The organism is Janthinobacterium violaceinigrum (genome assembly GCF_009208555.1).
GTDB lineage: Bacteria > Pseudomonadota > Gammaproteobacteria > Burkholderiales > Burkholderiaceae_D > Janthinobacterium > Janthinobacterium violaceinigrum.
In genome coordinates, this window is the sequence record NZ_WFLI01000005.1 from 108,971 (window position 1) to 163,958 (window position 54,988).

56 protein-coding genes (2 of these 56 cut by a window edge) are annotated in these 54,988 nt (G+C 63.8%); 28 read left to right on the plus strand and 28 right to left on the minus strand.

The window, feature by feature from the left end:
• Positions 1-76: the final stretch of a hypothetical protein gene (locus tag GCN75_RS06020; RefSeq protein ID WP_100429292.1), read on the plus strand. The gene continues 263 nt to the left of window position 1, outside the view; only the last 76 of its 339 coding nucleotides appear in the window; its start codon lies off the left edge, out of view; its stop codon occupies positions 74-76.
• Between the two features lie 130 nt (positions 77-206).
• Positions 207-1,361 carry a patatin-like phospholipase family protein gene (locus GCN75_RS06025; RefSeq protein ID WP_152281917.1) on the plus strand — a complete coding sequence of 385 codons (1,155 nt, stop codon included), beginning with the start codon at positions 207-209 and terminating at the stop codon, positions 1,359-1,361.
• 159 nt (positions 1,362-1,520) lie between these two features.
• Here GCN75_RS06025 and GCN75_RS06030 read toward each other — a convergent pair whose 3' ends face one another.
• From GCN75_RS06030 to GCN75_RS06040, 3 genes are read right to left on the minus strand one after another with little or no spacing between them, the layout of a single operon-like run.
• Positions 1,521-1,823, minus strand: coding sequence for a hypothetical protein (locus GCN75_RS06030; RefSeq protein ID WP_152281805.1), 303 nt, complete (start codon positions 1,821-1,823; stop codon positions 1,521-1,523).
• Between the two features lie 44 nt (positions 1,824-1,867).
• Positions 1,868-2,020 carry a DUF3309 family protein gene (locus tag GCN75_RS06035; protein ID WP_010396415.1) on the minus strand — a complete coding sequence of 51 codons (153 nt, stop codon included), beginning with the start codon at positions 2,018-2,020 and terminating at the stop codon, positions 1,868-1,870.
• 59 nt (positions 2,021-2,079) lie between these two features.
• Positions 2,080-2,532: an outer membrane lipoprotein gene (locus GCN75_RS06040; protein WP_152256299.1), complete on the minus strand. Its 453-nt coding sequence runs from the start codon at positions 2,530-2,532 to the stop codon at positions 2,080-2,082.
• A 265-nt stretch (positions 2,533-2,797) separates the two neighbouring features.
• Here GCN75_RS06040 and GCN75_RS06045 point away from each other — a divergent pair, with 265 nt between their 5' ends.
• From GCN75_RS06045 to GCN75_RS06055, 3 genes are all read left to right on the plus strand, one after another.
• The gene (locus GCN75_RS06045; protein WP_152281806.1) at positions 2,798-3,352 is read left to right on the plus strand and encodes a hypothetical protein; all 555 of its coding nucleotides are present in this window, start codon (positions 2,798-2,800) and stop codon (positions 3,350-3,352) included.
• Positions 3,353-3,434: 82 nt separating this feature from the next.
• Positions 3,435-3,746, plus strand: a complete 312-nt coding sequence (locus tag GCN75_RS06050; RefSeq protein WP_046682432.1) for a BON domain-containing protein — start codon at positions 3,435-3,437, stop codon at positions 3,744-3,746.
• Positions 3,747-3,818: 72 nt separating this feature from the next.
• Positions 3,819-5,015 (plus strand): AI-2E family transporter, encoded by a 1,197-nt coding sequence (locus GCN75_RS06055; RefSeq protein WP_405002787.1) that lies wholly within the window; start codon positions 3,819-3,821, stop codon positions 5,013-5,015.
• A gap of 60 nt (positions 5,016-5,075) precedes the next feature.
• Here the strand turns inward: GCN75_RS06055 and GCN75_RS06060 are convergent, their stop codons facing one another.
• Positions 5,076-6,023, minus strand: coding sequence for a YihY/virulence factor BrkB family protein (locus tag GCN75_RS06060; protein WP_152281807.1), 948 nt, complete (start codon positions 6,021-6,023; stop codon positions 5,076-5,078).
• A gap of 69 nt (positions 6,024-6,092) precedes the next feature.
• Positions 6,093-7,118 (minus strand): OmpA family protein, encoded by a 1,026-nt coding sequence (locus GCN75_RS06065; RefSeq protein ID WP_152281808.1) that lies wholly within the window; start codon positions 7,116-7,118, stop codon positions 6,093-6,095.
• 472 nt (positions 7,119-7,590) lie between these two features.
• Between GCN75_RS06065 and GCN75_RS06070 the strand changes: the two genes are divergently transcribed.
• Both GCN75_RS06070 and pbpC read left to right on the plus strand, forming a co-directional pair.
• Positions 7,591-13,341 (plus strand): alpha-2-macroglobulin family protein, encoded by a 5,751-nt coding sequence (locus GCN75_RS06070; protein WP_226941147.1) that lies wholly within the window; start codon positions 7,591-7,593, stop codon positions 13,339-13,341.
• 17 nt (positions 13,342-13,358) lie between these two features.
• A complete protein-coding gene (gene pbpC / locus GCN75_RS06075; RefSeq protein ID WP_152281918.1) occupies positions 13,359-15,443 on the plus strand; it encodes a penicillin-binding protein 1C in 2,085 nt (694 codons plus the stop codon).
• Between the two features lie 52 nt (positions 15,444-15,495).
• Here pbpC and GCN75_RS06080 read toward each other — a convergent pair whose 3' ends face one another.
• The 8 genes from GCN75_RS06080 to GCN75_RS06115 form a co-directional block, all read right to left on the minus strand.
• Positions 15,496-16,176, minus strand: a complete 681-nt coding sequence (locus GCN75_RS06080; protein ID WP_152281809.1) for a hypothetical protein — start codon at positions 16,174-16,176, stop codon at positions 15,496-15,498.
• Positions 16,177-16,250: 74 nt separating this feature from the next.
• The gene (locus tag GCN75_RS06085; RefSeq protein WP_152281810.1) at positions 16,251-16,559 is read right to left on the minus strand and encodes a hypothetical protein; all 309 of its coding nucleotides are present in this window, start codon (positions 16,557-16,559) and stop codon (positions 16,251-16,253) included.
• A gap of 104 nt (positions 16,560-16,663) precedes the next feature.
• A complete protein-coding gene (locus tag GCN75_RS06090) occupies positions 16,664-18,010 on the minus strand; it encodes a sigma-54-dependent transcriptional regulator (RefSeq protein WP_152281811.1) in 1,347 nt (448 codons plus the stop codon).
• Complete coding sequence (locus GCN75_RS06095) at positions 18,010-19,905, minus strand: sensor histidine kinase (protein ID WP_152281812.1); 1,896 nt, start codon at positions 19,903-19,905, stop codon at positions 18,010-18,012. The genes GCN75_RS06090 and GCN75_RS06095 overlap by 1 nt, the downstream gene beginning before the upstream one ends.
• A 60-nt stretch (positions 19,906-19,965) precedes the next feature.
• Positions 19,966-20,757 (minus strand): ABC transporter ATP-binding protein, encoded by a 792-nt coding sequence (locus GCN75_RS06100; protein WP_077401587.1) that lies wholly within the window; start codon positions 20,755-20,757, stop codon positions 19,966-19,968.
• Between the two features lie 11 nt (positions 20,758-20,768).
• The gene (locus GCN75_RS06105) at positions 20,769-21,578 is read right to left on the minus strand and encodes an ABC transporter permease (protein ID WP_405002788.1); all 810 of its coding nucleotides are present in this window, start codon (positions 21,576-21,578) and stop codon (positions 20,769-20,771) included.
• Positions 21,579-21,605: 27 nt separating this feature from the next.
• Positions 21,606-22,607: an ABC transporter substrate-binding protein gene (locus GCN75_RS06110; protein WP_152281813.1), complete on the minus strand. Its 1,002-nt coding sequence runs from the start codon at positions 22,605-22,607 to the stop codon at positions 21,606-21,608.
• A 416-nt stretch (positions 22,608-23,023) separates the two neighbouring features.
• A complete protein-coding gene (locus GCN75_RS06115; protein WP_152281814.1) occupies positions 23,024-23,260 on the minus strand; it encodes a hypothetical protein in 237 nt (78 codons plus the stop codon).
• 482 nt (positions 23,261-23,742) lie between these two features.
• Between GCN75_RS06115 and GCN75_RS06120 the strand changes: the two genes are divergently transcribed.
• Together GCN75_RS06120 and GCN75_RS06125 are read left to right on the plus strand one after the other, a co-directional pair.
• Entirely contained in the window at positions 23,743-24,243 is a 501-nt protein-coding gene (locus GCN75_RS06120; RefSeq protein ID WP_010396453.1) for a winged helix-turn-helix domain-containing protein, read from the plus strand.
• Between the two features lie 284 nt (positions 24,244-24,527).
• Complete coding sequence (locus GCN75_RS06125; protein ID WP_152281815.1) at positions 24,528-25,400, plus strand: M90 family metallopeptidase; 873 nt, start codon at positions 24,528-24,530, stop codon at positions 25,398-25,400.
• An 8-nt stretch (positions 25,401-25,408) separates the two neighbouring features.
• Here the strand turns inward: GCN75_RS06125 and GCN75_RS06130 are convergent, their stop codons facing one another.
• The gene (locus GCN75_RS06130) at positions 25,409-26,110 is read right to left on the minus strand and encodes a LytR/AlgR family response regulator transcription factor (RefSeq protein ID WP_152281816.1); all 702 of its coding nucleotides are present in this window, start codon (positions 26,108-26,110) and stop codon (positions 25,409-25,411) included.
• Entirely contained in the window at positions 26,107-27,759 is a 1,653-nt protein-coding gene (locus GCN75_RS06135; protein WP_193317396.1) for a histidine kinase, read from the minus strand. Before GCN75_RS06135 ends, GCN75_RS06130 begins: the two co-directional genes overlap by 4 nt.
• Positions 27,760-27,932: 173 nt before the next feature.
• On the opposite strand from GCN75_RS06135, the gene GCN75_RS06140 reads away from it, so the two are divergent.
• The 7 genes from GCN75_RS06140 (at position 27,933) to GCN75_RS06170 (ending at position 34,364) form a co-directional block, all read left to right on the plus strand.
• Positions 27,933-30,047: a serine hydrolase domain-containing protein gene (locus GCN75_RS06140; protein ID WP_193317397.1), complete on the plus strand. Its 2,115-nt coding sequence runs from the start codon at positions 27,933-27,935 to the stop codon at positions 30,045-30,047.
• Positions 30,048-30,166: 119 nt separating this feature from the next.
• Positions 30,167-30,997 carry a transporter substrate-binding domain-containing protein gene (locus tag GCN75_RS06145; RefSeq protein WP_152281819.1) on the plus strand — a complete coding sequence of 277 codons (831 nt, stop codon included), beginning with the start codon at positions 30,167-30,169 and terminating at the stop codon, positions 30,995-30,997.
• Positions 30,998-31,017: 20 nt separating this feature from the next.
• Entirely contained in the window at positions 31,018-31,695 is a 678-nt protein-coding gene (locus GCN75_RS06150; RefSeq protein WP_152281820.1) for an amino acid ABC transporter permease, read from the plus strand.
• Positions 31,695-32,387 (plus strand): amino acid ABC transporter permease, encoded by a 693-nt coding sequence (locus GCN75_RS06155; protein WP_152281821.1) that lies wholly within the window; start codon positions 31,695-31,697, stop codon positions 32,385-32,387. Before GCN75_RS06150 ends, GCN75_RS06155 begins: the two co-directional genes overlap by 1 nt.
• Positions 32,384-33,127, plus strand: a complete 744-nt coding sequence (locus GCN75_RS06160) for an amino acid ABC transporter ATP-binding protein (RefSeq protein ID WP_152281822.1) — start codon at positions 32,384-32,386, stop codon at positions 33,125-33,127. The genes GCN75_RS06155 and GCN75_RS06160 overlap by 4 nt, the downstream gene beginning before the upstream one ends.
• Before the next feature lie 126 nt (positions 33,128-33,253).
• Positions 33,254-33,808, plus strand: coding sequence for a glycine zipper domain-containing protein (locus GCN75_RS06165; RefSeq protein WP_152281823.1), 555 nt, complete (start codon positions 33,254-33,256; stop codon positions 33,806-33,808).
• Positions 33,809-34,004: 196 nt separating this feature from the next.
• Entirely contained in the window at positions 34,005-34,364 is a 360-nt protein-coding gene (locus GCN75_RS06170) for a hypothetical protein (protein WP_152281824.1), read from the plus strand.
• 20 nt (positions 34,365-34,384) lie between these two features.
• Here the strand turns inward: GCN75_RS06170 and GCN75_RS06175 are convergent, their stop codons facing one another.
• Positions 34,385-35,251: a universal stress protein gene (locus GCN75_RS06175; RefSeq protein ID WP_152281825.1), complete on the minus strand. Its 867-nt coding sequence runs from the start codon at positions 35,249-35,251 to the stop codon at positions 34,385-34,387.
• A gap of 87 nt (positions 35,252-35,338) precedes the next feature.
• The gene (locus GCN75_RS06180) at positions 35,339-35,659 is read right to left on the minus strand and encodes a hypothetical protein (RefSeq protein WP_152281826.1); all 321 of its coding nucleotides are present in this window, start codon (positions 35,657-35,659) and stop codon (positions 35,339-35,341) included.
• 232 nt (positions 35,660-35,891) lie between these two features.
• Here GCN75_RS06180 and phbB point away from each other — a divergent pair, with 232 nt between their 5' ends.
• Complete coding sequence (gene phbB, locus GCN75_RS06185; RefSeq protein ID WP_152281827.1) at positions 35,892-36,638, plus strand: acetoacetyl-CoA reductase; 747 nt, start codon at positions 35,892-35,894, stop codon at positions 36,636-36,638.
• Between the two features lie 207 nt (positions 36,639-36,845).
• Here phbB and GCN75_RS06190 read toward each other — a convergent pair whose 3' ends face one another.
• From GCN75_RS06190 to GCN75_RS06220, 7 genes are all read right to left on the minus strand, one after another.
• Positions 36,846-37,217: a TraR/DksA family transcriptional regulator gene (locus GCN75_RS06190; RefSeq protein ID WP_152281828.1), complete on the minus strand. Its 372-nt coding sequence runs from the start codon at positions 37,215-37,217 to the stop codon at positions 36,846-36,848.
• Positions 37,218-37,327: 110 nt separating this feature from the next.
• Positions 37,328-37,747 (minus strand): VOC family protein, encoded by a 420-nt coding sequence (locus tag GCN75_RS06195; protein WP_152281829.1) that lies wholly within the window; start codon positions 37,745-37,747, stop codon positions 37,328-37,330.
• An 80-nt stretch (positions 37,748-37,827) separates the two neighbouring features.
• The gene (locus GCN75_RS06200) at positions 37,828-38,289 is read right to left on the minus strand and encodes a hypothetical protein (protein WP_152281830.1); all 462 of its coding nucleotides are present in this window, start codon (positions 38,287-38,289) and stop codon (positions 37,828-37,830) included.
• On the minus strand, positions 38,274-39,092 hold the full coding sequence (locus GCN75_RS06205; RefSeq protein WP_152281831.1) for a hypothetical protein: 819 nt from the start codon (positions 39,090-39,092) through the stop codon (positions 38,274-38,276). Before GCN75_RS06205 ends, GCN75_RS06200 begins: the two co-directional genes overlap by 16 nt.
• An 88-nt stretch (positions 39,093-39,180) precedes the next feature.
• Positions 39,181-39,972, minus strand: a complete 792-nt coding sequence (gene otnI / locus GCN75_RS06210) for a 2-oxo-tetronate isomerase (protein ID WP_152281832.1) — start codon at positions 39,970-39,972, stop codon at positions 39,181-39,183.
• A gap of 244 nt (positions 39,973-40,216) precedes the next feature.
• Positions 40,217-41,587 (minus strand): DEAD/DEAH box helicase, encoded by a 1,371-nt coding sequence (locus GCN75_RS06215; protein WP_128139990.1) that lies wholly within the window; start codon positions 41,585-41,587, stop codon positions 40,217-40,219.
• A gap of 224 nt (positions 41,588-41,811) precedes the next feature.
• On the minus strand, positions 41,812-42,054 hold the full coding sequence (locus tag GCN75_RS06220; RefSeq protein ID WP_152281833.1) for a hypothetical protein: 243 nt from the start codon (positions 42,052-42,054) through the stop codon (positions 41,812-41,814).
• A 215-nt stretch (positions 42,055-42,269) separates the two neighbouring features.
• Here GCN75_RS06220 and GCN75_RS06225 point away from each other — a divergent pair, with 215 nt between their 5' ends.
• The 4 genes from GCN75_RS06225 (at position 42,270) to GCN75_RS06240 (ending at position 45,207) form a co-directional block, all read left to right on the plus strand.
• On the plus strand, positions 42,270-42,923 hold the full coding sequence (locus tag GCN75_RS06225) for a hydrolase (protein WP_152281834.1): 654 nt from the start codon (positions 42,270-42,272) through the stop codon (positions 42,921-42,923).
• Positions 42,924-42,991: 68 nt separating this feature from the next.
• The gene (locus GCN75_RS06230) at positions 42,992-44,842 is read left to right on the plus strand and encodes an amidohydrolase (protein ID WP_152281835.1); all 1,851 of its coding nucleotides are present in this window, start codon (positions 42,992-42,994) and stop codon (positions 44,840-44,842) included.
• Positions 44,843-44,860: 18 nt separating this feature from the next.
• A complete protein-coding gene (locus tag GCN75_RS06235; RefSeq protein WP_152281836.1) occupies positions 44,861-45,052 on the plus strand; it encodes a DUF1427 family protein in 192 nt (63 codons plus the stop codon).
• Positions 45,049-45,207: a XapX domain-containing protein gene (locus GCN75_RS06240; RefSeq protein WP_077401676.1), complete on the plus strand. Its 159-nt coding sequence runs from the start codon at positions 45,049-45,051 to the stop codon at positions 45,205-45,207. Before GCN75_RS06235 ends, GCN75_RS06240 begins: the two co-directional genes overlap by 4 nt.
• 4 nt (positions 45,208-45,211) lie before the next feature.
• Here GCN75_RS06240 and GCN75_RS06245 read toward each other — a convergent pair whose 3' ends face one another.
• From GCN75_RS06245 to GCN75_RS06255, 3 genes are read right to left on the minus strand one after another with little or no spacing between them, the layout of a single operon-like run.
• Positions 45,212-46,570, minus strand: coding sequence for a vWA domain-containing protein (locus GCN75_RS06245; RefSeq protein WP_152281837.1), 1,359 nt, complete (start codon positions 46,568-46,570; stop codon positions 45,212-45,214).
• Entirely contained in the window at positions 46,570-47,184 is a 615-nt protein-coding gene (locus tag GCN75_RS06250) for a TadE/TadG family type IV pilus assembly protein (protein WP_152281838.1), read from the minus strand. The genes GCN75_RS06245 and GCN75_RS06250 overlap by 1 nt, the downstream gene beginning before the upstream one ends.
• Positions 47,181-47,678, minus strand: a complete 498-nt coding sequence (locus tag GCN75_RS06255; protein ID WP_152281839.1) for a TadE family protein — start codon at positions 47,676-47,678, stop codon at positions 47,181-47,183. The genes GCN75_RS06250 and GCN75_RS06255 overlap by 4 nt, the downstream gene beginning before the upstream one ends.
• Before the next feature lie 275 nt (positions 47,679-47,953).
• On the opposite strand from GCN75_RS06255, the gene GCN75_RS06260 reads away from it, so the two are divergent.
• The 6 genes from GCN75_RS06260 to cpaB all read left to right on the plus strand — a co-directional run bounded on the left by GCN75_RS06260 (position 47,954) and on the right by cpaB (position 53,846).
• Positions 47,954-49,651 (plus strand): sensor histidine kinase, encoded by a 1,698-nt coding sequence (locus tag GCN75_RS06260; protein WP_193317398.1) that lies wholly within the window; start codon positions 47,954-47,956, stop codon positions 49,649-49,651.
• 41 nt (positions 49,652-49,692) lie between these two features.
• Positions 49,693-50,382 (plus strand): response regulator transcription factor, encoded by a 690-nt coding sequence (locus GCN75_RS06265; protein ID WP_226941151.1) that lies wholly within the window; start codon positions 49,693-49,695, stop codon positions 50,380-50,382.
• Positions 50,383-50,772: 390 nt separating this feature from the next.
• Positions 50,773-50,943: a Flp family type IVb pilin gene (locus GCN75_RS06270; protein WP_152281841.1), complete on the plus strand. Its 171-nt coding sequence runs from the start codon at positions 50,773-50,775 to the stop codon at positions 50,941-50,943.
• Positions 50,944-51,070: 127 nt separating this feature from the next.
• Entirely contained in the window at positions 51,071-51,664 is a 594-nt protein-coding gene (locus GCN75_RS06275) for an A24 family peptidase (protein WP_226941153.1), read from the plus strand.
• Positions 51,665-51,691: 27 nt separating this feature from the next.
• A complete protein-coding gene (locus GCN75_RS06280) occupies positions 51,692-53,053 on the plus strand; it encodes an ATP-binding protein (RefSeq protein WP_226941155.1) in 1,362 nt (453 codons plus the stop codon).
• 16 nt (positions 53,054-53,069) lie between these two features.
• On the plus strand, positions 53,070-53,846 hold the full coding sequence (gene cpaB, locus GCN75_RS06285) for a Flp pilus assembly protein CpaB (RefSeq protein WP_152281842.1): 777 nt from the start codon (positions 53,070-53,072) through the stop codon (positions 53,844-53,846).
• A 223-nt stretch (positions 53,847-54,069) separates the two neighbouring features.
• Here the strand turns inward: cpaB and GCN75_RS06295 are convergent, their stop codons facing one another.
• Complete coding sequence (locus GCN75_RS06295) at positions 54,070-54,483, minus strand: CopG family transcriptional regulator (RefSeq protein WP_034752801.1); 414 nt, start codon at positions 54,481-54,483, stop codon at positions 54,070-54,072.
• 278 nt (positions 54,484-54,761) lie between these two features.
• Here GCN75_RS06295 and GCN75_RS06300 point away from each other — a divergent pair, with 278 nt between their 5' ends.
• Positions 54,762-54,988: the 5' portion of a DUF1289 domain-containing protein gene (locus GCN75_RS06300; RefSeq protein ID WP_319633285.1), read on the plus strand. 1 nt of this gene lie beyond the right edge of the window; 227 of the gene's 228 nt are visible here — the first part of the coding sequence; it begins with the start codon at positions 54,762-54,764; only part of the stop codon is in view: it crosses the right edge, with 2 bases visible at positions 54,987-54,988.

Below are 54,988 nucleotides of genomic sequence, written 5' to 3' on the forward strand. Positions count from 1 at the left end.
GAAGCTGGTCAAGCCGGCCCTGGTCCTCGTGGCCGTGGCCGCCGTTGCCGCCAGCTGGCTGCGCCGCAAGCGCTGATGCTGTAATCCCCGGAACGCCGTCACCGACGGCGTTTTTTTTGCCCGTCCCCAACGTCCGGCACGTGCGGGCGCAATCCCTTACAATGATTCACGCCGCATTCCGCGCGGTGGACAGAGGGGCCATCTTGATGACGAATTCGAAGACACCGATCAATCAGTTAAATCCCTCGCGCCTGCGCATCGTGCTGGTGCTGCAAGGGGGCGGTGCGCTGGGCGCCTATCAGGCCGGCGTCTACCACGCCTTGCACGAACATGGCCTGGCGCCCGACTGGGTGGTGGGCACCTCGATCGGCGCCATCAATGCCGCCATCTTGGCCGGCAACAAGCACGAGGACAGGCTCGTGCGCCTGAAGCAGTTCTGGCAGCGCGTGGCGCACCGCGACAGCATCGACATGAACCTCGTATCGGACCAGCAGCGCCGCTCGAACATCTGGCTGGCCACGCTCGATACGGTGCTGCGCGGCGTGCCCGGCTTCTTCAAGCCCCGTTCGTTCAGCCTGTTCCCGGCAGGAATCGCCGTCAAGCCGGAAGAAGCCAGCTTCTATGACACCAGCGAGCTGGCCGGCACACTCGAAGAACTGGTCGATTTCGATTACCTGAACCAGCCCGGCGGCATGCGCCTGACGGTCAATGCCCTGCGCGTCAAATGCGGCAGCCTGATCAGTTTTGACAGCCAGCAGCAGCCCCTGACGGTCGAGCACATCCGCGCCAGCGGCGCCTTGCCGCCCGGTTTTGCCGGCGTGCGCGTCGATGGCGACCTGTACTGGGATGGGGGCCTGTATTCGAATACGCCGCTGGAAACCGTGCTCGACGACACGCCCCACGTGGACACCCTCGTCTTCATGGTCGACCTGTGGAGCTCGGAAGGGCCGGAACCGACCACCCTGGATGAAGTGCAGACGCGGCAAAAGGACGTCACCTTTGCTTCGCGCTCGAAGCGGCATATCGAGGATTACGTCAATACGCATACCTTGCAGCACAAATTGCGCGAACTGTACGCCAAGCTGCCCGACAGCGCGCACAACCGCCAGCAGACGGAAGAGCTGGTAGCGCTGGGCTGCGACAGCACCATGCACATCGTGCGCCTGCCGTATGCGGGGCGCGACTGGCACATGGCGGCCAAGGACATCAATTTCTCCAAGGGTTCCATCGAATGGCGCTGGGAGCAGGGCTACCAGGACGCCTTGCGCGCGATCAAGGCGGCCGGCTGGCTGGCCTTCGTCACGGAAGACACGCCGCTGGTGGTGCACGAGTTGCCGCCCTACGAGCGCGACGCCGCCTAGGGACGCCTGTCAACACCTGCTGCGCGTCGGTCTAGGCGGCCCTGCGATGCGCACCGTACTAGATAGAGTACGGTTGCGCGTCTTAGCACCTCCCCCTTCCGCTCGCGACGGTTTTGCCAGGTGTTGCAATTTTATCCGGCGCCGCAACAGCACGGCACATCACTGCGGATGGGCTGATTCGCGCAGTTTTTCCGCATTCGCCATGTCTTGCCGGTAAGTGTCTTGCGCCTCCTTCAGACAGGTGGCGCGCGTGGCGGACGGCTCCAGGCGACAGGCTTTTTTGGCCTCGGCCAGGGCGGCGGCGATTTCCTTGCGCAAGGTGCGCAGCTGGGCTTGCGCCGTGCTGTCTTCCTGGTACCAGCGTTGCGGGTCGCCCGGCTGCGGCGTGGCTGTCTGGGCCAGTGCCAGCGGTGCCAGGCTGCAGGCCAACAGGGTGGCCAATAGGGTGTTGTGGATAGTCATGATATTTCCTCCTTGAAATAAAAAAGGCGCCGCAGCGCCTTTTTTTACAACCTGCCCGTCAGTAATAGCAGGATCAGTATCACTACGACGAGGCCGGCGATGCCGCTGGGGCCGTAACCCCAGTTGCGGCTATGCGGCCAGGTAGGCAGGACGCCGACCAGGGCCAGGATCAAGATGATCAGAATGATGGTGCCCATGGTATCTCCTTGTTGGTGCATGGTCCGGCGCAGGCTTGGGGGCAAGCCCGGCCAGCGGATTAATAGCGGTAGACGCGGCCGTCAACGATGCGTACGCGATTGCCTGGGCGCAAATCATTTGCGTTGTCCTGCACCACGGTGCGGTATTCGCCGTTATCGAGGCGCACGCTGATCTGATAGCCCTGCGCTTGCTGCCTGCGGCCTTCCACCTGGTTGCCCACGACGCCGCCGGCGACGGCGCCCGCCACGGTGGCCGCCGTGCGTCCGCCGCCCGAGCCGATGGTATTGCCCAGCAGGGCGCCCGCGATGCCGCCCACCACGGCGCCGGCGCCGCTGGTTTGCCCGCCGCCCTGCACGAGCTGGATGGAATCGACGGTGCCGTACATGGCGGACTCAGGCTGGTTGGCCGGATAGTATTGTTGTTGTGACTGGTAAGAAGGGCCGGTGGCGCAACCGCTCAGTACGGCGGTGGCGGCGAGCATCAGTGCAGCCAAGGTGGCATTGGTTTTCATTTTATTCTCCTGACGAGGTGAGGGTGTAGTGCCATCTTAGTCACGCCCCCGTCCCCGGTCTGTACGCTGCCGCACGCACTTATTTATTGTGCAAATTGCATTTTTGCCTGGCGCGATCAAGCAAAACGTTGTTATTTCTCCCTGTCTGGCTCCCGCTTTCAAAATAAATTACTTGTGTACGGCAGCGTACAGAAGAGCGGCGACTATCCACGTAAAACGGTAGTCATGCCAAGCAGACATGCTTGTCACCACCAGGGAGAAATACATGAACAAAAATAAGATCATCACCGCCATCGTCGTCAGCCTGGCGTGCGCCGCCTGGGGCGGCCAGGCAGTGGCCGCCACGCCGGAGGCGAAAGCCGCCTACAAGGCTGCCAATGAGCAGGCGGGCCTGAATTACAAGCTGGCCCATGCGGAATGCGAAAAAATCACGGGTAACCCGAAGGATGTCTGCATCGCCGAAGCAAAGGCCGTGCGTGCCTACGATGAAGCCGTGGCCCAGGCGCAATACACGAATACCTTGCGTGCCTATACCAAGGCGCGCATCAAGATTGCCGATGCCAACTACGACGTCGACCTGGCCCGCTGCAATGCGCTGACGGGCAACGACAAGGATGTCTGCGTCAAGCTGGCCAAGTCCACCAAGGTAGCGGCCCTGGCCGACGCCAAGGCCGACAAGAAAGTCATCGAAGCGCGCAGCGATGCGCGTGAAGCAAAAAGAAAAGCCGAGTACAAGGTCGCGACAGAAAAATGCGATGCATTAGCCGGCGCAGCCAAGGATGACTGTATCAAGGCTGCAAAAACCCAGTTTGGCTATTGAACGCCATCCGGCGCGCAGTCACCACACTGGTATAAGAAGCTCATTGTGAGCACATTGATTGACCACTCCTAAGGAAACCACCATGAAATTCACTAAATCGATCGCTACCGGCCTCTTCGTTGCTTCCCTGTTCGCCGTTGCAGGCTGCGCTTCCACGCCAACCAAAGAAGGCACGGGCGAATACATCGACGACGCGGCCATCACGACCAAGGTCAAAGCCAGCATCTTCAACGAGCCTACCCTGAAATCGACGGAAATCAACGTTGAAACCTTCAAGGGCGTGGTTCAGCTGAGCGGCTTCGTGGCCCAGCCATCGGATGCCGCCAAAGCGGGCGAAGTCGCGCGTGGCGTCAAAGGCGTGAAGTCGGTGAAAAACGACATCCGCGTCAAGTAATGGCATGACTTGCCGCAGCGGCCAGCCTGAAGGCTGGCGCTGTGGCCCTCCACCGACCGTCCCGGGAATCGCATGCATATCCAGCCTACAGATGCCCCGCCCGAGCCGGTGGCGGCTGCCTCCACCGAGCCTGCCGGGCCACCTCCCGGCGCGCCCGTGGAGCAGCCAGACGCATCCTTGCGCCTGCCGCTGCACGTCAATGCGCGTGGCATGGCTCTGGGCATCATCGCTACAGTCAGCTTCATCTATGCGCTGCAGTGGGCACAGAAATTCCTCATTCCCGTTCTCTTCGGCATTTTCATTGCCTACACCCTCAATCCTGTCGTCGCCTGGCTGGAAAAACTGCGCGTGCCGCGCGCCATCGGCACGACGGCCGTCACGGCCCTGATCCTGTTCGGCTCCATCGTCGTGGTCGAGAGGGTGCAGGGCGAATTCGAATCCATCGTTGAAGAGTTGCCGGCCGCCACACATAAACTGTCGCGGCTGATCGCCGCCAATACGGGCGGCAAGAACAGCACCTTCCAGAAGATGCAGGCCGTGGCCAATGAAATCGAGCAAGTGGCCGCCGGCGCCGAGGCACGCCGCAACAACCGCCGCGCCGCCGCTGCCGAGGCGCCCAATTTCAAGATCATGGACTGGGTGTGGGCCGGTTCGCTGGGCCTGGTGGGTTTCCTCAGCCAGGCCACCATGGTCATCTTCCTCGTGTTCTTCCTGCTGCTGTCGGGCGACACCTTCAAGCGCAAGCTCGTCAAGCTGACGGGACCGTCGCTGAGCCGCAAGAAGGTCACCGTGCACATCCTGGAAGACATCAATACCTCGATCCAGAACTATATGTTCATGCTGCTCGTCACCAACGGCTTGCTGGCGTTGCTGATGTGGATCGCCTTGCGCGTGATCGGCCTGGAAAACGCGGGCGCCTGGGCCATCGTGGCCGGCTTGCTGCACATCATGCCGTATTTCGGGCCTTTGCTCATCACCATCGCCACGGGGCTGGTCGCGTTTTTGCAGTTCGAATCGCTGGAAATGGTCTTGCTGGTGACGGGCACGTCGATGGCCATCGCTACCCTGGTGGGCACTTTCGTCACCACCTGGATGACGGGGCGCATCGCGCGCATGAATCCCACGGCCGTGTTCATCAGCCTGCTGTTCTGGGGCTGGCTGTGGGGCGTCTGGGGCTTGTTGCTGGGCGTGCCCATCATCGTCATCGTGAAAGTCGTCGCCGAGCGCGTGCAGGGCATGGAAGTGGTGGCCGAGCTGCTGGGCGAATAGCTTGCGGTAACTCAAGAAAAACGGCGCCCGCGGGCGCCGTTTTGCCATGCCGCAGCCGGCTCAGGATTGGTGGCGCTTCAATATCTTGACTTGCACGTCGCCATCGTCCGTCTTCGGCATATCCTTCATGCTGCCCAGCTGCAGGGCGAATTGCCGCGTGAATTCGGCGCCCAAGAAAAAGATCTGTGCCGAGTAATACACCCACAGCAGCAGGGCCACCAGCGAACCGGCCGCGCCATAGCTGCTGGCCACGCCGCTATTGCCGATATACACGCCAATCGCATATTTTCCCAATGAAAACATGAACGCCGTGCCCAGGGCGCCGATCAGCACGTCGCGCCAGGACAGGCGCACGCGCGGCAGCATTTTATAGATGACGGCAAACAGGCTGGCGATGACGGCAAAGCCGATCAAATTTGACAGGATGGTAAACAGTACGGCCGTATCTTTCCATACGCCTTCCCAGAAATTGGCGAGGATGGCCATGGCCGCGTTGACCACCAGCGACACCATCAGCAGGAAGGCCAGCACCAGCACCAGGCCAAAGGACAGCAGGCGCGTGCGCAGCATGTCCCAGGCGCCCGCTTCCTTCAAGGGCGGTACTTGCCAGATTTCATCGAGACTGGCTTTCAGTTCGGCAAACACGCTGGTGGCGCCAAACAGCAGCAGGGCGCTGGCGATGAGGGTGGCGATGCGCCCCTGTTCATGGTTCTTGGCGCCGGCCAGCACCAGCTGGATGGCTTCTGCGCCCTGCGTGCCCAGCAAACCCTGCAGTTGCCCCATCAGTTCGCCGCGCGCCGCGGCCGGGCCATAGAAAAAGCCCGCGATGGCGATCACGAGCACGAGGATGGGGGCGATGGAAAACAGTGTGTAATAGGCGAGGGCGGCGCCCTTGCTCGAGGCGCGGTGCTCCAGCCATTCGGTGACGGAACAGACGATGACACTGCGCATCTGCTTGCTGAACGGCGCCAGGCCGGCCAGCCTGGGATAGCGGGTAGAAAAATTCATGGTGGCTTTCAATGCAAAAAGGGGCGCGAGCCCCTTTTTTTATTCACAAGTGGCGTACCACTGTTGAGCTTACTGCACGCGGCGTTCGATGGTGATCTGTTCCACTTCGACGCGACGGTTCGGTTCCAGGCACTTGATCAGGTCGGCACGCTTCTTGTTATCGCAGGTGACGACAGGATTGGTGGAGCCCTTGCCTTCGGCCGTCAGGCGGTTGGCGGCGACACCATGCGCGACCAGGTATTCCTTGACTGCGTCAGCGCGCTGCTGCGACAGTTTCAGGTTGTACTTGGGCGAACCGATGCGGTCGGCGTAACCACTGATGACGACGTTGTTGACGTCCGGTGCAGCGTTCAGCACGCGGGCGATCTCGTCGAGCTTGGTCTGTGTCGGACCCAGCTTGGCGCTGTCGAACGCGAACAGTTCCGTTGCCGACATCGTCACTTTTTCAAAGCGTGGCGGCGGTGGCGGTGGTGGTGGCGGCACGACCACGACGACTTCTTCACGCACTGGCGGCGGCGGCGGTGGTGGCGGCGGTGCAGGCGGTTTGTCGAACGCGAAGTTCAGGCCCACGGTGACGTAGTAGTTGTTGGACTTGCTGCTGGGGTCGAAGGTGTTGCCACGCAGGAAACCGTGCACATTGCGCACGTCAGCCTGGACGGACAACTGATCCGTGATGCTGGACTGGAAACCCAGGCCTACGCTGGCGTACGGCGAGCTCTTGCTGCGTTCACCGAAGGCGAAGCTGGTGTCCTTGTCGCGCTGCATGCCGGCACCGACCAGCAGGAAAGGACGGAAAGCTTTGCGCGAGAACATGTACAGGCCGTCTACGCCCAGCGTATTTTGCTGGTAGCGCTGGCCGCCATCCTTGGAGCGGGCGTACGTGGTACCCAGCTGGATATCCCAGTCCGGGGAAACAGGTTTACCGAAACGCAAGCCTGCGCCATAGCCGGTTTTATCCGTGGCAAAGTCGGAATCTGGCTTGAGTGCGTTGATGCTAGGTTGAATATACCAGGAGGGATTAATTTCCTGGGCCTGTGCGCCGAGGGCGGAGCACAAGACTGCGGCGGCAACGGCGATTTTTTTTAGATTATTCACAAGTAACTCCCAACGTTGATAAGAGATTTTCTCTACAGCATCAAAGCGACATCTTGCTACACGTGCTATTGCTTGAGATAGACAACAATTCCAGGTGCGCCCGTCTTGCGATAAATGCACTGCTGTTGGACTGAAGAATACGATTCCAGGTTCGCGTGGTCGGTGCGCTGGCGCACAAAGCATTGTTGTATATCAATGGTGTTGCTGATTCACGACAAAGACTTTGGTGTTGAAAAAAACTAATTTGCTAGGTGGAACTTTTACAAGCACGGCCATTTCCAGGCGCCGCGGCAGAGGCAATCGTACGACTTGTTACCAGCATGCCACTGTATATTAGCAACAATGATGAGCTTGATAACTAATATTACATTGATGTTGTATTCCTGCCGCGTTCTGTTGGTTTGCCGGGCTTCCTCCAGGTAACTTTTACGCGCCGCAGCCAGCTCCGCCACTTTTCATCAAGGAGTTACCCGTGTTTGACCTTCCCCGTGTGTTTTCTTCCCCGCTGTCTGGCAAACTGGGCCCGTTATGTCTGCTGGGCTTGCTGTTGTCGCCGGGTCTGGCGATGCCGGCCTGGGCCGACAGCGGCGTATCCCTGTTTTCGCCCAGCGGCACGGTCAAGGCCGTACGCCAGGTGCGGGCCCAGTTCGCCACGCCGATGGTGCCGTTCGGCGACATGGGCTTGCTTGCGCCGTTCGCCATCGATTGCGGCAAGGCCGAGCCTGCCGTGGTGGCGGGTGCGGGTCGCTGGGCCGACGAGCGCAACTGGAACTTCGATTTCGAGCGCGACTTGCCGGCTGGCGTGGCCTGCAGCTTTACCTTGAAAGGGGGGCTGAAGGACCTGGCGGGCCAGCCGCTGCAGGGCACGGCGTCCTACCGCTTTTCCACGGGCGGCCCGGCCATCGTCGAGGCCGTACCGTATGACGGCCAGCCGTATATCGATGAAAACCAGATCTTCGTGCTGGGCCTGGACGCCGCGCCGAACGAGGCCAGCGTGGCCGCGCACGCGTATTGCCGCGCCGATGGCATCAATGAAAAGATTCCCGTGCGCCTACTCAAGGGCAAGGAACTGGAGCAGGTCCTGGCCTTGCGCAAGAACTTCGTCGACCGCTACCTGACCGTGTACTTCAAGAAGCGGGGCACGGTGTGGAAAGTGGGCATGCCCGTGGCCAGCAAGGGCGCGCCGCCGCTGCCCGTCACCGTGCTGCAATGCAAGCGCAGCTTCCCCGCCAATGCCAAGGTGTCGCTCGTGTGGGGCGAGGGCATCGCCAGCGCCAGCGGCATCGCCACGGACAAGGCGCAAACCCTGCAGTACAAGACGCGTCCCGACTTCACGGCCAGGTTCAGCTGCGAACGCAGCAACCCCAAGGAGCAGTGCATTCCCTTCCTGCCCATGCGCGTGCAGTTTTCCGCGCCCGTGAAAGCGTCGCTGGTGCGCGCCATGACCCTGACAGGCGGCGGCAAGACGTATGCGCCGACGATTTCAAAAGACGAGGAAAAGGCGGAATTCCTGTACGGCGCCGCCTTCAACGGGCCGTTCCCCGTGCAAGCCAGCCTGGTCCTGAGCCTGCCGCCGAAACTGACGGATGACGCGGGCCGCGCCTTGCTCAACCGCGCGCGCTTCCCCATGACGGTGCGTACGGGCGAACAGCCGCCGCTGCTCAAGTTCCCGGCCCCGTTCGGCATCATCGAAGTGAAGGGCGACGGCTTGCTGCCCGTCACCGTGCGCAATATCGAGCCTGTGCTGTCGGGCAAGGAAATCGCGCAGCCAGCCGCTGCCACGGGCTCCACCTTGCGCGTGCCCGACAATGACGACAAGTTCATCATCGAGTGGATGCAGCGCCTGGCCGGCAATGGCGAGGGGGGAGAGTACTGGCAGCCCTACGCCCAGTATGCGGGCAACATGAGTAAATCCGTGCTGGCAAACGCGTCCGGCACGCGTCCCCTCAGCCTGCCGCGCCCCGATGGCAAGAAAACCTTTGAAGTGATCGGTATCCCGCTGCAAAAGCCGGGCTTTTATGTGGTCGAGCTGGCCAGTCCCATCCTGGGCAAGGTGTTGCTGGGCAAACCCACCACGGCCTACATCCGCACGGCCGCGCTGGTGACCAACCTGGCAGCCCACTTCAAGCATGGCGCGCAATCGTCGCTCGTGTGGGTGACGTCGCTGGACAAGGGCGCACCCGTTGCGAAAGCGCAAGTGGCCGTGCGCGACTGCGCCGGCAAGCTGCTGTGGCAAGGCACCACGGGCGCGGACGGCGTGGCGCAGATTCCCGGCGAGCTGGCCAATTCCAGCTGCAAGAACAATGGCCGCTATTTCATCAGTGCGCGCAGCGGCGGCGACATGACGTTTACCCTGTCGGACTGGGTGGGCGGCATCGAAGCCTGGCGCTTCAACTTGCCCACGGACGACACGCGCGCCGACAACACCCTGCTGGCCACGGTATTTGACCGCACCTTGCTGCGTGCCGGCGAAACCGTGCACATGAAGCATTTCATCCGCAAGCACACGGAGCAGGGCATGAGCCTGGTGGACAAGAACAACGGTCCCGGCAGCGCCACCTCCGTCGTCATCACGCACCAGGGCAGCGACCAGAATTACCAGTTGCCCCTGCGCTGGTCGGCCAGCGGCACGGCGGAAAGCGACTGGGTGATTCCCGCCGACGCCAAGCAGGGCGAATACAGCGTGACCATGGCAGGCCGCCCCTCCGGCAGTTTCCGGGTCGAGGCGTTCCGCGTGCCCACCATGAAAGCCGTGCTGCAGGGACCGAAGGCGCCCGCCGTGCAGGCAAAGCAGCTGGCCCTCGATGCGCAAATTACCTACCTGGCCGGCGGCGCCGCCACGAATGCGCCCGTCAAGCTGCGCACGGTGCTGCAAGACAAGAGCGTGACGTTTGCCGATTATCCCGATTACAGCTTCAGCAATGGCGACGTGAAGGAAGGCCTCGTCAAGCAGGGCACGGGCTACGACGACGATGACGGCGAATGGCAGGACGAAGGCAATGGCATGCCGGCCGGCGCCGGCGCCGCTGCGGCGCGCACGCAAAGCCTGACCCTGGACAAGGCGGGCGGTGCGCGCATCGTCATCGACCAGCTGCCGCAGCTGGCCGCGCCGCGCGACCTGGTGGCGGAAATGGCTTTCCAGGATGCGAATGGCGAGACGGCTTCCGTGGCCACGCGCGTGCCGCTGTGGCCATCGAACTATGTGATCGGCATCAAGCCCGACGCCTGGGCCTTGAGCAAGGATGCGTTCAAGTTCACGGTGGCCGTGCTGGGCACCAATGGCAAGCCCGTGGCAAATGCGGCCGTCGCCGTCGACTTCTTTCAGCGCAACAGCTATTCGCACCGCCGGCGCCTGATCGGCGGCTTCTATGCATATGAAAACAGCAGCGAAGTGGTCAAGCTGGGACCCGCATGTTCGGGCAAGACGGACAACAAGGGTCTCTTGATTTGCGACGTGAAGGCGCCCGCCAGCGGCAATCTGATCCTGCGCGCCCGCACGCAGGATGGTGCAGGAAATGCGGCCGTCGCCAACCGCGAAACCTGGGTGGCCGGCAGCGGCGACTGGTGGTTCAACGCCAGCGACAATGACCGCATCGACGTCTTGCCTGAAAAGAAACGCTATGAACCGGGCCAGGAAGCGAGCTTGCAGGTGCGCATGCCGTTCCGTTCGGGCACGGCGCTGATCACGGTCGAGCGCGAAGGCATCCTCGACACCTATGTGCGCCAGCTCAATGGCCGGGAACCGGTGGTGACGCTCCCGGTCAAACCGAACTATGCGCCCAATGTGTATGTGTCCGTGTTTGTCGTGCGGGGACGGGTCGACGGCGTGCAGCCCACGGCCCTGGTCGACCTGGGCAAGCCGGCCTACAAGATGGGTATCGCGCCCCTGAACGTGGGGTGGCAGGCGCATGAGCTGAACGTGATGGTCGTGTCCGACAAGGAAGTGTATAAAACGCGCGACAAGGCAGAGGTGTCCGTGCGCGTGCGCCGCGCCGACGGTAATGCCTTGCCGGCCGGTGCCGAAGTGGCGCTGGCGGCCGTCGACACGGGGTTGCTGGAATTGATGCCCAACGATAGCTGGAAGTTGCTCGATACCATGATGGCGCAGCGCAGCCTGCAGGTGGAAACGGCGACGGCGCAGATGCAGGTGATCGGCAAGCGCCACTTCGGCCGCAAGGCGTTTCCGGCCGGCGGTGGCGGCGGCAAGGGCGCCAGCCGCGAACTGTTCGACACCCTGCTGTTCTGGAAGGGCACCGTCAAGCTCGACGCCAAGGGCGAAGCCACGGTGCAAGTACCGCTGAACGATTCGCTGACGGGCTTTCGCATCGTGGCCGTCGCCAGCGCGGGCCAGGAATTGTTTGGCACGGGCAGCACGGATATCCGCAGCTCGCAAGACTTGATCCTGATGTCGGGCTTGCCGACCCTCGTGCGCGAAGGCGACCAGTTGCGCGCGGGATTCACCGTGCGCAACACCTCGGCCGCATCGTTGAACGTGGACCTCAATGCCAGCGCGGCCGGCAAGGCCTTGCCGCGCCAAAGTTTGACCCTGGCGGCGGGCGAAGCGCGCGAAGCGGGCTGGGATTACCAGGTGCCGCTGGGCGCAGCCAGCATTGTGTGGGAGATCGGCGCGAAAGCAGGAAACCATACCGATAAACTGAAAATCACGCAGAAGGTGGGCCAGGCCACGCCCGTGCGCACGTATCAAGCCACCTTGCAGCAGATCGACAAGCCCGTCAATATGTCCGTGCAAATGCCGGCCGGCGCCTTGCCGGGCCGGGGCGGTCTGCAGACGAGTTTTGTGGCCAAACTGGGCGGCGAGCTGCCTGGCGTACGCGAGTACATGGCCGCCTATCCGTACACCTGCTTCGAGCAAAACACGTCGAAGGCCATCGCCCTGCAAGACCAGGAGGCGTGGAACAAGCTGGCCGCCAGCCTGCCCGCCTACCTGGACAGCGATGGCATGTTGAAATACTTCCCCATCATGGAGCAGGGCAGCGACAGCCTGACGGCCTACGTGCTGTCGGCAACGAAAGAGGCGGGCTATGCGATTCCCGAACAGACGAAGAACCGCATGGAAGAAGCCTTGACGGCCTTCGTGCAGGGCCGCATCGTGCGCCGTTCCGCGCTGGACACGACGGACCTGGCCGTGCGCAAGCTGGCCGCGCTGGAAGCGCTGTCGCGTTCCAACAAGGTGCCGCCCGATGCCCTGGAAAGTATCAGCATCAACCCGAACCTGTGGCCGACCTCGGCCGTCATCGACTGGAGCTTGCTGCTGCAACGCACGCCAGGCCTGGCGCGCCGCGATGCGCTGCTGGCCGAGGCGCAGCAGATCTTGCGCAGCCGGTTGAACTTCCAGGGCACGACCATGGGTTTTTCCACGGAGCGCAAGGATAACTGGTGGTGGCTGATGGTGTCCGGCGACGTCAACGCCAACCGCCTGCTGCTGGCCGTGATGGACAATCCGGCGTGGAAGGACGACATCGGCCGCCTCGTGCGCGGCAGCATGGGCCGCCAGAAAAAGGGCCGCTGGGATACGACGGTGGCCAACGCCTGGGGCACCCTGGCCATTGCCAGGTTCTCGGCCAAGTTCGAGTCCACTCCCGTGACGGGCGCCAGCGCCGTCAAACTGGGCAGCGATACGCAAGCGCTCGTGTGGAATGGCGCGGCGAAAGTGGGCCCGGTGCTGCAAGCGTGGCCGGCAGGCACGGATACCCTGGGCCTGGCGCACAGCGGCACGGGTAAACCGTGGGCCACCGTGCAAAGCCTGGCGGCCATCCCGCTCAAGGCACCCGTTTCCAGCGGTTATACGATCAAGAAAACCATTACGCCCGTGGAACAGAAAACGACGGGCGCCTGGTCGCGCGGCGACGTCTACCGCGTGCGCCTGGACTTGTCGGCACAGGCGGACATGAGCTGGGTGGTGGTCGACGACCCGATCCCCGCCAGCGCCACGGTGCTGGGCAATGGCCTGGGCCGCGATTCGCAGTTGCTGACGGCCGGTGAAAAATCCACGGGCTGGGTCTGGCCCACGTTCGAGGAGCGGGCCTTCGACGCCTTCCGCGCCTATTACGCCTTCGTGCCGAAGGGCAACTGGAGCGTGGAATACACGGTGCGCCTGAACAATGCTGGCGACTTCAGCTTGCCCGCCACGCGCATCGAAGCGATGTACTCGCCGGAAATGTTTGGCGAGTCGCCCAATGCGAATGTGAGGGTGGGGCAGTGAAGAAGTTGATTTTTGTCATGGGTTGCATGCTGTCCGGCTCTGCGCTCGCGCAAGCGGTGCTGACGCCGGCCCAGGTGCAGGCCGCCTACCGCAGTTCCGAAGCGCAGCTGCTGGACCGCAGTGGTACGCCGCTGCAATCCTTGCGCGTGGACATGAAAGTGCGGCGTTTGCCCTGGGTGCCGCTGGCCGACATCTCTCCCGCCGTGCAGCAAGCCGTGCTGCTGGCGGAAGACCAGCGCTTCATGCAGCATGGCGGCGTGGATGTGTCCGCGCTGGCCACGGCGGCCTGGGACAATCTGTTTTCGAAAAAGCCCCGGGGCGCCTCCACCATCACCATGCAGCTGGCGGGCCAGCTGGACGCGGACTTGCAGGCGTCCTCGGGCGGACGCAGCCTGCGCCAGAAGTGGGACCAGATGCGCGCCGCCCAGGCCATCGAGGCCAGCTGGAGCAAGGCGCAGATTTTCGAAGCGTATTTGAACCTCGTGTCGTTCCGCGGCGAGCTGCAAGGTATCGCGTCCGCCTCGTACAGCCTGTTCGGCAAGGCGCCGTCGGGCCTGAACCAGACGGATGGCATCATTCTGGCCAGCCTCGTGCGGGCGCCCAACGCGCCGCCGGCCACCGTCACGCGCCGCGCCTGCGCGCTGGCAAAAGAGTGGCGCATGGACAGCAGCTGCCAGCTGATCGGCCAGCGCGTGCAGACGGCCTTGCAACGCAACGCGCTGTACGCGGAGCTGGCGCCCGCGCCGCAAGTGGCGCAGCAACTGTTGAAACAGCCGGGCGCGCAAGTCGCCAGCACCCTCGACGGTCCCCTGCAGCGTTTTGCGCAGGAAAACCTGCGCCAGCAACTGGCATCCTTGCGCGAGCGCAATGTCAACGATGGCGCCATCATCGTGCTGGACAACCGCAGCGGCGAGATCCTCGCCTATGTCGGCAATGCGGGCGGCAGCCATGTGGACGGCGTGGTGGCCCTGCGCCAGGCCGGTTCCACCTTGAAACCATTTTTATATGAACTAGCCATCGAGCGTCGCCTGATGACGGCCGCCTCCGTCATGGACGATACGCCGCTCGACGTCGCCACGGCGTCCGGCATGTATGCGCCGCAAAACTACGACCGCAACTTCAAGGGCTACGTCAGCGCCCGCACCAGCCTGGCCAGTTCCCTGAACATTCCCGCCGTGCGCACGGTGCTGCTGACGGGGCAGGAGGGTTTTTACAACCGCCTCAAGGAAGTGGGCCTGTCCAGCCTGACGGAGCCGGCCGAATACTACGGCCCTTCGCTGGCGCTGGGCTCGTCGGAAGTGAGCTTGCTGGAACTGGCCAACGCCTATCGCGCGCTGGCCAACGGCGGGCTGTACAGCACGGCCAGCCTGCAGCCGGGCCAGGCGGGCAAGGACAAGCGCCGCGTGATGGCGCCGGGTGCCGCCTTCATCGTGGGCGATATCCTGGCCGACCGCGCCGCGCGCAGCATGACCTTTGGTTTACGCAACGAGCTGGGGACGAATTTCTGGAGCGCCGTCAAGACGGGCACGAGCAAGGACATGCGCGACAACTGGTGCATGGGCTATTCGGAGCGCTATACGGTGGGCGTGTGGGTGGGCAATTTCGATGGCAAGCCCATGTGGGACGTGTCGGGCGTGACGGGCGCCGCGCCCGTGTGGCGCGACGTGATGGACTACCTGCACAAGAACGTGCCCAGCCATGCCCCGAAGGCGCCGCCCGGCGTGCTGCAGCAGATGGTGGCGTACCAGCCCGCGCTGGAAGCGCCGCGCCGCGAATGGTTTATCGCCGGCACGGAAAGCGCCGTCATCGCCGTCGTGGGCGACATCGTGAAGCCAGCCGCCATCGTGTATCCGGCCGAGGACAGCATCCTCGCCATCGACCCCGACATCCCGCCCGCCCTGCAGCGCGTCTTTTTCCAGGCCCAGGGCAGCCACGGCTTGCGCTGGGTGCTCGACGGCAAGGACATGGGCGGCGCTGCGGAGAGCATCAGCTGGCGCCCCGTACCGGGCAAGCACGCGCTGGCCCTCGTCGACGACGGGGGCAAGACGGTGGCGCAGGTGGCGTTCCAGGTGCGGGGGAATGCGCTGGTGCAGCTGCATTAGGCGTAGTGATTCGCGCCCTTGGCCACGCTAGCGCGGTATCGTCAAAAAGTAGTTACGGCGCGCTGATGATGTTCGTCAGCGCAATGCGGTACGCGGGCTGCACGTCGCCATCCCGGTCCAGCTTGTCCATCATGATCACGCCGTAGCCTTGCGCGTACCACACGTATTCGCCGCTCTTGCCCTTGCTTTTTCCACCGACGTCATGCAGTTCGAACTTGCAGGCGTCGGGGAAGCGGCGGCCGCCCAGTTCCAGGCGTTCCCAGCCCAGGAAGGTGATGGAGAAATCGCGTTTGTCCGTGCGCGTGGACGTCGTGATCTTGTCGGACAGGCCCGCCAGCGGGTAGTGGGTGCTTATTTGCGTGTCCGTGAACTGCACGCGCACTTCCTGGCCGGGGCGCATGTTGGCGGGGATGGCGGACTGCGGCGTGTAGACATTCTTGCTGCGCACGGTGCCGTCTTCGTTGTAATGGATGGTACCCGTCAGGAAGACCTGGCCGTCGCGGATATCCTGGTAGGACGTGGCCAGCAGCACGCCGCCGTCGAGGATCAGCTGCGTGCCCTTCTGTTTCTTGCCCTCGAAGGTTTCTTCGACATTGACTTGCGCGTCGCCATTGTTCTTGCTGAATTTGATGCCCGTCGTCAGTTCCATGCACTGGCCCACCGTGGGCGCCGCCTGTGCACTGGCGGCCGCGAATACGCTGGCCGCCACCATTCCACACCATGCTGCTTTCATTATCATCCTGGCTATCTTGAAAAGCGAGATGATAGCGTGCCGTGGAGCAATGTGGCGCAGCGCTGGAGGAGGGCTTAGCGCGCTGGCGCGACGGGCGTCGCTGGCGGCGCGGCGGCGGGGCCGCTGGCGGCCGGAGTGTCCGGCGTGGCCACTGGCTTGCCGCGCCGCGTGCGCTTGTCCGTGCGCGTCTTGCCGGGCTTGGCGTCGTGCACCAGCTTGCCTTTGTTGTCGAGTTTGTCGGACTGGTCCGATTGCTGGCCCGGGTGCCTGGCATTGTTGGTGTGGTTGCCCGTCTGGTTCACATTCGTCGTCGACTGGGCTTGCACCCAGGCGCCGCCGACGGTCATCAGGGTGGCGGCCAGCAAGAGAGCGGCGGTTTTCATGGCGGTATCCTGTGCGAGCGTTGAGATGAGCTTGCATTGTCACACAGGAGTCCGCCCGCACGGGTAGGACGTCGCCCCATGGGCGTGTCGGCTTGATGCTCAGCTTATCGGAACTGTTCCGTCGAGATATCGAAGCGCTTGAGCTTGTCGTACAGCGTTTTCTTCGGGATATTCAGGCTGGCGGCCGCGTCGATGACGTTGCCATTGTGGCGGCGCAAGGCTTCCTCGATGATGGAAATCTCGAAGGTGTCCACTTGTTCGGCCAAGGACGCCTCGCGGCAGCCGGCCGGACTCAGGGTGTCGTCGAGCAAGCCCAGCACGAAGCGGTCGGCCACATTGTGCAGTTCGCGCACATTGCCTGCCCAGCGCTGCGCCATCAGCGAGGCGATCAGTTCGCCGCTGACGAGGGCGGCCGGCTGGCCGTAGCGCAAGGCTGCCTGCAGCACGAAGAATTCGAACAGCAGGGGAATATCTTCGCGCCGGTTGCGCAGCGCGGGCAGGGTCAGGCTGGCCACGTTCAGGCGGTAATACAGGTCGGGACGGAACTTGCCCTGTTCGGCCAGCACATTCAAGTCTTCCTTGGCGGCGGCAATCACGCGGAAATTGACGCAAATCAATTTATTGGAGCCGAGCCGTTCCACCTGCCGTTCCTGCAGCACGCGCAGCAGCTTGACTTGCAGGGCCAGCGGCATGCTTTCGATTTCATCCAGGAACAGGGTGCCGCCGTTTGCGTACTCGATCTTGCCGATGCGCTGGCGCTGCGCGCCCGTGAACGCGCCTTCCTCGTGGCCGAACAGTTCCGATTCAAAGATCGATTCGGGCAGGGCGCCGCAGTTGATGGCCACAAACGGGTGGTCGCGCCGCTCGCTGAAGTCGTGCAGGCAGCGGGCGATCAGCTCTTTTCCCGTCCCCGTTTCGCCGAGGATGATGATGTCGGCCGACTTGGGCGCCAGGTTCAGCACCAGCTGGCGCACCTTGGCCATGGCCGCGCTGCGGCCCACGATGCGCGCCTCGATGCCGACCCGCTGTTCGAGCTGGCGGCGCAAATTCATGTTTTCCAGCACCAGATGGCGTTTGTCGAGCGCGCGGCGGCACACTTCCACCAGCAGGTCGGCGGAAAACGGTTTTTCGATGAAATCGTAGGCGCCACGGCGCATGGCGCCCACGGCCATCGATACGTCGCCGTGGCCCGTGACGAGGATGACGGGCAGGCTGGCATCCTGCGCCACGGCGATATCGAGCAGTTTCAAGCCATCCATGCCGGGCAGCTTGATATCGCTCAATAAAATGCCGGCAAATTCGGGCACCAGGTAGGGCAGCGCTTCCTCGGCCGTGGCGACGGCCGTCACTTGCAGTCCCGCCAGTTCCAGCGATTGCCGCGCGCCCTTGCGCACGACGGCATCGTCTTCCACCAGCAGCACTTGCATGCCCTCAAAATTATTCTCGTGCATCAGATGTTTCCTTCGTCTCTCTCCCCCGGGTCGCAGCTCAGGGTGATGGTAAATTGTGCGCCGCCCCCTTCCTGCGCGCTGCGGTTGCGCACGGCCAGCGCGCTGCCCGCCGCGCGCAGTATGCCTGCGCTGATCGACAATCCCAAGCCCAGCCCGTGTTCCTTGGTGGTATAGAAGGGGTCGAAGATCTTGTCCAGCGAAGCGAGCGGGATGCCGGGGCCATTATCGGTGATATGCAGCACGGCGAGGCTGCCTTCGCGGCGCACCTGGAACCATATCTTCACGGGCTCGCTTTCCGGCACGGCATCCATGGCGTTGGTGATCAGGTTGGTAAACACCTGTTCCAGGCCGATGGCGTTGCACAGCACGATGATGTCGTCCTCCAGCCAGCTTTCATGCAGGGTCAGCCGTTGCGAATTCTTGCGCGTGCGGATCTGCAGCATGGTTTGCGCAAACGCCTGGCGCACGCTGACGGGTTTGCGGGCATCGTCGCTGCGCCGCGCAAAGCCTTTCAATTGCGACGTCACATAGCCGAGGCGCTTGACGAGGTCGGAAATGGTGGACAGGTTGTCCAGCGCGTCGTCGATGCGCCCGCGCGCCAGGAAGACCTTGGCATTGTCGGAAAACGTCTGCAGGGCGGCCAGCGGCTGGTTCAGCTCGTGCGTGACGCCGGCCGCCATCTGGCCGATGGCTGCCAGCTTGCCGCTTTGCACCAGTTCCGCCTGGGCATAGCGCAGGGTCTGCTCGGCCCGCTCGCGCTCGGCCACTTCCGCCTGCAGGCGGCCATTCGCGTGCACGAGGTCGGCCGTGCGCTGCTCGACCTTGATTTCCAGCTGTTCATAGGCGCGCGCCAGGGTTTGCTGCGCATTGAGCTTGTCGGCGATGCGGCGCCGGCGCTGGCGCGCATACATCAGGGCCAGCAGCAGCAGGGCCCAGCCCAGCGCGGCGGCGATGGCCGCGTTGCGCGCCGCTTCATCAACCTGGTCGAGTTCGGCCAGCACCGTGATCTGCCATTGCAGCGGACCCAGCGCACGGTTCACGGCCAGATAGTCCACCTTGTCGGCGCTGCCGGACAGGGCGGGGGTGTCGCCCGTCTGCGGCCGTTCCAGTGTCATCACGCTGGCGCCATCGGCAAACTGGCGCCGCAGCCGGTGCGGCAAGATGGGCAGGTTTTCCTGCAGGAACTGGCGCTGCGCGCTGATGTCGTTCTTGGCGGCCGGCGACAGGGGCGCCAGGGTCTTGAACTTGAAGGCGGGCGTGGTGGCCAGGATCAGCACGCCATTGGCATCCTTGACCCAGATCTGTTCGCCGGCGCCGGGCGTGCGCCACGATTGCTCGATCCAGTCCAGGTTGACCTTGGCGGCGACGATGCCGATGATGCGCCCGTTGCGCTGCACGGGTTGCGAAATGAAATAGCCGGCCTCGAAGGTGGAGGCGCCGATGCCGTAGAAGCGGCCGATGCCGCCCGCGATCGCATCCTTGAAGTAGGGCCGGAAACCATAGTTGACGCCCACGTAGGAGCTGCGGTCTTGCCAGTTGCTGGACGCCAGGGTCGTGCCCTTGTCGTCGAGCACGTAGACGGCAAAGGCGCCCGCGCGGCGGTTCATGTCGACCAGGTAGGCGTTGATCTGCGTGACCTTGTCGGCGCTGGGCTGCTCCAGCAGCTGCGCCACCGCATCGCTCTGGGCCACGGCCAGGGGCAAGAATTCGTACTTGTTGAGGGCGCCGCCGATGGACGCCGCATACAGTTCCGCGCGCGAATCGAGCGTGCGGTGTAATTCATCGAGCTGGCGCTGCTTGACCCAGGCATACGACGCCCACGTCAGCACGACCAGCGAACCCACGGCCAGCAGGGGGGCTAGCGCGGGTTTCAGGGTCCATTTGCCGAATGCCATGGTGCTCCGTGTGTCTGTTTAGCAATGCGGGGTCAGACCCGGCGGGTCTGACCCCATTACTTAGTCTGCAGTACTTGCCATGGTCTCGGCGTTATGGTGCCGCTGCTGCTCTTCCATCACCATCTCGCCCAGCATGCGCTTGAGGCGGTTGAACTCCGGGTCGCTCGGGTCGCGCGGGCGGGGCAGTTCGATGGCCACGTCGCGCTTGATGGTGCCTGGACGGTAGGTCATGACGATGGTGCGGTCGGCCAGGTAGATCGATTCCTCGATCGAGTGCGTGACGAACACGATGGTGGTGCCGAAGACTTTCCAGATTTTCAGCAGCTCATCTTGCAGGTTGCGCCGCGTCAAGGCATCCAGTGCGCCGAACGGTTCATCCATCAGCATGATCGGCGAATCGAGGGCCAGCACGCGGGCAATCGCCACGCGCTGGCGCATGCCGCCCGACAAGTCTTTCGGGTAGCGGGCACGGAATTCCGTCAAGCCCAGCATGCTCAGCAGCATGTCGACCCGTTCCTTGATCTCGGCCGGCGTCTTGCCGGCGATTTCCAGGCCGAAAGCGATATTGCTCTCGATGGTCATCCACGGGAACAGCGCGTATTCCTGGAACACCATGCCGCGGTCGGGACCGGGCTCGGTGATCAGCTTGCCGCCGGCCAGGATCTGGCCCGAGGTCGGCTGCGAAAAGCCGGCGATGGCGTTGAGCAAAGTCGACTTGCCGCAGCCGGACGGCCCCAGCAGGCAGATGAATTCGCCGCTGGCGATTTCCAGGTTGATATCCTTCAGGGCGATGACGTCCGCGCCGCCCGTGGTGAAGATTTTATTGACTGCATTGATATTGATCGTGGTCATGGCCGTTCCTCTCAGTGTTCCAGGCCGCGGTGCCACTGCAGCAAATGATTATTCAGGGCATTCATGGCCATGTCGATGGCCAGGCCGAACAGGCCGATGGTAAACATGCCGGCGATAATCTTGTCAGACCAGAAATATTCGCGCGCTTCCAGGATGCGGAAACCCAGGCCGCTGTTGACGGCAATCATTTCCGCCACGATCACGACGATGAAGGCCGTGCCCATGCCGATGCGCGCGCCGGCCAGGATGTAGGGCGTGGCGGCCGGCAGGATGACGCGGCGGAACATCGTCATCTGGCTGGCGCCCAGGTTGCGCGCGGCGCGGATGTAGATGCCGTCGACCTGGCGCACGCCGGCGATGGTATTCATCAGTACGGGGAAGAAGGAACCAATGCTGATCAGGAAGAAGGCGGGCGGGTTGCCCAGGCCGAACCACAGAATCGCCAGCGGAATGTAGGCGATCGGCGGAATCGGACGCAGCACCTGCACCAGCGGGTCGAACAGTTTATAGATGGTCTTGTTGGTGCCCATCAGCAAGCCCAGCGGCAAGGCCAGGCCCGCGCCGATGGCGAAGCCGCCCAGCACGCGCGACAGGCTGGCCCAGGCGTCATGCGGCAGTTCGCCGGAGAACAGCCACACCAGGTAGTTGCCCGATTCGGGCGTGTACGCTTCCAGCGGTACCAGGTATTCATACCACTTCACCAGCACGGCCACGGGCGAGGGCAGGATTTGCGGGTTGATCCAGCCAAACGTGGACATGGCTTGCCACAGCAGCAGCACGGCCACGGGCACGGCGGCACCGTGCGCGAAGCGTTTCATCATTTGAATATTCATCGTGACACTTTCAGATTAGCGTGGAGCGTAGGACTTCTTGGCTTTTTCCAGCAGGTCCAGCTTGACCCAATCCTGTGCTGCAGGCGGTTTGGCCATGCGGCCCACGCCGAATTTCACCATGTAGTCGGTGGTCAACTGGACGTGGCTTTGCGTGATGTCTTCCGTGAAGATGGCGTTGTCGATGGCATCGCGGTAATCCTCGGACGTGATCTGGTTCTTGAACATCGATTCGCGCACGTATTTTTCCGCCAGTTTCGGATCGGCCAGGAAGGCGCGCGTGGCGGCGACGAAGCAATCCATGAAGCGCTGCGCCACGGCAGGTTTCTCTTTGTACATCTTTTCCGTCATCACGAGGGCGCGCACGGGCTCGCCCAGCGGCGTGTCGTAGGGTTTGATGACGGCCGAGCCGTATTTCTTGTGGATCGCTTGCGTGGAGTAGGGCTCGGACTGGCTCATGGCGTCGATATCCTTGGTCAGCAGCGCCTGGTTCAGGTCCGGATAGCCCATGTACAGGATCTGCACGTCCTTGCCCGGCTTGTCGGACCAGGTCAGTTTGGCCTTGGTCAGTTCGGCAAACAGCAGGATTTCCTGCGGGCCGCCGCGCGTGACGCCGACTTTCTTGCCTTTCAGGTCGGCGATGCCCTTGATGTTCAGGTCGGGACGGCCGACGATCTGCACGCCGCCCTTGGCAAAGCCGCCCACCAGGTACACGGGCAAGCCCGTGGCGCGGCCCGTGATGGCCGCTTCCAGCGCGCTGGCGGACACGTCGATTTCACCGGCGATCATGGCCGGCACGATGTCGAGGCCCTTGGCGAAGATGCGCTCTTCGATCTTCAGGTCGTATTTGGGCGCGATTTCCTTCATGTAGGCAACGGCGCCGTAATGGGCGAATTTCAGGTTGCCCAGGCGGACGGTATCGGCCGCGTGCACGGCCAGCGGGAACTGCGCGGCCAGGGCGACGGCTACGGCCAGAGCCTTGGTGTTCAGGAAGGACGAGATGCGGAAGGTGCGTGCCATGCTGTTGTCTCCAAAAGGTAGATGGTTTTATATGGGGTGAAGCTGCCGCTCTGCGGCGGTTATGAAAATATAAAAGCATCTTCCGTGCCAGTGGAGCGCATTTTGACGTTTATTGCAAGTGATTGTTTATAAAGGTTTAATTTGAATCTAGTGAAAATGGGAAATAGCGATATTCCGCCTTTCCGCACGGGGAGGGGAAAGGCTGTGCGGATTGCCGCATTCCGGGCGGCCGGCGCGCTGCCCGCCGGTGCCGGACATGCAGGTCACGATGGGGGCCAACTTGCGGGTGAACCTTCGGGGCGCGGCCGACTCCAAACGTAAAAAAACGCGTTGCAAACAGGCTGGCAACGCGTAACTCCCCCGTGGAGTAGGGGCGGCGCCGCGCTGGCGCCTGATCGATTGCCGTCGGGCGGCTGTTATTTGGGCGCCGTGGCGGGCGGCAGTGCGGGCGCGGTGGCCGGATCGGTCAGGGGCGCCGGCGGTGTCGTGCTGCCCGGACCGGCTTCCGGCGTGGCCGGCGCGACGGGGGCCGGCATCACCTGCGGGGCGGACGCGGGGTTGGGCGCCGTTTCGGGCAATGGCGCCTCGGCCGGTTTTTTGCAGGCGGACAGGGTGACGAGGGCGGCGGCGGCCAGCAGGGCAGGCATGTTCATGATGGTTCCTTTGCAAGTATCAAGATGGGCGCGGTGCGGGCGGCGCGGGCAGTGGATGACCGCGCGCCGCGCGTGAAGCTTGAATTTATGGCACGGATGCCGATGCTTCTGTTCGCCATTTCACCTTGAACGCAGAAATGTCGCCCCATGTAGCGACGGCAAAAAATAGATGCGATAGAGAAATAATTCACACGGGAAATATTTTTCACTTTCTTGCTTCTAATGTTCGTTAACGCACAGACCAAGCGAGAGCACGGTGGCATTCTGTGTCCAGACGCTCAGGATTCGTGGCGTTCTGGTATAAAAATTGCCAAGAACTTAACAATCCGGGCTACCGGCAATCGTTTAAAAGGAGTATTCAAATGCATGCAATGACTCAGTCTCACGTGAAGAGCGAATTAAAGGCAGCGCACCAGGAACTTCGTAGCCCCGAAAAAGGCTCGCAAATGGTAGAACGCGCAGCACCCATCCCCCCGGAACGCATGAATCCCATTTCCATGGCACCGATCGAGCGCGTGCGTTCGACGTCGGCCACCCTGCGCCGCATCGAAAACATGCAAAAGCTGATCGGCGAATTGTCGCTGCACGAGATGCTGGCCGATGAAATCGCCTGGTTCCTCAAGTTTTCGCCATCGGGCGCCCGCAAATATATCCGCGACTTGCGCGAAGCGGGCGTGATCGAACTGGCACGCTATATCGAAGGCACGGCCACCTACCTGGGCAAGGCAGTGTACCAGCTGACGCCGGACCCTGAGCGCGTGCGCGCCTTCCTGGCCGCTATCGTCCAGCCAAAACGCGAAGGCGCGCCACCGCGCAAGGACCGTCCCGGCCTGCGCGAGCAAAGCATGGCAGGCAGCGGCCGTCACTTCCACATCCTGGCCGATGACACGCATTACGCCATCCGCGTCAACCGCGGTCCCGTGACGCGCGATCCGCTGGTGGCCGCCCTGTTCGGTGCGCCGCAGCAGAAAGCTGCCGAGTAATAGTTACGGCGCCTGAACGGCCGCGTGGCGGCTGGCGGGCGTAATGCTTGTGGTTCGTATTATCAGACGCATGTCGAAAGCCGGGTTGCGACCCGGCTTTTGGCGTTGCGCCGAACGGTCCGAGATGCGCCGATTGAATGTGGTCTGATTGAAAAGACTGCAAGCATCCCCATGTGGGCTGGACTGCTGCCCGCAACGCGCGGGTTCACTTGAAGGAGCTTGTCCTTGTCTGCCTACGCCGCCTTGTTGTTCTCTAGCCCCCCGGTCTTGAAACGGGCCGCCGCATGAACCCGCTACTGTGGATCGCCCTCGTCACGGTGGCCATCGTCTTTTCGCTGTGGTTCCCCCGCTGGCGCCTGCAGCGTGCCCTGGCCAAGCCCTTGCCGCCCGCGGGCCTGGCCGTGCTGGAAAAGAATATCCCCGTGTACAAGCGCATGCCGGCTCCGTTGCAGGAGCAATTGCGCCGCCTCGTCGTACAATTTCTGTATCAGAAGAAATTTGTCGGCTGCGGCGGCCTGGAAATCACGGACGAGATGCGCTACACCATCGCCGGCCAGGCTTGTTTGCTGCTGCTCAATCGCCAGACCCAGGTGTATCCGGAACTCGACACCATCCTCGTGTACCCCACGGAATTCATCGTCACGCGCAATGAAGTGGGGCCGGGCGGCGTGGTGACGCCGTCGGCAAATGGCTTGTTGGGCGAATCCTGGGGCGATGGCCGCGTGGTGCTGGCCTGGGACCACGTGCAGCGGGGCGCGGCCGACTGGACCGATGGCCACAATGTCGTGCTGCATGAATTTGCCCACCAGCTCGACAGCGAATCGGGTGCCGCGAATGGCGCGCCCTACCTGCCCAGCGTGTCCAGCTACCGCAGCTGGGCCACGGTGCTGTCGCGCGACTTCGACAACCTGCGCCACGACGCCATGTACCAGCAGCAAAGCGTGATGGACCATTACGGCGCCACCAATCCCGCCGAATTCTTTGCCGTGGCCACGGAAACCTTCTTTGAAAAGCCGTATCAGATGGCCGAGCACCATGAAGAGCTGTACGCGCAATTCTTGCAGTACTACAAGGTCGACCCGCGCGACTGGATGGCGCCGCCCGTGGAACCCGAGCACATGGCCTCGCCATTCCCGAACTACGCGCCCCACTGGTAAGGGAAACTTCAGCCCAGCAGCCGCTGTTTCAGGGCCGGATAGCTGCTGCGCGAGACGGGGATGCCCGTGCTGGTCTGCGTGTCGAGCGCGTATTTGCCGCCCGCGCCGATCTGCAGCCGCTTGAAGCCCAGGCTGTTGACGATGTAGGAGCGGTGCACGCGCAGGAAGTGGGGCGGCAGCAGGGCCATGAGCTTGTCGATGGCCAAGTCGTGAAAACAGTGTTCGCCGCTGCGCAGCACGATGTTGCTGTAGTGGCCGTCGGCCTGCACGTGGTCGATGTCGGCCATGGCGATCCATTCCAGCGCACCCCGTTTCTTGACGGCCAGGGAACTGGCGTGCGCCGCGCCCCGGGCCGGCTGGTCCGTGTAGCGTTGCAGTGCCTTGTGCAGGCGTTCGCGGCTGAACGGCTTGGCAACGAAGTCGAGCACGCCGAATTCGAAGGCCGTGATCGAGCGTTCCCCGTGGGCCGAGACGATGATGGTCTGGAACGGGGCGCTGCCGGCCAGGCGCAGCAAGTCATAGCCGTCCGCGCCGTGCAGGTTCAGATCCAGCAACAGCAAATCCACCTTTTCCCGGGCCAGGGCGGCCAGCGCTTGCGGCACATTGTCGTGCAGCGCGAGCGTGGCCAGGCGCGCGCCGAAATGCGTGCGCACCCCGCGTTCGAGGCCCCGCGCGATCAGCGGTTCATCTTCCAGTATCAATACATTCATGGCGCCGCCGGCAAGGTAAAAATGAGGCGCCAGCCTGCCGGATGCTGTTCGCTGACATATTCGCTGGCATAGCGGGCGTCGTCGCCGAACACGGCGTGCAGGCTGGCGCGGATGTACTGTTCGCCCATGCCGCTGCCCGCATGCGGGCGCGTTTCCCCTTCGGGCAAGAGCAGGGTGAGCACCCGCGTTTGCGCCAGCCTGGCACTGCGCAGGATAAACAGGGCGCCGTGGCGGTAGCGGTTATGGCTGAACGCATTTTCCAGCGCCGTCAGCAAGATGGCGGGCGGCACGGTGATGCCGGCCGCCTCGCCCTCGAGCTGCAGGCTGCACGGCTGCTGCAGCCGCGTGCCCATGATGCTCAGGTAATTTTCGCACATGGCCAGTTCCTGCGTCAGGGCGATGCTGGGTTGCTGGGCAAACTCGTTGAGCATGCGCAACTCGGCGCCGAGCGCCTCGATGAAGGTTTCGGCCGCCTGCGGCGACTGCGCGTTGAGTTCGCCGATCAGGCTCAGGGAATTCATCAGGAAATGCGGCTGCATGCTTTTGCGTAAGAGCTGGTTTTCCAGCTGCTGGGCGCGCACTGCCTTGCTGCGTTCACGCAAGAGCTGCGCCAGCAATTGCGCGCACAGGGGCAGCAGCAAAAAGCACACGACGAGGGCGAAGCCGCCTTCGGCAAACTGGCTGCCCGTCAGCAGGAACAGGGCGCACGAAGCGAGCGCGATCAAGGTGCCGCCGCGGCTGCCCGGCAGGCGGCGCCACAGGGCACCCAGGTTGAGTGTCAGGCTCGCGGCCAGGCCCGCCAAAAACATCTGCCAGCAGCGCGCATCGAAATGCGCGGGCAGCGCGCCGGCCAGCGCGACGCCCGCCAGCAGCACCGCCGCCGCCAGCGGCCAGCGGGGCAGGCGGTAAGCCGCATAGAAATACAGGGGCAGCAAGGTGGAAAACAGCCAGGTCAGGGCGCTGACGGTATACAGGCGCGGCAGGTGCCAGGGATAGGCATAGCCCGTGATGCTGCGCCAGATTTCCACCACCAGCAGCAGGGCCGCCGCCAGGCACAGCGCGGCAAACATGGCCCAGTGCCGCTGCCGCTGGTACAGCAGGGTCAAGGCCAGGAAGAGCAGGGCGGCGGCGGCCAGCGCCCCGGCCAGCAGCAGTGGCGGCAGCCTGTACCAGGCCAGCGCCGCGCGATAATCTTGCCGGTCGACCAGGTACAGCGCATAAAATGGCGACGTCAGGTGCGCCGGCACCTGCTGCATCGACAGCAGCAGTCGCAGGTGGTGCGTGCCCATGGCCAATTGCTGGGGCCGCAGGTGGATGGCGAAATCGATGTCGCCCGCGCGCTCTCCGCTGGCCTGGCGGGCGGGCTGGCCATTGCTGCCGATCAGGACGCCGTCGAGCCACAGCTCGCTGGCGGCCAGCGCCGACAGCACCAGCAGCTGCGTCGACGGCGGCGTGGCGACCAGGGACAGTTCGCGTTCCACGCACAGCAGCTGGCCCGGCTGGACCAGCTGCTGCAGCGCAGCGGCGGGCGTAGACGGCGGATTGCCGCAGGTGCGCCAGCCTTCGTCCAGCGACAGCGGATGCATGGCGCTGGCGAAAGCGGGCAGGGCCAGGCAGCACAGCAACAGGTAGCGGAAGAGGGAGGGCATGGCGGGCATTGTAGCTGCTCATTTGCTATCCTTTTGCAACATTTTTGCGATCGCCGGTGCCGTTCGTGCAGGGCAAGTGCATTTCGTGCACGGCCCGCCAACGGTGTACGAAAGACATTTACCATGCATCAGCGCCGTGCTGTGCACACGGCCCTCACCATGGACTAATGATTATGCAAAGCAGCAAATATTACGGTTTCGCCGGCGCGCTGGCGCTGTTCTGCGGCGTGGCGCAGGCCGCCTCCGCTCCCTCTGCTGCTCCCGCTCCGGCGCTGGCCGCGCGCCTGGCCGCTTTCGACGGCTGGGTCGCCCAGCGCATGGCCACGGAGCGCATCCCCGGCGTGACCGTGGGCTTCAGCCAGGGCGGCGTGGAATGGGTAAAAGGCTATGGCTATGCGGACCTGGAAAACCGCGTGCCGGCCACGGCCCAGTCCAGCTACCGGCTGGCGTCCGTCACCAAGCCCATGACGGCGGTGGCCATCTTGCAACTGGTCGAGCAGGGCAAGGTGGACCTGGATGCGCCCGTGCAAGCCTATGTGCCGTACTTCCCCGTCAAGCCGTTTCCCGTCACGGTGCGCCAGCTGCTGGGCCACCTGGGCGGCATCGATGCCTACCGCGACAGCAGGGTGGAGCAGCATTTCAAGGAGCACAAGGATACGCGCCAGTCCATCGCCGTCTTCGAGCAGTTCGACCTGATCGCCGAACCGGGCACGCGCTACCGCTACACCAGCTATGGCTACAATTTGCTGGGTGCCGTCATCGAAGCCGCCTCGGGCGAAAGCTATGGCAGCTACATGCGGCGCCACGTGTGGGGGCCGCTGGGCATGGACGCCACCGTGATGGATGACCCGGACGCCGTGATCGCCCACCGCGTGCGCGGCTACCGGCTGGACGGCAAGGCCTGGAAGAATTCGGAATTCGTCGACATCAGCAGCCGCTTTTCGGCCGGCGGCACGCGCGCCAGCGTGCCCGACATGCTGGCCTTCGGCAGGGGCGTCCACGACGGGAAGATCCTGTCGGCGGCCAGCGTGGCCGCCATGGTGCAGCCGATGGCCACGCGCGCGGGCCGCTTGACGAATTACGGCATGGGCTGGGAAATCCTGCCCACGGGCGGGCGCTACGCCATCGCCCACGGCGGCCAGCAGCCGGAAACCGTCACCTATCTGTACAGCTTTCCCTCGCGCAAGCTCACCATTGCCGTCGCCGCCAATCTCGAGCGCGTCAACCCGGAAGGCTTCGTGCAGCGCCTGTTCGAAGTGGTCACGGGCGAACCGTGGCAGCTGAAAACGTATATCGCCGATGCGGGCGCGCAGCGCGCTTACCAGGTGGCGCAAGGCTTATTCGAGGAGGGACGCGCCTATGCCGAGCGCACGGATCAATCGTATGCCGATGCGGCCGCCACGCGCGAGGCATTCATGCAAATCAACCGGCAGGCGCTGGCGCCCGACGCCCAGGCGGCACGCGCCTACATCGAAGCGGCCCGCCATCCCGCGGGCGGCCGCGTGTTTCTCACGGCCGGCGCCAGCATGGCTGCGGCATTGCGCGCATCGGGCGCCGATCTGAATAAGTATGCGCACGGCGGCGCGCTGGCGTTTGCGCGCGACTATATCCGCTTGTCGCAAGGCGCAAAGGCCGGCACCATGCCCCGTTTCGATCCCGCCTTCGAGCATGCCATCGCGACCCTGGCGGCCAGCTGGGACCGCACGGCCGCCACCGCCTGGCCGGCCGCACCCGCCTCCATCGCCGCCCTCGATAGCCAGCTGCGCACGGCGTTCCGCGGCCAGCGCGCCTATCCCGATTTCGTGCCCGAACTGCAGGAGCTGGCGCAAGCGTCGGCCGCGCGTGGCGAGGCGGAGGCGGCGCTGGCGGCCAGCCGCCTGGCCGTGGAACTGTATCCGCTCAGCGACCGCGCGCATGCGCTGCAAGGCTTGACCTTGCTGCGCGCCGGCAAGACGGAGCCTGCACTCGAGGCCCTGCGCCTGGCGCTGGCCCGCGATCCGCTGGGCGCGGCCAGTCCGGCGGTGCTGAACGGGGAAGCGTACCGGCTGAAAGGCAGCGGCGCCGTCGCGCAAGGCATGGCCGTGCTGCAGGCGGCCGCCAGCCTGCATCCGCGCGACGCGAATCTGCAGGACAGCCTGGCCGAGTTTTATGCGGAGCAAGGCTTGCGCCCGCAGGCGGTGCAAGCCTACCAGCAGGCGCTGCAGCTCGATCCCCGCTATCCGGGCGCCGTGGGCGCCAGGGCGGCGATCATCCGCCTGGGTGGCGAGACGAAGGCGCTGGCGCTTTAGCTGAGGTCTTCGCTGATGCCTTAGATGAATTCTTCATAAGCAAGGGTGAAAAGATTCCTTTTTGGAAATAAGGGCGCTGCGGTCTAATGGCGGCATTCATTGTCCACCAGAGGAATCCCATGCAGACCCGTCTCCATTTCGCCGCCCTGTTATTCACCAGCATCGCCTTCACGCAGGTGGCGCAAGCGGACCAGCTGGCCGCCATCAAGGCGAAAGGCGAGCTGGTCTGCGGTACCCTGGGCACGGACGAGCCGAACAGCTTTATCGACGCCAAGTCGCGCCAGCTGGTCGGCTATGAAGTGGACCTGTGCCGCGCCATCGCCCAGGGCCTGGGCGTGAAACCCGTCGTGAAGCAGCTGGCCGTGGCTGCCCGCATTCCCGAACTGCAGCAGGGCCGCATCGACATCCTGACGGCATCCTTGACGCACAACAAGGAACGCGAAGCGCTGATCGATTTCTCCCTGTCCACGTTTTACACGGGCCAGCGCGTGCTGGTCAAAAAAAGCAGCAATATCACGACGGTCGCTGGCCTGGCCGGCAAGAAAGTGCTGACCGTCAAGGGCGGCACGCAGGAACCGAATATCCGCAAGGCCGTGCCCGGCGTGGACGTGGTGACGTTCGAGACGGCGGGCCAGGCCTATCTGGGCTTGCAGCAAGGCAAAGGCGTCGGCTATGTCGACGATGAAGTGTCCTTGCTCAACAACTACGCCAAGCTGGGCGCTGCGCAAAAAGACTACATCGTGCTGCCGCAAAACATCAGCCAGGAAGTGTTTGCCTTCGGCATCCGCAAGGGCGAGACGGGCGTGAAAACCGCCGTCGACCAGGTGCTGCGGGGCCTGGAAAAGTCGGGCGAAGCGGAAAAGCTGTTCTTCAAATGGTATGGCCCGACGAGCAACGTGAAGTTCCAGAAGCGCACATTTAAAATTGAATCGGACAAGATCGACGCCTGAACCTTGCCTGATTCTTCCGCATGTTTGATCTGAACTTTTTGCTGGCCGGCGACTACCGCGACTGGCTGCTGTCCGGCTTGCTGCTGTCCTTGCAACTGATGGGCATCACCTTGCTGTTGTCCTTGCCGCTGGCGTGCGGCGTGGCCATGCTGCGCCTGGCGCCGTCGCGTCTGCTCAACGGGCTGGGCGCCGCGTACGTCGAGCTGATCCGCAACGTGCCCTTGCTGGCGCACTTCCTGTTCTGGTATTTCGGCGCGCCCGAACTGCTGCCCGACGCCTGGAAGGAACGTTTGTACGCCAGCAATATCGAAGCCGTCAGCGCCATCACGGCCCTGACCTTGTACACGGCCGCCTACATGGCGGAAGACATCCGCAGCGGCATCCGCGCCATTCCCGTCCAGCAATTCGAAGCGGGACGGGCGCTGGGCTTCAGTTTTCTTGCCACCATGCGCTTGTGCATCGTGCCGCAGGCGCTGCGGCTGGCCGCGCCGCCGCTGCTGTCGCAAACCCTGAACCTGTGGCAAAACACCAGCATCGCCACCGTCATCGGCGTGGCCGAGCTGATGTACCAGACGCAGCGCGTGGAAGCGGCCTCGTTCCGCAGCGTCGATGCGTTCGTCTTTGCCAGCGTGGCTTACCTGGCCGTCTCGCTGCTGATCGCCAGCCTGGCGGCCTTGCTGCAAAAGAAGGTGTCCTGATGCTGGAACTGCTGCACGATTACTGGCTGTACTTTCTCGTGGGACGCTATCCCGAGGGCCCGCTGGGCGGCCTGGCGCTGACGGTGCTGCTGGCCAGCCTGGCGCTGGTGCTCAGCCTGCCGTTTGGCTTGCTGCTGGGGCTGGCGCGCCTGAGCCCCTGGCGCCTGCTGCGCTGGCCCGTCGCCGCGCTGATCCACGTGGTGCGGGGCATTCCCCTGCTGCTCGTCATCTTCTGGGCATATTTCTTCCTGCCCAGCATCACGGGTCATGAAAGCGGGCAATTCGGCACCATGCTGGCCGCCCTCGTCATCTTCGACGGCATCTATCTGGCCGAAATCGTGCGCGCCGGCGTGCAAGCCGTGCCCCGGGGACAGGTGGAAGCGGCCCGTTCCCTGGGCTTGAACTACCTGGACAGCATGCGCACGGTGGTGCTGCCGCAGGCGCTGCGCCACATGCTGCCCTCGCTGGTGAACCAGTTTGTGTCCACCATCAAGGAAACCTCGCTCGGCACCATCATCGGCCTGGCCGAAGTGTCGTTCATCGCTTCGCAAGTAAACGGCCTGGTGCTGACCAAGCCCGTGCAAGTGTATTTCTTGCTGGGCATGACGTATTTTGTTCTATGTTTCAGCCTGTCGCGCGCCGCCTTCTGGCTCGAGCGGCGCCAGGCGCGTCTCCTGAAAGCGGCTGCATGATTACCTTTGACAACGTCAACAAATATTATGGCGACTATCACGCCTTGAGCGGCATCAATGAACACGTGGCCAAGGGCGAAGTGCTGGTCGTATGCGGCCCGTCCGGTTCCGGCAAGTCGACCCTGATCCGCACCATCAACCGCCTGGAGCCGATCGCGTCGGGCCGCATCACGGTGGCGGGCCAGGACATACATGCGCCGGGACTGGACGTGAATGCCTTCCGCTCGCACATCGGTTTTGTATTCCAGCAATTCAACCTGTTTCCGCACCTCTCCGTGCTGGACAATTGCGCGCTGGCGCCGCAGCGCTTGCGCGGGCTGAGCCGCAAGGAAGCGCAGGAACGGGCGCTGGCCCTGCTCGAACGGGTGGGCCTCGCGCACAAGGCGCACGCCATGCCGGCGGCCCTGTCGGGCGGGCAGCAGCAGCGCGTGGCCATCGCCCGCGCGCTGGCCATGCAGCCGCCGCTGATGCTGTTCGACGAGCCCACCAGCGCACTGGACCCGGAAATGGTGGGCGAGGTGCTGCAAGTGATGCGCGACCTGGCGCAGGGCGGCATGACGATGGTGTGCGTCACGCACGAGATGGGCTTTGCGCGCGAAGTGGCGGACCGCGTCTGGTTCATGGACCACGGGCAAGTGCTGGAACGGGCTGCACCCGAGGATTTCTTTGCGCGGCCGCAACATGCACGCGCACAACAATTCCTGTCCGATATCCGCAGCCCGTTCAGCGCGAGCGCGTGAATGAGCGCATGATTGCGCATGGGAGTGAGCGGCTGTGTGCGCAAGCGAACGGTATCCCGGCGTTGTCCGGCGCACGCTATCGAGGCGGCGCATGGTGCGCCAGCAGCCGACGAGGAGGGCCGTATCATGTCACGCATCATCGCAGGTCATTTTCAGTTGCAGCAACAGATAGACGCCGCGCGCGCCGCCCTGAACCAGGCGGGCTTTCCCGACAGCCGCATCAGCGCCTTCTTTGTCAACCAGCCGGGCCAGCACGACTTGCACGCGCTGGGCGGCGACCGCGACACGTCGCCCGGGGCGCGGGAGACGCCGGAGGGCGTGGTGGAGGGCGTGGCCGTCGGGGCCGCCGTGGGGGCGGGCATCGGCGCGGCCACCACCTTGGCGACGGGGCCGCTGGGTCCCGTGGTGGGCGCGCTGGTGGGCGCCCACGTGGGATCGCTCTACAGTTTCAATAAAATGAAGGAAGCGGGCGAGCCCGAGGGCAACGGCGAAAACCGCAGCCAGCCACGCCATCCGGGCATGCTGATCGCCGTGGCGCTGGGCGGCCTCGACGAGCGCGAACGGGCGCTCGAGGCGCTGCACCGGCTGGGCGCCGAGCATATCGAGGAAGCGGAAGGCACGATCGCCAATGGCGACTGGCACGACTTCGATCCGCTCAGCATTCCCGTACTGGTGGCGTGAAGCGGGGCGCCAGCCGTGCCATATGCATAAATGCCGCGCTGCACGAAATTTAGGTATGATTCTTGTTAGTATTGGTAATTATTGGTAAACAATGCCGACAGGGATAGTTCCCGTGCGCCCGAAGTGATACTGGACCCAGGTGACTGCCCGTAGTACTTGCCTCGCATGCTAACGAGTATGGATAGGAGGGCGCGTCATGACACAGGCATGGTTCATTCTGACACGGGCCGACGGGCGCGACATCTGCGCGCCCTCTCCGGCACAGCTGGCCGATGCGCTGGCCGAGGTGTACCGCGGCGGCGCCGTCACGCCCGACGGCAGCCCGGCCGCCGTCTTGTTGCGCTTTGGCTACGACGACGGCTTGATGTATCAGGTCGAGGTCGCTAGCGGAGGCGAAGTCACTTTCGAGGAATGGTCGGACCGCGATTGCGAGATCGCCCTGGCTTCGCCGCGCCACATGTCGGCCTTGCCGCAGGGCGAAGCGCTGCAGCTGTGGCAGTGGCTGGCGCAGCGCCAGGTGGCGAAGATCCGCAGCCAGCCCTGGCAGGGCGGCTAGCCCGCCGCCCTCAACCGGCGCTAGTGCGCCATCAGCACGGGGATCGTCATGCTCTGCAGAATCGTGCGCGTGACGCCGCCCAGGATGGTTTCGCGCAGGCGCGAATGGCCATACGCTCCCATCACCAGCAAGTCGGCCGACAGGTCCCCCGCCTGCGACAGCAGCGCGTCGCCGATGTCGCCGCGCCGCACGCCGCCGCCATCGAGCAGATGCAGCCGCGCGTCCACGCCGTGGCGCGCCAGGTAGTGCAGCAGTTCGGCGCCCGGCTGTTCGCCGTGCTCGGCCGCATGCACCTGGGCATCGAAGATGGCCACGTGCACCTGTTCCGCACGCTGCAGCAGGGGCAGGGCGGCGCTCACGGCGCGGCTCGCTTCCTTGCTGGCATTCCAGGAAATGAGCACATTGCGCGCGGCCGCCGGCGGCGCCAGCCGGGGTAGCGGCGGCGCATACGGCACGATCAGCACGGGGCGGCCCGCATGCAGCAGCACATAGGCGGGAAAGTCGCGCATCACGGACGGCGATTTATCCTTGGCATTGTATTGGCTGATCACCACCAGGTCCGCATAGCGGGCCAGCAGGCTGATGCCGCCTGCCGCTTCATCGTCGAGCACGCGCTGTTCGAACGAGACGACGCCGGCCGCGCGCACCTGCTGCTCGAAGCCGTCGAGGGCGCGTGTGGCCCGTTCCCGCAGGAAATTCAGGTGCAAGCTCAGGTTCGGGTCGGCATCGAGGTCGGGCTGGTTCTGGTACAGCAGGCGCGACACGCCCGTCAGTGCCACGCCCGTCAGGTGGCCGCCGCAAGCCTGGGCGATGCTGGCAGCCGCGTCAATGCGGGCGGCACGTCCGCCGCTGTCGTCGATGTGGAGCAATACGGTTTTATACGTCATGGCCTGGCCTCTCGCTGTGGAGTAAGCCCCATTCTGGCACAGTCACGGGCAACGGCCGCGCACGCGTGCGGCCGCTGCCCCGGCCCGTCAGCTCATGGCAATGATGATGATGTCGGCGTCGCAGTTGCGGTAATGAATCACGATGACGATGACGCGCCGCAATTGCGCCGCCTTTTGCGCCACCTCCAGCGTGGCGCGGCTGGCGCGGTTCTTCATGCTGACCTGTACTTGCGAAGCATCGCTGACGGGGATGCCCATGGCTTTCAATGCGGCCTTCGGATTGGCCATCAGGGCCAGCACATGCTGTGGATCGAGCTCCGCCTGATGCACGGATTCCACGTCGCTCGTGCCGGGATTGATATCGTTGAACAAGTCCCTCAATGCTGCTGTGTCGTCCTGGATTTCCATCGCGTTCTCCCTGTGATTCCTACCGTCAAGCAAGGTTTGCAGGACTTGCCTGTCGAGGTGCCATCACCTCATGGGAGAGTATGATTTTGATCATTTTCCCTGCATGGATGCAGCGCAGACGGACGCTGCAATACGCAGGCTCAGCCTTTGATCTGGCGCAATGCCCGCTTCAAAAGTGCCACCTACACTTGATTCCACGCAGAACAACCATAACAAGCGGGGAGAGACAGCAATGAAAGAACAAAAGGTAGCACTGGTCACGGGCGGCATGGGCGGACTGGGCACGGCCTTGTGCCGGCGCCTGCATGCGGCGGGCTTTGCCGTCGTGGCCGCGCACACGCCGGGCAACGCGCGCGTGGAAAGCTGGCTCGACGAGCAGCAGGCGCAGCAGTATTATTTTCATCCGCTGGCCGTCGACGTGAGCGATTTCGATGCCTGCAGCGTTGCCGTGGCGCGCGTGCTGGCCCAGTTCGGCCGCATCGACGTGCTGGTCAATAATGCGGGCATCACGCGCGACCAGAGCATGCGCAAGATGGAGTTGCCGCACTGGACCGAGGTGATGCGCACCAATCTCGACAGCCTGTTCAACATGAGCAAGCAGGTGCTCGAGCCCATGCTGGCCAAGCGCTGGGGCCGCATCATCAACATCTCGTCCGTGAATGGCCAGAAGGGCGCGTTTGGCCAGTGCAATTACGCGGCCGCCAAGGCGGGCGTGCATGGCTTCAGCAAGGCGCTGGCGCTGGAAGTGGCGCGCCACGGCATCACCGTCAACACGGTCTCGCCCGGCTATCTGCGCACGCAGATGGTGACGGCCGTGCCGGCCGATATCCTGGAAACGAAGATCCTGCCGCAAATCCCGCTGGGCCGCCTGGGCGAGCCGGACGAAGTGGCGGCTCTGGTGGCTTACCTGGCGTCCGACGAGGCGGCATTCGTCACGGGCGCGAATATCGCCATCAATGGCGGACAGCATATGAGTTAGGCAAGCTGGCAGCTTGCAGGAGGGCAATGGCAGTAGAGGAGACCCGTCCGTCCAGCCGGCACGCACGATGCTGGCGGGGGACGAAAGGCAGCAGCAAGGAAGGAACGCAGGGGGCAGGGCAGCGATGCCTTGCCCTTTGTCATGAAGCCATGAAGTCATGATGCGCTGGCTGGCTGGAGAAGCGGCGTGGCCGGGCAGCCGCCCCGTCTAGCGCTGGGCTTTTTCCAGCCGCGTCTGGCAATCGATGCACAGGCGCGCTTCGGGGCGCGCGTTCAGGCGCGACAGGCCGATGGCTTCGCCGCAGTTGTCGCACAGGCCGTAGCTGCCATCGGCAAACTTGGCCAGCGCGTGCTTGATGATGGCCAGTTGCGCCAGGTTGTGTTCGGCCGCTTCGCTGACGAGGGCGTTCAAGGTGCGCACGCTGGCATTGTCGGCAGGCGAGGCTTCGATTTCATTGAGCAGCGAGGCGCGCGCGTCAGCCTCGGCCGCTTCGTTCTCGATTTGTTCCAGCAGCGCCAGCTTGCGCTGCTCCAGCACGCCCTGCAGGCGCTGCAACTGCTCTTGTGGCAATTCATTCATGGCCGTCACCCGATAGAGGTCTCTCCCAATATGGTAGTCCAAGATTGGCGGCTCTGCTTGCGCTACCACCCGCGCCGCGTTTGACGCGGCGCAGGCAGGCTAGGGCCGTTCTATGCTGGTTCTTTCAGGCAGTTGACCATCCAGGCTACGCCGAACTGGTCTTTCAGCATGCCGAAGCGTTTGGCCCAGAACGTTTCCTGCAAGGGCATCTGGATGTTGCCGTCACGGGCCAGCGCGTCGAAAGCCCGCTCCGCTTCTTCCGGCGTGTCCAGGGTCAGGCAGACGGAGCTGCCGCTCATGCCCCTGGCGCCATCTTCGCTGCAGCCGCCGTCCGAGCCCATCAGCATGGTGGGGCCCAGCTGCACGGAGCCGTGCATGATCTTGTCGTACCAGTCTTCCTTGACCTGGTCCTGGCCCGGCGAGCCTCGGAACGGCATCAGGCACAGGTCTTCGCCATGCAGGTGCTGGCGGTAGTATTCCAGCGCTTGCGCGCAATTTCCATTGAATTGCAAATACGGTTCGATACGCATATTGGCCTCCTCTGGTGGTCCCGCAGGCACGATTGCCATGCGGGGACGTCCCAGTATAGGCGCTCGCCAGCCAATTTCAATCAGTCCGGCGCCATCTCTTGCAAGCGCTCACGCACCCTGTCCAGGGTATTGAGGATGCGCTCGGGATTGCCGGCGAGGACGGCGCTGCCCAGGTGCAACAGGCTCGTCGCCAGGCTGATCCAGTGCCGCGCGTCGTCGTTGCGGGCGATGCGCAGGCGTACCGTGTCGAGCAGGCCGCTGAGCTGGCGCTGCGCCGTTTCCAGGCCGGCCACCGTGTGCCCGGCGGCATCGGCATACAACTGGTTGGCTTGCTGGCGCAAGGCCACTTCCAGGGCGAAGACGGCCTGTGCCTGGCTGTGGCTGATGCCGTTTGCCCCCTGGCTGGCGCGCTTGCGGATGGCCCGCATGACGGCGCCGTGCAGGGTGACGGCCGCCTGCGACAGGCTGTCGGCCAGTTGCTCGACGCGCATGGCGCTGCTGAGGGCCGCTTCGCGGCGTTCGCTGCCTACCGATCCGTCCATCTTGCCTCCGTGGTGGTGAGGGCGGCGGCCAGGTGCGCGTGCTCGCGCCCCAGCGCCGCCAGTTGCCGGCGCGCCAGGGTATGGCGCAGGCCAAACAGGCGGTATTCCTCCGTTTTGCTTTGTTGCATGTTTTTCGCCAGCACGGCCAGCAGCCGCTGCTGCGGCGTGTCCGCATAAGCGATTTCCACGTCGAGCAAGCCGAGCACCATGTCGCGTTCGTTGTCGCCGCTTTTGTCGTACAGAGCCAGCAGGCTGTCGAGCGCGGCCAGCAGGGCTTGCAGCGGGGCATCGCCGTCATGCAGCACTTGCGCCAGGTCGGCCTGCTGGCGGGCGCCGCCGCCCAGGCGGGACAGTTGCTGTAGCAACAGGGTGTAGGCGCTCACATGGCGGTCGTCGATGCCGCTGCCCGGCCAGGCGCGGATGGCGGCCCCGGCGCCGGCCAGTTCGGGCTGCACGTCATAGGCGCCGGCATCGGCCAGCCGGCCCAGCGCCTGCAGGTACAGGCGCACGGCTTGCGCCAGACGCGCCACGTCTGCGTGCGCGGCGCGGCGCTGCGCATCGAGCAGGCGCTCGCGCGCATCTTCGGCCGGCGACAGGTAGGGGCGGGCGCGCTGATAGCTGTCCACGTGGCGCTGCGACAGTTCGCTGAAGGCATTCACGGCATCGGTGCCGGCGGCCAGCGCGCGCACTTGCGCCAGCTCCGCGCGCGGGGCGGCGCAGCCGCACAGCACGACAGCCAGGACGAGGCTCAGGTACAGCTTCAGGCAAATGGCGCGGCGATGGCGGGCGGGCAGGGCAGACACGTCACCTCTCGACAGGAAATACTGTATGGAAAGGTATTGTGGTGCCGGCCTGCGCCGCCCGCCTTGTGCGGGCGCAAGCGCGCTGCGATCAGGCGCCCGAGGTATTCGTCAATTGCTCGCGCCAGCCCAGTCCCGCGACGGTGTCGCCGGCGGGGCGGTATTCGCAGCCGACCCAGCCGGCATAGCCGACCTGGTCCAGCAGCTTGAACACGTGGCGGTAGTTGATCTCGCCCGTGCCCGGCTCGTGGCGGCCCGGCGTGTCGGCGATCTGGATGTGGCGGATCAGGGGCAGCATGGCGCGGATGGTATTGCTCAGTTCGCCCTCCATGCGCTGCATGTGATAAATGTCGTATTGCAGGAAGATATTGCTGCGCTGGCAGTCGGCGATGATGTCGGCCGCCTGCTGGCTATGGTTCAGAAAGTAGCCGGGCATGTCGTAGCGGTTGATGGGCTCGATCAACACGTTGATGCCGTGCGGACGGCAGGCGTCGGCCGCAAATTGCAGGTTGCCGATCAGGCTTTGCCGCGCCCGCTCCAGGCTCATGCCGGGTGGCACGATGCCCGACATGCAGTGCAGCTGCCTGGCCCCCAGCGCCAGCGCATAGTTGAGCGCCAGCTGCACATTGCCGCGAAATTCCTCGCCCCGGCGCGGATCGCAGGCGATGCCCCGCTCGCCATGCTCCCAGTCGCCGGGCGGAAAGTTGAAGAGGGCCAGCTGCAGCCGGTGGCGTTCCAGCCGCATGGCAATCTGCCGCGCCTCGACGGCATAGGGGAACAGGAATTCGACGGCATCGAAACCCGCTTCCCTGGCGGCGGCAAAGCGGTCCAGGAAGGGCAGTTCGGTAAACATCATGCTGAGGTTGGCAGCGAAGTTCGGCATGGCGGCACGCAGGTGAGGACGATGGACACTATCCTAGCCCAAATCGCCAATTGGTGGCGTGCATAAAAAAACCGTCCCAGAAGCTAGTTCTGGAACGGTTTTTGTCGTCTTTTTGATTAAGACAAACGCCGCCTGAAAGCGTAGCGAGCGGGAGTGATATTGCGTCGAGTCGCGCAGCCGTACAAGAGTACGGCGAGCAACGCAAACGCAATAGCGCCCCGCGCAGTAGCTTTCAGGCCGCGTTTTAGCGGCCGCGGCCGCCGGAGCGATGGTTGGCCGCGGAACGCGGCGCATTGCCCGAACGGTTGCCGCCGCCACCGCCGCCCGATGGGCCGGCGCTGCGTGGCTTGGCGCCGCTGCCGCCCGTTTTCACGCGCACCACGGCGCCTGCTGGCGCGCGGCTGTTGTTGCGGTGACCGCCGGTGCCGCTGCGCAATTGCACAGGCTGGGCGCGGGCGTTCAGGTCCGGCTCGAAGCCCGGGATCACTTCGCGCGGCAGGGTTTGCTTGATCAGCTTTTCGATGTCTTTCAACATTTCGTGCTCATCCACGCAAACCAGCGACACGGCTTCGCCCTTGGCGCCGGCACGGCCCGTGCGGCCGATACGGTGCACATAGTCTTCCGGAATGTTCGGCAAGTCGTAGTTGACGACGTGCGGCAACTGGTCGATATCGATACCGCGCGCGGCGATGTCGGTGGCGACCAGCACTTGCAGGGTGCCATCCTTGAACTCGGACAGCGCGCGCGTGCGTGCCGACTGGCTCTTGTTGCCGTGGATGGCCAGGGCGCCGATGCCGTCCGCGCCCAGTTGCTCGACCAGTTTATTGGCGCCATGCTTGGTGCGCGTAAACACCAGCACTTGCGTCCAGTTGTTCGACTTGATCAGGTAGGACAGCATCGGGTGCTTCTTGTCGCGGTCGACGGGATGGATCTTTTGCTTGATCACTTCCACGGTCGAATTGCGGCGCGCCACTTCGATCATGGCTGGCTTGTTCAGCAAGCCGTCGGCCAGGGCCTTGATCTCTTCCGAGAACGTGGCCGAGAACAGCAGGTTCTGGCGTTTCGGCGGCAGTACGGCCAGCACTTTCTTGATGTCGCGGATGAAGCCCATGTCCAGCATGCGGTCGGCTTCGTCCAGGATCAGGATTTCCACTTTCGACAGGTCGACGGTGCCCTGGCCCATGTGGTCCAGCAAGCGGCCCGGCGTGGCGACGAGGATATCGACGCCGTGCTTGAGTTGCTTGATCTGCGGGTTGATGCCGACGCCGCCGAAGATCACGGCCGAGTTCAGCTTGGTGTACTTGCTGTAGGCGCGCACACTTTCCTCGACCTGCGCGGCGAGTTCGCGCGTCGGTGCCAGGATCAGGGCGCGGATCGGGCGCGTCGAGGTGTTGCTGGTGATGGCCGCGCCATTGGCGTCGGTCGACAGGCGGTGCAGCACGGGCAGGGTGAAGCCGGCCGTCTTGCCGGTACCGGTTTGTGCGCCGGCCAGCAAGTCGCCGCCAGCCAGCACGGCGGGAATCGCCTGCGACTGGATCGGGGTCGGCACGGTGTAGCCGTGTTCGGTAACGGCACGTACGATAGCGTCGGACAATCCGAGGGAGGAAAAGGACATGGTAACTTTATTGTGAGATCGGCCTGTCGCCATCGTGGGGCGCCAGTCGCAGGCAATCAGATTAGGGGTCGAAAGACAGCGGCAAGGGGACTGGTCATATGTGCCGCACACGCGAAGTATAACAGCCTGGCAAAAACGCGCCTGTTTTGTTTCAAGTTTGCAATGCCGCAAGTAAAGAAAAGGGGCTGGCGCGTCCTCCCTTATTCGTTGCCACGGCATTGCGCCTAGTCGTCGATCTCTTCGACGGCGTAGCGCACGCCCTGGGCATCGAGCCAGGCGCGCACGGCGTCCAGGCCGTGCCACGGGTCCGGGCGCAGGTACTGGCACACGTACAGTCCGGCGTCCGTCAGCCTGGCGTCCGTGCCGGGCATGCCGCCGGCCGCCTGCGGCAGCGCCGCCAGCAACTGTCCCAGGTGCTGGCGCTGGCCGGCCGTCAGGCTGGCCGCGATCCTGAATTCAAACCCCATGTTGTCCTCCGTGCGATTGGTTGCGGTGCATGTATTTTATATCATCGAAAAAATCGAATATAGCTTGGCATTCTTTCCGTTTTTGTTTTTGTTTTTGTGCGTGCATACTGCATATCACTGACACGCAACATGGCAGCGCAAGAAGGAAAGCGCTAGATTGTGCGGGCCGGATACCACCATTTTGATATTCAATTATTTTCACCGAGGAAAACATCATGCCGATCGCTACCGCCCAAGCCGCACAAAAACTGCTGACCCCGAACGACCACACCCTGATCATGATCGACCACCAGTCGCAGATGGCGTTCGCCACGCGCTCCATCGACCTGGCCCTGCTGCGCAACAACGCGGCGCTGGTGGCCAAGGCGGCGGCCGAATTCAAGGTGCCTGCCATCCTCACGACGGTGGCCGCCAAATCGTTCTCCGGCCCCATCTTCGATGAAATCCAGTCCGTCTTCCCGCAGCAGACGCCGATCGACCGCACCACCATGAATACCTGGGAAGACGCGCGCATCGCCGACAAGGTGAATGGCTACGGCAAGGGCAAGATCGTGCTGGCGGGCCTGTGGACGTCTGTCTGCATCGTGGGTCCCGCCCTGTCGGCGCTGGAGCAGGGTTTCGAAGTGTACGTGATCGCCGACGCCAGCGGCGACGTCTCCGACGAAGCCCATGCGATGGCGATGCAGCGCATGATACAGGCGGGCGCGCAGCCGCTGACGTCCGTGCAATACTTGCTGGAACTGCAGCGCGACTGGGCCCGCGGCGAGACCTACAATGAGACGGTGGCAACGGCCGTGGCGCACGGCGGCGGCTACGGCCTGGGCCTGATCTACGCCAAATCCATGTTCAACGCCAGCGAAGGCCATTGATTTTCAGCGAAGTATCAGCCCCGCCAGCCGGCGGGGCACCGTCCAGCACCTGATTCCGGAGATTTAGCATGAGCGCAAGCACGATTTTACTCAATGGCCGTTTCCACACGGTCGACAGGACGCAGCCGCTGGCGTCCGCCGTCGCCATCGCCGATGGCAAATTCCTCGCCGTGGGCGACGGTGAAGACGTGATGCGCCACCGGGGCCCCGCCACGCAGGTGATCGACCTGGATGGCCGCACGGTGATTCCCGGCCTGAACGACTCGCATCTGCACCTGATTCGCGGCGGCTTGAACTACAACCTGGAATTGCGCTGGGAAGGCGTGCCGTCGCTGGCCGACGCCTTGCGCATGCTCAAGGAGCAGGCGCTGCGCACGCCGAATCCGCAATGGGTGCGCGTGGTGGGTGGCTGGACGGAATTCCAGTTCGCGGAAAAGCGCATGCCGACCCTCGATGAAATCAACGCGGCCGCACCCGACACGCCCGTCTTCATCCTGCACCTGTACGACCGCGCCCTGCTGAACCGCGCCGCCCTGCGCGCCGTCGGCTACGACAAGAATACGCCGAACCCGCCCGGCGGCGAGATCGTGCGCGACGGCGCAGGCAATCCCACGGGCCTGCTGATCGCCCGGCCGAACGCCATGATCTTATATGCGACCCTGGCGAAAGGCCCCAAGCTGCCGCTGGAACTGCAAGTCAATTCCACGCGCCAGTTCATGCGCGAATTGAACCGGCTGGGCATCACCAGCGCCATCGATGCGGGCGGCGGCTTCCAGAATTATCCCGAGGATTACGCCGTCGTCGACGAGCTGGCGCAAAAGGAGCAGCTGACCATCCGCATCGCCTACAACCTGTTCACGCAAAACAAGGGCGCGGAATTGCAGGACTTCCAGAAGTGGACGGGCATGGTCAAGCCGGGCGACGGCACGGATTTCTACCGCCACAACGGCGCCGGCGAAATGCTGGTGTTTTCCGCCGCCGACTTCGAGGACTTCCTCGAGCCGCGCCCGGAACTGGCGGCCGGCATGGAAGACGAGCTGGAAAAGGTTGTGCGCCACCTGGTCGAGCAGCGCTGGCCGTTCCGCCTGCATGCCACCTATGACGAATCGATCGGCCGCATGCTCGACGTGTTTGAAAAGGTCAACCGCGACACGCCGTTCGGCGGCTTGCACTGGCTGTTCGACCACGCGGAAACCATCAGTCCGAGGAATATCGACCGGGTCAAGGCGCTGGGCGGCGGCCTGGCCATCCAGCACCGCATGGCTTTCCAGGGCGAGTATTTCGTCGAGCGCTACGGAGCCGAGGCGGCGAAGGCCACGCCGCCCGTGCAGCGCATGCTCGACGCGGGCGTGCCCGTGGGCGGCGGCACGGATGCCACGCGGGTGGCCAGCTACAACCCGTGGACGGCGCTGTACTGGCTGGTGTCGGGGCGCACCGTGGGCGGCCTGGCCCTGACGGATGCGGCGGGCCGTCTGTCGCGCGACACGGCGCTGGAACTGTGGACGGCCGGCAGCGCCTGGTTCTCCAGCGAGCAAGGCAAGAAGGGGCGCATCCGTGTCGGCATGCTGGCCGACCTGTCCGTGCTGTCGGCCGATTACTTCAGCGTGCCGGAAGAGGCGATCAAGTCCATCGAATCCGTGCTGACCATGGTGGGCGGCAAGGTCGTCTACGGCCAGGCGGAATTCACGACCCTGGCGCCGCCGCCTATCCCCGTGCTGCCCGAGTGGTCGCCCGTGCGCACGGTGCCGGGACACTACCGGCCCGCGGCCAGGCCGGCGCAAGCCGCGCTGCCGCACCAGTGCGCGGGCGCCTGCGGCGTGCATGCGCATGCCCATGACCGGGCGCGCAAGTCGGCCGTGCCGATCAGCGATTTTTCCGGCTTCTGGGGCACGCTGGGCTGCAGCTGCTTCGCTTTCTAGGCGGTGACGGAGATGAATATGCGCTACAAGAAAGTCATCCTCGGCCTGCTGCTGGCCTTTGTCGTGGGCTTCGTGTGCCAGCTGGCGCGCATCCCCGTGCCGGCGCCGCCCGTGCTCAGCGCCGCGCTGCTGGTGTTCCTGACCAGCTGCGGCTACTGGCTCACGGGCCTGTACCTGCAGCGCCGTGCATTAAAACGGGAGGCGCCATGAACGTCATGCTGGCAGGATCGGTACTGGGCTTGCTGGTGGGCGCCGTGTGCCGCTGGTTCGACCTGCCATCGCCCACGCCGCCCACGCCCACCGGCGCGGCGATGGTGGTGGCCATGACGCTGGGTTTTGTCGTGGCGGGGCAGTGGCAGGGCTAGGCGCTTATTTGGAAATGCGCAAAATGGCCGAGGCGAGGCGCGTGAAGCAGGGACTCAGGTCGCTGTCGGTGGCTGCGTAGCAGTACAGGCCTACGGGTTCGGCCGGCTTGCGGCAGCTGGCTTTCGCATCCGTGGTATTGGCCAGGCAGCGCAGCAAGTCTTCGCCCAGCTCGTTGTCCGGTCCTTCCTTGGTCTTCAGCGATGCGCCCATGCCCAGGGTGAAGATGAATATGCCTTCCTGGCGCGCCTTGGCCGCCATCGCTTCGACCAGGTTGCGCGAGGCGCGGTGCACATTTGTCCATTGCACCTGCGCCGAGGCGATGGAAGCGGTCACGACGCGGGGCGTGTTGGTCACGATGGGAAACTCGCGCAGCGCCACGTCGTCGGCTTTGTCGAATTCTTTATCCGCGTTGTACCAGGGGGGGATCGCGGTGATCCTGCTGGCAGCGCAGTTCCCGGACTGCACGTTGTCAGCCTCTTTCATTGCGTACAGGCCGACCAGCGGGGAGTTTTGGAAAGCGGTAAAAGTGGCGAGGCCGCCTGCCGTCGTGCAGTTGTTGCCCGTGTTGGGAAAGTACGAGGAAAACGCCGCCGGCGAGCCATCGGAAAAAAACACGATGACGCGCAGGCTGGAGCGGTTGAGCGGCAAGATATCGTTCAGCTGTTTGCGTGCATGAAACATGCCGGCGGAAGAATTGGTGCCGCCGGTAAAGATGAATTTATCGATCTTGCCATCTTTTACGGTCATGCTGCTGCGGTCGAAACCGCGGTTGACCTGCTTGATCGGGACATCGATTTGCGCTTCCGAGGCGAAATGCAGCAAGCCGACCCGGTCGACCGTGGAGTTGAACTTGTTCAGGAAGGACTTGCCCGCCGCCCGCACGGCATCGGTATTGTTTTTCAGCGAACCCGACGTGTCCATCACCAGCACCATGTCCAGGTCCTTGCGGATGGTTTGCGCGCTGGCGGCCACGTTCAGGGTCTTGAAACCCAGTATGCCCATCAGCGAGACGGGCAGCGAGGCGGTGGCGGAAACGTCGATGGTGACGGTGCCCTTGTCGAACGTGACGTCGACGGGATTCAAGGTCGGCGTCGACAGCAGGAATTTGTCCGGGTAGTTAACATCAAAAAACTCCTTTGCCGACTGGCGCGCGCTGGCCCGCTGTTCCGCTTCCGAGTTGCCCGCCGTGACGCCACGGGCCGCCGCCAGGCTGGCCGAGTCGACGGCCGCATTGAGCTTGGCCTTGACGAAGTAGCCGAGGGCCGAATCGACGGCCAGGCCCGCCGCGGCGATCAGGACGACGGCCGACAGCGCCACCATGATCAGCACTTGCCCGCCTTGCCGCTTGTGTGGAATGCGCATCAGAATATCGTCATGGAAGTCAGGTCGGGACCCAGGATGGGCGTCGTGCTGTTGCCAATTTTTAATGTGCCGAACAGCATGTCGAAATTGTAGAAAGTTTCCACGGCGTAGATCAGTTCTCCATCGGCCAGCTGGCCGGCCATCAGGGACAGCACGGGCGCCTTGTCCGCCTTGGCGATGCCCGTGCACGTGCCATTGGTCCAGCTGCCGCATTGCCAGACCTGGCTGGCGGGCAGGTAGCCGCTGGCCTTCGCGCCCGCGTCCCAGCGGTACTGTTCCAGCACGATGTTGCGCACGGCGGCATTTGCCGACGGCGTATAACCCATGATCTTGGTGATATAGATCATGCCGCGCCCGTTCATGTCCAGCGGCGGCGTGCTGGCGGCCAGCGCATTCATGATGCCCTGGCTGGAACCGCTGAGGTCGGACGTGGCGCGCGAAGCCAGGTTGGCGCCTTCGCGGCTGATGTTGAGCAGGATGATCTTGGCCTGGATGGCGCGCGACAGGTCGACCACCATGACCAGCAGCAGTGCCAGCAGCGGCAGCACGATGGCAAATTCCACGGCGGCAATGCCGCGCGCGCCGCGCCGCAGGGGACGGTGGGCGCGCCTCATAGGCCGCCAAAGCTTTCATTGCGCATGGTGGCGGCCACCACGAAGCGCGACTTGCCGTCCTTGAAGAAGGCGGCCATGAGCGGCGTGGCGAACTTCCAGTTGCATTCGACGGAGATGACGACGATATCGCCGCTGTTGCCGAACATGCCGGCGCTGGTGCCGCTGGTGCCGTTCACCGTGATGATGGGATTGACCTTGTCGTAGATGCCCATCGAACTGGCTTTCATCTTTTGAATGACGGCCTGGTAGCGTTGCTGGTTGCTGCTGGCGGGGTCGAGATCCTTGTTGCCCGTCACGGCATAGCGCGCGCCTTCGCGCACCGCATGCTGCATGGTGAGATTGGCGAAATACGCCATGCTCAGTTCGATCACGCCTATCATCAGCAGCAGGAAGGCGGGGGCAATGATGGCAAACTCGACAAGGGAGGCGCCCGCTTGCCGGATGCTGGCGGGCGGGGGGCGGGAAAAACGGGGTTTGGCCTTGCTGAGCGTCATTGCAGGTATCCAGGTAAAGGCTCGCGCCGGCATATGTCTGGCAGTGAATTCAAATAAATTTGCCGAGGCTTATTTTATCTTGCTTTAAGCGGGTGAGGGTCGCATTAAAATGCGCGGAAATCAAGTTTATTGTAATTTACATAGTAAATAACGGGCTTCCCATTCCTAATTCCTGATCCTGAGAGTAATATGCGGAGCGTAAGGAAATTAAAAAATAATTAACCATTGTCTGGCGTGCCCAGCCAATGGCGCTTTTATGCAAAGATGAAATCAGCATGCTGCAAAAGCAACAATTGCAAGGGGAGCAGAATACCGTGGCGGCATTGCCGCCGGAGGAGCATGCGGACTTGCAAATGATCTTTGGCATGCGCCTGTTATTGGCCATGGCGGCATTGCTGACCTTGATAGTCAATCCCGGCAATCAGGCAATGTCGGGGCAGCTGGCCTGGACGATCCTGCCCCTGTATGCGCTATACAGCGGGGCATTGCTGGTGTTGCTGCATTTTCATCGGGGCCGCGGCAAGCGCGTGTACTGGCTCGATGTCCTGTGGTGCGGCCTGATCGTGCTGTGCACGGGCGGCGGCGAGAGTTATTTTTTCCCCCTGTTCTTCTTTGTGATCCTGGCATCCTCGTTTCAGCGGGGGCTCGATGAAGGCACGCGCATGACGCTCGCTTCCTGCGCCTTGCTGGTGCTGGCGTCGGTGCTGTCGGAGCAGGAGCCGAACCTGTCGCACTTGCTCTTGCGCACGGCGTTTGTCATGGCGCTGGGCTACATGATCGCGTACTGGGGTGGCCTGAGCCTGCTGCAAAAGCGCCGCCTGGCCTTGCTGCGCGAAGTGAGCCAGCAATCGAATCCCCGTTTCGGGGTTGACCATACGGTGGCGTCCATGCTGGAAAAGGCGCGCGTCTTCTTTGGCGCCAGCAGCTGCATCCTGGTCATGCGCGAGGGCGGCGCCGCGCATTGGCAGCTGCGCACGGCGCTCGACGACAGCCGGGGAAATGGCGGGCGCGTCAGCCAGATGAGCGAAGCGGCCGTGGCGCCGCTGATGGCGTTCGACGCCAGCCAGAGCGTGCTGTACGCGCCGTCGCTGCGTGCGCGCCTCGGGCTCGGCCATGCGTGGCAGGCAACGGCGCGCGGCAGCGCCAGATGGCAGCGGCTCGCGATGGAGGCCACGCAGGGGGCCGCCCTGGCGGAACTGTTCGATGCGCCATCGTTCATCAGCGTTCCCTTGCCCTTGCATAAGGGGCAGGGCCGCCTGTACGTGCTGTCGGCCAGGGAGCGGCTGTCGAAGGCCGATGCGCGCTTCCTTACGCATATCGTGACGCAGGTCTTTCCCCAGATAGAAAACATCGCCATTCTCGACAAGCTCGCTTCCGGCGCCGCTTACCGCGAACGGCAGAAAATTGCCCGCGATTTGCACGATTCCACCATCCAGCCCTACATCGGCTTGCGCCATGGCTTGAGCGCCTTGCGCGCCAAGGTGGCCGCCGACAGCCCCTTGCTGGGCGAGCTCGACAAGCTGATCGACATGAGCGGCCAGGTGATCGGCGACCTGCGCCAGATGGCCAGGACGGTGCGCGGCGGCCAGCAGCACGACGAGCCCGAGCTGCTGGTGGCCCTGCGGCGGCAGGCGGAACAGTTGAAGAAATTCTTTGGCATCGACATCGAGATTGTCTCGGAGCGGGCGTTCGTCCTCAGCGACAGGCTGGCGGCGGAAGTGTTTCAGATCGTCAATGAAGGCATGAGCAACATCCGCCGGCACACGACGGCCCGCGAGGGTTGCGTGCGCCTTGCCTGCGACACGCATGCCGTCTCCATCTCGATCGAGAATGCGGCCGAGGCCGAAGCGCCGCAGCGCGCCCCGTTCATGCCCGCGTCCATCGCCGAACGCGCCCAGGCGCTGGGCGGCACCGTGCAGGTCGGCCAGGCAGCTGGCGGCGCGACGGCGGTGCGCATTGAAATTCCCGTGTAAGGGCCTGGCCCTGCGGGCCGTGGCACATAAAAGGTAAGCCTATGTCTATTCTGCACCCCATCCGCGTCATGCTGGTCGACGACCATAAAACCATGCTGTGGGGCCTGGAAAAACTGCTGGAGGATGCGTGCCCGACGATGGAGGTGGTGGCCAGCGTCGGCACGATCGGCGATGCCGTGGCGCTGACGGGCAGCCTGCAGCCCGATATCGTCGTGCTCGACGTCGATCTCGATGGCGTGTGTTCCGTCGATTTCGTGCCGGCGCTGGTGGCCAATGGCGTCACGCGGGCGCTGATGTTCAGCGGCACGCGCGACCAGGAGATGCTGGCCCGCGCCGTGCGCAACGGGGCGCGGGGCGTGATCGGCAAGGAGGTGGCGGCGGCGCAGGTGATCGATGCCATCGCGCGCGTGCACCGCGGTGAACTGTGCCTGGACCAGGCCTTGCTGGGCAACTTGCTGGGAGCGCTGATCAAGCCGGTGCCGGCAGCGGCGGCGGCCGATCCCGAGGCGGCCCGCATCGCCTTGCTGACCCTGAAGGAGCGCAAGATTGTCGCCATGATGGTGGAAGGCAATGGCGCACTCAATAAAACCATAGCGCAGCGCGCGTTTATTTCCGAGCAAACCTTGCGCAACCATCTGACGTCGATTTACAGCAAGCTCGACGTGGCCAACCGCCTGGAGCTGTATGTGTATGCCTTGAAGAATGGCCTTGCCGTGGCCCATGAATGCTGAGGCCAGTACAAATGTACCGAATGCCTGCGAAAAAAAAGCTCTTTTGTACCGGCAATAAAATTACTTTTGTCTGTTTAATATCAATATTTATTTCTTTATAATACATCTATCAGCAATCGGTAAATACCGCTGAATTAGCCAGACTGCTATTACGAATTGGGAAAAGAGCAGGAAGAGATCGAAAAAGAGACGATAAGCACGTCGTCGTGTATTTCTTGCGCGATTGGCGCGGCAATTCACTTTCGGACACCTCTTGTTATTGTCGCCGATGGTCGTGGTATGCCTGATTGTACTTCTGTCCATATGCAAGAATCCGCGGCGTTGCTCCATTTTCTGGCTGCCTGCGCCGTTGCACATGACGTTGTAAAACTCACTCTGAATGGATTAATCATGAATTTCATCAAAAACTTTATCGCTGAAGAAGATGGCGTAACGGCAATCGAATACGGCCTGATCGCCGCACTGATCGCCGTCGCGATCGTTGCCGCAGTCAAATTGCTGGGCACCAATCTGTCGGCCGTCTTCACGGGCGTCTCGACCACCCTGACTGCCAAGCCGTAATCATCGCTCGCGACATGGCGACGTGCCCCGTCCCGGGCACGCGCCGATGGTGGCCCGGATCAGCCGCATGGCGCCGGGCCATCGTTGTTTGTGCCCCAGCCATCGTGCTTCCCGTGCCGAAGAATCCATGTACACCGATCTTTTCCTGACCTGGTCGCCGGCAGTCCTGCTGGCCGGCTTGCTGCTGCTGGCCGTGTACCACGACGTGCGCAGCCGCCGCATTCCGAACCGCCTGGTGTTGTCGGGCGCGCTGGCGGGACTGCTGCTCAATTGCGTCATGCCGGCCGGCGCCGGCCTGCTGACGGCCACGCCGGGCGCGATCGGCTTCTGGCCCGCGCTGGGCGGCCTGGCACTGGGCCTGGCGCTGCTGCTGCCGATGTATGCGCTCAAGGCGCTGGGCGCCGGCGACGTGAAACTGATGGCCATGGTGGGGGCGTTCGTGGGCCCGTACACCGTCTTCCTTTGTCTGCTGTCCACCTTGCTCGCCGGCGGCGTGCTGGCACTGGCCGTGGCCGCCTTCCACGGCAGCTTGCGCCAGGTCGCCGGCAACAGCTACCACATGGCCTTGAACAGCTTCATGCGGGCCATCGCGGCGCAGCGGCCCGAGATCGATGCGCCGGTCGTGCCTAGCGGCAAGTTGCCCTATGCCATAGCCATCGCCTGCGGCACGTCGCTGTATCTGCTCCTGGCCGCCAGTGGCCCGCTGGGAATCTTCGCATGACCGCTGGCGTCTTCCGTACCCGTACCCATGTCTGCTGATCTGCTTGCCGCACCGGCGTCCCAGCGCGCACCGCGCACCGTCGACGAGACGGGCTTGCCTTTCTTTTTCCTGGTCGAATTGCTGGTCAAGGTGCTGTTCCAGCGGGGCCAGCTGCACCTGCCGGAACTGGCCGCCTACGTCAAGCTGGGCCTGGGCGTGATCGACCCCGTGATCGTCTTCATGCGGCAGGAAAAGATGTGCGAAGTCATGCGCCGCGGCGCCAGCGGCACGGATGCCGACATCCATTACCAGTTGACGGACAGCGGCCGCCAGCGCGCCCTCGAATGCCTGGCGCGCAATGCCTATGCGGGCCCGTGCCCCGTGCCGCTGGCTGCCTACAACGCCCAGGTGTCGGCGCAAAGCGTGGCCAACATGCACGTCACGCGCCCGCAGGTGGCGGCCAGCTTCGATGGCGTGGTGGTCAACCCGGGCGTGCTCGACCAGCTGGGCGCGGCCATGAATTCAGGGCGCGCCATATTCATCTACGGCGCCGCCGGCAGCGGCAAGACCTATCTGGCCGAACGCCTGCAAGACTTGCTGCAAGGCGCCATCGCCTTGCCATACGCCATCATGGTCGATGGCGAAGTCGTGCCTTTTTATGATCCGGTGCTGCATCTGCCGGCGGCGCAGCAGCCGCAAGCGCCGGCCGGCATTGAGCGGGCCGTGCAGCTCGACGCGCGCTGGGTGCGCGGCGTGCGCCGCCCGGCCGTGCTCACCGGCGGCGAGCTGACCCTGGAAATGCTGGACCTGCGCTTCGACAGCGTGACGCGGCTGTACCGCGCGCCGCCCCACCTGAAGGCCAACAACGGCATCTTCATCATCGACGACCTGGGGCGCCAGCGCTGCTCGCCGCTGGAACTGATGAACCGCTGGATCGTGCCGATGGACCGCGCCATCGATTACCTGTCGCTGCACAACGGCCATACCTTCCAGGTGCCGTTCGACGTGGTGGTGGTGTTTTCCTCGAACTTCCTGCCAGAGCGCCTGTCGGATGCGGCCTTCCTGCGCCGCCTGGGCTACAAGATCGAAGTGCCGGCGCTCAGCGCGGCCCATTATGAAACCGTGTTTCGCCAGACCTGTGCCCGCTACGGGCTGCCCTTCGATGCGGCCGCCTTTGCCTATCTGCTGCAGCGCCATGCGCGCGGCTCCACGCCCTTGCTGGCCTGTTATCCGCGCGACCTGCTGCGCCAGGTGCGCGACCTGGCCCGCTACGAAGGCACGGCGGCGCAGCTGAACGAGCAGGTGCTGGACTGGGCCTGGAACAATTATTTTGCCGGCGCCGGCGCCGGCGACAGTCAGGGCGCGCAAGCGAAGGCCGTGCAGGAACGGCGCGAACAGAAACCAAGCTGAAGTCAGAGGAAAAACCATGCGAAATACCCGTGCTTTATTGATGTTGCTGCTGGCCCTGGTGCTGGCTGGCGCCGCCGTGCTGGCGGCGGCGGTCTGGATGGGCGGCCAGAGTACGCCCGCGAGCCAGAAGATCGTCGTGGCCCTGGTCGATATCGGCGTGGGCACGAAGATCAGTCCGCTCATGTTGCGCAGCATGGACTGGCCCGCAGGCGCGCAGCCGCCGGGCGCCTTTGCCGACAGCAAGGCGCTGGACGGGCGCATCACGCGCACGGCCATCAGCCTGGGCGAGCCCGTGCTGGAAAGCAAACTGGCGCCGCCGGGCACGACCGGCGGCCTGTCGTCCATCGTGGCCGACGGCAAGCGCGCCATGACCGTGCGCGTCAACGATGTCGTGGGGGTGGCGGGCTTTGCCTTGCCGGGCAACTTTGTCGACATCCTCGTCAATACCCAGGATGACCGGGCCAAGGCCAGCGGCGGCGGCGAGCTGGCCATTTCCAAGATCGTGCTCGAGCGCATCCTCGTGCTGGCCGTGGCGCAGGAATCGAACCGCGACGACAACAAGCCCAAGGTGGTCAATGCCGTGACCCTGGAATTGACGCCGGACCAGGTGGAAAAGCTGGACCTGGCGCGCAGCGTGGGCGCCTTGTCGCTGGTGCTGCGCAACCAGGTCGATCCGGCACCCGTCAACACGGGCGGCGCCACCAAGGAGTCGCTGCTGGGGCTGAAGCCGCTGGCACCCGCCGCGGTGCCGCGCGCGGCCGCAGTTGTGCGGCAGGCGCCGGTGGCGGATTGATGTCGCGCATCGGCTGCGGTGGCGGTGGCTGCGGTGCGGCTGCCTGCGGCGCCAGGCCAGCGGCGGCCAGCGCCTGCTGGATGGCTTCGGTGGCGGCGGCCGGCCCCTGGCCCATCAGGTTGCGGGTTGCGGCGCGCATGTGCGCCAGCATGTTGAGAGGTAGTTTCATGACCATCCTTAACGGTGCCGCGCATCGGCCGGGTCATCGCCGCGAACCGATACGCTAGTGAATTCGCCCTGCGAGCGCCGTCTTGACGACGGTGCTGGCATGCAGGGCACCTAATACGAAAATAGACTCGATGGTGGCCAGTGCCAGTTCCACGGAGACGTCGCTGGCGATGCTGGCCAGTCCCAGCACCTGGATTTGCAGGCGCTGGCCGGCTGCCTGGATCGCTTCCAGGTCGGCGCGCGAATAGTGCTGCATGCCCAATACCAGGCTTTTACGGGCGACGGTCTGTTTCACCACGTCGGCGTGCGTACCCAGCTGGTTGCGTATGGCCGTACGGATCAGATCCGTGCGGTTGGAATAAAATCCCTCCTGGACCAGCAGATCGATCTGCCCCAGGTCGATCAAGCCGAGGTTGATCGTGATTTTCTCGGATTCCCCAATTTTGGGCTTGCTGTCTTGCTTGGCCATAAGTCTCCAAAAACTCCATGTGGCATCCATTTGCCATCTGTATGGATGGTAGTATAGTTCTGAAACACCTCAAGTCAAGCGCGATCTGGCCCGATCGGGGCGCAGGATGGGCCGCCGCAGAGTGAGAATGTCACGTAAAATATATTTTCGAAGCATGCATTTTTCGTCATGTTTTCTTTGGAAAATATATTGACGGAAACATTGCATGGCGATGCCGCCGACTCGCCGGCGTGGTTTCGCGGCATAATGAAAGCCTTCACGTTTACCGATGCCGCTCCATGATGGTCGATACTCCGCCAGCCGTTCCGCTCCCCTTGCCGTCACCGGTACCGTCGCCCTGCGTCAGCCTGTGCAAGATGAACCGCGGCAGCGGCTTGTGCGAAGGCTGTTTGCGCACGCTCGACGAGATCATCGCCTGGAGCAAGGCCGACGACGACTTCAAGCGCGCCGTGTGGGCCGAATTGCCGGGTCGTGAATCACTGCTCGATTTCGAACCCGACTACTG

Excerpts from the sequence above, each read along its gene's own strand:
- GCN75_RS06025 (WP_152281917.1), top strand. The coding sequence starts at position 207 with ATGACGAATTCGAAGACACCGATCAATCAGTTAAATCCCTCGCGCCTG.
- GCN75_RS06030 (WP_152281805.1), bottom strand. The coding sequence starts at position 1,823 with ATGACTATCCACAACACCCTATTGGCCACCCTGTTGGCCTGCAGCCTG.
- GCN75_RS06035 (WP_010396415.1), bottom strand. The coding sequence starts at position 2,020 with ATGGGCACCATCATTCTGATCATCTTGATCCTGGCCCTGGTCGGCGTC.
- GCN75_RS06040 (WP_152256299.1), bottom strand. The coding sequence starts at position 2,532 with ATGAAAACCAATGCCACCTTGGCTGCACTGATGCTCGCCGCCACCGCC.
- GCN75_RS06045 (WP_152281806.1), top strand. The coding sequence starts at position 2,798 with ATGAACAAAAATAAGATCATCACCGCCATCGTCGTCAGCCTGGCGTGC.
- GCN75_RS06050 (WP_046682432.1), top strand. The coding sequence starts at position 3,435 with ATGAAATTCACTAAATCGATCGCTACCGGCCTCTTCGTTGCTTCCCTG.
- GCN75_RS06055 (WP_405002787.1), top strand. The coding sequence starts at position 3,819 with ATGCATATCCAGCCTACAGATGCCCCGCCCGAGCCGGTGGCGGCTGCC.
- GCN75_RS06060 (WP_152281807.1), bottom strand. The coding sequence starts at position 6,023 with ATGAATTTTTCTACCCGCTATCCCAGGCTGGCCGGCCTGGCGCCGTTC.
- pbpC (WP_152281918.1), top strand. The coding sequence starts at position 13,359 with ATGGGTTGCATGCTGTCCGGCTCTGCGCTCGCGCAAGCGGTGCTGACG.
- GCN75_RS06080 (WP_152281809.1), bottom strand. The coding sequence starts at position 16,176 with ATGAAAGCAGCATGGTGTGGAATGGTGGCGGCCAGCGTATTCGCGGCC.
- GCN75_RS06085 (WP_152281810.1), bottom strand. The coding sequence starts at position 16,559 with ATGAAAACCGCCGCTCTCTTGCTGGCCGCCACCCTGATGACCGTCGGC.
- GCN75_RS06090 (WP_152281811.1), bottom strand. The coding sequence starts at position 18,010 with ATGCACGAGAATAATTTTGAGGGCATGCAAGTGCTGCTGGTGGAAGAC.
- GCN75_RS06095 (WP_152281812.1), bottom strand. The coding sequence starts at position 19,905 with ATGGCATTCGGCAAATGGACCCTGAAACCCGCGCTAGCCCCCCTGCTG.
- GCN75_RS06100 (WP_077401587.1), bottom strand. The coding sequence starts at position 20,757 with ATGACCACGATCAATATCAATGCAGTCAATAAAATCTTCACCACGGGC.
- GCN75_RS06105 (WP_405002788.1), bottom strand. The coding sequence starts at position 21,578 with ATGATGAAACGCTTCGCGCACGGTGCCGCCGTGCCCGTGGCCGTGCTG.
- GCN75_RS06110 (WP_152281813.1), bottom strand. The coding sequence starts at position 22,607 with ATGGCACGCACCTTCCGCATCTCGTCCTTCCTGAACACCAAGGCTCTG.
- GCN75_RS06115 (WP_152281814.1), bottom strand. The coding sequence starts at position 23,260 with ATGAACATGCCTGCCCTGCTGGCCGCCGCCGCCCTCGTCACCCTGTCC.
- GCN75_RS06120 (WP_010396453.1), top strand. The coding sequence starts at position 23,743 with ATGAATCCCATTTCCATGGCACCGATCGAGCGCGTGCGTTCGACGTCG.
- GCN75_RS06125 (WP_152281815.1), top strand. The coding sequence starts at position 24,528 with ATGAACCCGCTACTGTGGATCGCCCTCGTCACGGTGGCCATCGTCTTT.
- GCN75_RS06130 (WP_152281816.1), bottom strand. The coding sequence starts at position 26,110 with ATGAATGTATTGATACTGGAAGATGAACCGCTGATCGCGCGGGGCCTC.
- GCN75_RS06135 (WP_193317396.1), bottom strand. The coding sequence starts at position 27,759 with ATGCCCTCCCTCTTCCGCTACCTGTTGCTGTGCTGCCTGGCCCTGCCC.
- GCN75_RS06140 (WP_193317397.1), top strand. The coding sequence starts at position 27,933 with ATGCAAAGCAGCAAATATTACGGTTTCGCCGGCGCGCTGGCGCTGTTC.
- GCN75_RS06145 (WP_152281819.1), top strand. The coding sequence starts at position 30,167 with ATGCAGACCCGTCTCCATTTCGCCGCCCTGTTATTCACCAGCATCGCC.
- GCN75_RS06150 (WP_152281820.1), top strand. The coding sequence starts at position 31,018 with ATGTTTGATCTGAACTTTTTGCTGGCCGGCGACTACCGCGACTGGCTG.
- GCN75_RS06155 (WP_152281821.1), top strand. The coding sequence starts at position 31,695 with ATGCTGGAACTGCTGCACGATTACTGGCTGTACTTTCTCGTGGGACGC.
- GCN75_RS06160 (WP_152281822.1), top strand. The coding sequence starts at position 32,384 with ATGATTACCTTTGACAACGTCAACAAATATTATGGCGACTATCACGCC.
- GCN75_RS06165 (WP_152281823.1), top strand. The coding sequence starts at position 33,254 with ATGTCACGCATCATCGCAGGTCATTTTCAGTTGCAGCAACAGATAGAC.
- GCN75_RS06170 (WP_152281824.1), top strand. The coding sequence starts at position 34,005 with ATGACACAGGCATGGTTCATTCTGACACGGGCCGACGGGCGCGACATC.
- GCN75_RS06175 (WP_152281825.1), bottom strand. The coding sequence starts at position 35,251 with ATGACGTATAAAACCGTATTGCTCCACATCGACGACAGCGGCGGACGT.
- GCN75_RS06180 (WP_152281826.1), bottom strand. The coding sequence starts at position 35,659 with ATGGAAATCCAGGACGACACAGCAGCATTGAGGGACTTGTTCAACGAT.
- phbB (WP_152281827.1), top strand. The coding sequence starts at position 35,892 with ATGAAAGAACAAAAGGTAGCACTGGTCACGGGCGGCATGGGCGGACTG.
- GCN75_RS06190 (WP_152281828.1), bottom strand. The coding sequence starts at position 37,217 with ATGAATGAATTGCCACAAGAGCAGTTGCAGCGCCTGCAGGGCGTGCTG.
- GCN75_RS06195 (WP_152281829.1), bottom strand. The coding sequence starts at position 37,747 with ATGCGTATCGAACCGTATTTGCAATTCAATGGAAATTGCGCGCAAGCG.
- GCN75_RS06200 (WP_152281830.1), bottom strand. The coding sequence starts at position 38,289 with ATGGACGGATCGGTAGGCAGCGAACGCCGCGAAGCGGCCCTCAGCAGC.
- otnI (WP_152281832.1), bottom strand. The coding sequence starts at position 39,972 with ATGCCGAACTTCGCTGCCAACCTCAGCATGATGTTTACCGAACTGCCC.
- GCN75_RS06215 (WP_128139990.1), bottom strand. The coding sequence starts at position 41,587 with ATGTCCTTTTCCTCCCTCGGATTGTCCGACGCTATCGTACGTGCCGTT.
- GCN75_RS06220 (WP_152281833.1), bottom strand. The coding sequence starts at position 42,054 with ATGGGGTTTGAATTCAGGATCGCGGCCAGCCTGACGGCCGGCCAGCGC.
- GCN75_RS06225 (WP_152281834.1), top strand. The coding sequence starts at position 42,270 with ATGCCGATCGCTACCGCCCAAGCCGCACAAAAACTGCTGACCCCGAAC.
- GCN75_RS06230 (WP_152281835.1), top strand. The coding sequence starts at position 42,992 with ATGAGCGCAAGCACGATTTTACTCAATGGCCGTTTCCACACGGTCGAC.
- GCN75_RS06235 (WP_152281836.1), top strand. The coding sequence starts at position 44,861 with ATGCGCTACAAGAAAGTCATCCTCGGCCTGCTGCTGGCCTTTGTCGTG.
- GCN75_RS06240 (WP_077401676.1), top strand. The coding sequence starts at position 45,049 with ATGAACGTCATGCTGGCAGGATCGGTACTGGGCTTGCTGGTGGGCGCC.
- GCN75_RS06245 (WP_152281837.1), bottom strand. The coding sequence starts at position 46,570 with ATGCGCATTCCACACAAGCGGCAAGGCGGGCAAGTGCTGATCATGGTG.
- GCN75_RS06250 (WP_152281838.1), bottom strand. The coding sequence starts at position 47,184 with ATGAGGCGCGCCCACCGTCCCCTGCGGCGCGGCGCGCGCGGCATTGCC.
- GCN75_RS06255 (WP_152281839.1), bottom strand. The coding sequence starts at position 47,678 with ATGACGCTCAGCAAGGCCAAACCCCGTTTTTCCCGCCCCCCGCCCGCC.
- GCN75_RS06260 (WP_193317398.1), top strand. The coding sequence starts at position 47,954 with ATGCTGCAAAAGCAACAATTGCAAGGGGAGCAGAATACCGTGGCGGCA.
- GCN75_RS06265 (WP_226941151.1), top strand. The coding sequence starts at position 49,693 with ATGTCTATTCTGCACCCCATCCGCGTCATGCTGGTCGACGACCATAAA.
- GCN75_RS06270 (WP_152281841.1), top strand. The coding sequence starts at position 50,773 with ATGAATTTCATCAAAAACTTTATCGCTGAAGAAGATGGCGTAACGGCA.
- GCN75_RS06275 (WP_226941153.1), top strand. The coding sequence starts at position 51,071 with ATGTACACCGATCTTTTCCTGACCTGGTCGCCGGCAGTCCTGCTGGCC.
- GCN75_RS06280 (WP_226941155.1), top strand. The coding sequence starts at position 51,692 with ATGTCTGCTGATCTGCTTGCCGCACCGGCGTCCCAGCGCGCACCGCGC.
- cpaB (WP_152281842.1), top strand. The coding sequence starts at position 53,070 with ATGCGAAATACCCGTGCTTTATTGATGTTGCTGCTGGCCCTGGTGCTG.
- GCN75_RS06295 (WP_034752801.1), bottom strand. The coding sequence starts at position 54,483 with ATGGCCAAGCAAGACAGCAAGCCCAAAATTGGGGAATCCGAGAAAATC.